Source organism: Sphaerisporangium rufum, assembly GCF_016863395.1.
Classification (GTDB): domain Bacteria; phylum Actinomycetota; class Actinomycetes; order Streptosporangiales; family Streptosporangiaceae; genus Sphaerisporangium; species Sphaerisporangium rufum.
This window is the reverse complement of sequence record NZ_BOOU01000035.1, coordinates 1-48,672: the sequence shown is the minus strand read 5'-3', so window position 1 is coordinate 48,672 and position 48,672 is coordinate 1. Positions and strand designations below refer to the sequence as shown.

At 72.6% G+C, this 48,672-nt stretch carries 43 protein-coding genes; 18 read left to right on the top strand and 25 right to left on the bottom strand.

All coding sequences use genetic code 11. The features are described 5' to 3' along the window. Positions 1–162 precede the first annotated feature (162 nt). The 4 genes from Sru01_RS12030 (at position 163) to Sru01_RS12015 (ending at position 4,174) form a co-directional block, all read left to right on the top strand. Positions 163–1,308 carry an FAD-dependent oxidoreductase gene (locus tag Sru01_RS12030; protein WP_203984308.1) on the top strand — a complete coding sequence of 382 codons (1,146 nt, stop codon included), beginning with the start codon at positions 163–165 and terminating at the stop codon, positions 1,306–1,308. A 642-nt stretch (positions 1,309–1,950) separates the two neighbouring features. Next, complete coding sequence (locus Sru01_RS12025) at positions 1,951–2,661, top strand: ANTAR domain-containing protein (RefSeq protein ID WP_307812012.1); 711 nt, start codon at positions 1,951–1,953, stop codon at positions 2,659–2,661. 10 nt (positions 2,662–2,671) lie between these two features. Then, positions 2,672–3,079, top strand: coding sequence for an STAS domain-containing protein (locus Sru01_RS12020; RefSeq protein WP_203984304.1), 408 nt, complete (start codon positions 2,672–2,674; stop codon positions 3,077–3,079). A 21-nt stretch (positions 3,080–3,100) separates the two neighbouring features. Then, on the top strand, positions 3,101–4,174 hold the full coding sequence (locus Sru01_RS12015) for a quinone-dependent dihydroorotate dehydrogenase (RefSeq protein ID WP_203984302.1): 1,074 nt from the start codon (positions 3,101–3,103) through the stop codon (positions 4,172–4,174). A 7-nt stretch (positions 4,175–4,181) separates the two neighbouring features. Here Sru01_RS12015 and Sru01_RS12010 read toward each other — a convergent pair whose 3' ends face one another. The 3 genes from Sru01_RS12010 to Sru01_RS12000 form a co-directional block, all read right to left on the bottom strand. After that, the gene (locus Sru01_RS12010; protein WP_203984300.1) at positions 4,182–5,024 is read right to left on the bottom strand and encodes an N-acetylmuramoyl-L-alanine amidase; all 843 of its coding nucleotides are present in this window, start codon (positions 5,022–5,024) and stop codon (positions 4,182–4,184) included. Between the two features lie 89 nt (positions 5,025–5,113). Next, a complete protein-coding gene (locus tag Sru01_RS12005) occupies positions 5,114–5,362 on the bottom strand; it encodes a hypothetical protein (protein WP_203984299.1) in 249 nt (82 codons plus the stop codon). 84 nt (positions 5,363–5,446) lie between these two features. Continuing rightward, the gene (locus tag Sru01_RS12000) at positions 5,447–6,535 is read right to left on the bottom strand and encodes a LacI family DNA-binding transcriptional regulator (protein WP_203984298.1); all 1,089 of its coding nucleotides are present in this window, start codon (positions 6,533–6,535) and stop codon (positions 5,447–5,449) included. A gap of 153 nt (positions 6,536–6,688) precedes the next feature. Here Sru01_RS12000 and Sru01_RS11995 point away from each other — a divergent pair, with 153 nt between their 5' ends. Next, positions 6,689–7,381 (top strand): TetR/AcrR family transcriptional regulator, encoded by a 693-nt coding sequence (locus tag Sru01_RS11995; protein ID WP_239137344.1) that lies wholly within the window; start codon positions 6,689–6,691, stop codon positions 7,379–7,381. A 272-nt stretch (positions 7,382–7,653) separates the two neighbouring features. Here the strand turns inward: Sru01_RS11995 and bldC are convergent, their stop codons facing one another. Both bldC and Sru01_RS11985 read right to left on the bottom strand, forming a co-directional pair. Next, the gene (gene bldC / locus Sru01_RS11990) at positions 7,654–7,857 is read right to left on the bottom strand and encodes a developmental transcriptional regulator BldC (RefSeq protein WP_013133571.1); all 204 of its coding nucleotides are present in this window, start codon (positions 7,855–7,857) and stop codon (positions 7,654–7,656) included. Between the two features lie 319 nt (positions 7,858–8,176). After that, positions 8,177–9,052 carry a DUF8083 family protein gene (locus Sru01_RS11985; protein ID WP_203984297.1) on the bottom strand — a complete coding sequence of 292 codons (876 nt, stop codon included), beginning with the start codon at positions 9,050–9,052 and terminating at the stop codon, positions 8,177–8,179. A gap of 150 nt (positions 9,053–9,202) precedes the next feature. On the opposite strand from Sru01_RS11985, the gene Sru01_RS11980 reads away from it, so the two are divergent. Together Sru01_RS11980 and Sru01_RS11975 are read left to right on the top strand one after the other, a co-directional pair. Next, positions 9,203–10,306: a Glu/Leu/Phe/Val family dehydrogenase gene (locus tag Sru01_RS11980; protein WP_203984296.1), complete on the top strand. Its 1,104-nt coding sequence runs from the start codon at positions 9,203–9,205 to the stop codon at positions 10,304–10,306. A 150-nt stretch (positions 10,307–10,456) separates the two neighbouring features. Beyond that, the gene (locus Sru01_RS11975) at positions 10,457–10,672 is read left to right on the top strand and encodes a DUF3073 domain-containing protein (RefSeq protein ID WP_203984295.1); all 216 of its coding nucleotides are present in this window, start codon (positions 10,457–10,459) and stop codon (positions 10,670–10,672) included. 165 nt (positions 10,673–10,837) lie between these two features. Here Sru01_RS11975 and purM read toward each other — a convergent pair whose 3' ends face one another. Both purM and purF read right to left on the bottom strand, forming a co-directional pair. Beyond that, positions 10,838–11,866, bottom strand: a complete 1,029-nt coding sequence (gene purM, locus Sru01_RS11970) for a phosphoribosylformylglycinamidine cyclo-ligase (RefSeq protein WP_203984294.1) — start codon at positions 11,864–11,866, stop codon at positions 10,838–10,840. 37 nt (positions 11,867–11,903) lie between these two features. Beyond that, the gene (purF, locus tag Sru01_RS11965; RefSeq protein ID WP_203984292.1) at positions 11,904–13,340 is read right to left on the bottom strand and encodes an amidophosphoribosyltransferase; all 1,437 of its coding nucleotides are present in this window, start codon (positions 13,338–13,340) and stop codon (positions 11,904–11,906) included. A 171-nt stretch (positions 13,341–13,511) separates the two neighbouring features. On the opposite strand from purF, the gene Sru01_RS11960 reads away from it, so the two are divergent. Continuing rightward, positions 13,512–14,273, top strand: coding sequence for a DUF4190 domain-containing protein (locus Sru01_RS11960; RefSeq protein ID WP_203984291.1), 762 nt, complete (start codon positions 13,512–13,514; stop codon positions 14,271–14,273). 35 nt (positions 14,274–14,308) lie between these two features. Here Sru01_RS11960 and Sru01_RS11955 read toward each other — a convergent pair whose 3' ends face one another. Next, positions 14,309–14,749 carry a sterol carrier family protein gene (locus Sru01_RS11955; protein WP_203984290.1) on the bottom strand — a complete coding sequence of 147 codons (441 nt, stop codon included), beginning with the start codon at positions 14,747–14,749 and terminating at the stop codon, positions 14,309–14,311. 325 nt (positions 14,750–15,074) lie between these two features. Here Sru01_RS11955 and Sru01_RS11950 point away from each other — a divergent pair, with 325 nt between their 5' ends. Further along, positions 15,075–17,165 (top strand): PhoX family protein, encoded by a 2,091-nt coding sequence (locus tag Sru01_RS11950; RefSeq protein WP_203984289.1) that lies wholly within the window; start codon positions 15,075–15,077, stop codon positions 17,163–17,165. Positions 17,166–17,235: 70 nt separating this feature from the next. On the opposite strand, the gene Sru01_RS11945 is transcribed toward Sru01_RS11950, so the two are convergent. Both Sru01_RS11945 and Sru01_RS11940 read right to left on the bottom strand, forming a co-directional pair. Further along, the gene (locus tag Sru01_RS11945; RefSeq protein WP_203984288.1) at positions 17,236–18,303 is read right to left on the bottom strand and encodes a L,D-transpeptidase; all 1,068 of its coding nucleotides are present in this window, start codon (positions 18,301–18,303) and stop codon (positions 17,236–17,238) included. Between the two features lie 201 nt (positions 18,304–18,504). Then, a complete protein-coding gene (locus tag Sru01_RS11940; RefSeq protein WP_203984287.1) occupies positions 18,505–20,031 on the bottom strand; it encodes an MFS transporter in 1,527 nt (508 codons plus the stop codon). Between the two features lie 77 nt (positions 20,032–20,108). Between Sru01_RS11940 and Sru01_RS11935 the strand changes: the two genes are divergently transcribed. Continuing rightward, a complete protein-coding gene (locus tag Sru01_RS11935; protein ID WP_203984285.1) occupies positions 20,109–20,819 on the top strand; it encodes a TetR/AcrR family transcriptional regulator in 711 nt (236 codons plus the stop codon). 6 nt (positions 20,820–20,825) lie between these two features. On the opposite strand, the gene Sru01_RS11930 is transcribed toward Sru01_RS11935, so the two are convergent. The 5 genes from Sru01_RS11930 to purQ all read right to left on the bottom strand — a co-directional run bounded on the left by Sru01_RS11930 (position 20,826) and on the right by purQ (position 28,455). Continuing rightward, positions 20,826–22,319 (bottom strand): MFS transporter, encoded by a 1,494-nt coding sequence (locus Sru01_RS11930; RefSeq protein ID WP_203984283.1) that lies wholly within the window; start codon positions 22,317–22,319, stop codon positions 20,826–20,828. Between the two features lie 60 nt (positions 22,320–22,379). Beyond that, complete coding sequence (locus Sru01_RS11925; protein ID WP_203984281.1) at positions 22,380–23,054, bottom strand: Crp/Fnr family transcriptional regulator; 675 nt, start codon at positions 23,052–23,054, stop codon at positions 22,380–22,382. 102 nt (positions 23,055–23,156) lie between these two features. Next, entirely contained in the window at positions 23,157–25,226 is a 2,070-nt protein-coding gene (locus Sru01_RS11920; protein ID WP_239137342.1) for an adenylate/guanylate cyclase domain-containing protein, read from the bottom strand. 284 nt (positions 25,227–25,510) lie between these two features. Beyond that, positions 25,511–27,775 carry a phosphoribosylformylglycinamidine synthase subunit PurL gene (gene purL, locus Sru01_RS11915; RefSeq protein ID WP_203984278.1) on the bottom strand — a complete coding sequence of 755 codons (2,265 nt, stop codon included), beginning with the start codon at positions 27,773–27,775 and terminating at the stop codon, positions 25,511–25,513. Next, positions 27,772–28,455, bottom strand: a complete 684-nt coding sequence (gene purQ, locus Sru01_RS11910; RefSeq protein WP_203984276.1) for a phosphoribosylformylglycinamidine synthase subunit PurQ — start codon at positions 28,453–28,455, stop codon at positions 27,772–27,774. The genes purL and purQ overlap by 4 nt, the downstream gene beginning before the upstream one ends. A gap of 199 nt (positions 28,456–28,654) precedes the next feature. On the opposite strand from purQ, the gene Sru01_RS11905 reads away from it, so the two are divergent. Further along, on the top strand, positions 28,655–29,533 hold the full coding sequence (locus tag Sru01_RS11905; protein WP_203984274.1) for a hypothetical protein: 879 nt from the start codon (positions 28,655–28,657) through the stop codon (positions 29,531–29,533). A 236-nt stretch (positions 29,534–29,769) separates the two neighbouring features. On the opposite strand, the gene Sru01_RS11900 is transcribed toward Sru01_RS11905, so the two are convergent. Together Sru01_RS11900 and purS are read right to left on the bottom strand one after the other, a co-directional pair. Next, entirely contained in the window at positions 29,770–30,159 is a 390-nt protein-coding gene (locus tag Sru01_RS11900; RefSeq protein ID WP_275412156.1) for an ATP-binding protein, read from the bottom strand. A 218-nt stretch (positions 30,160–30,377) separates the two neighbouring features. Next, a complete protein-coding gene (purS, locus tag Sru01_RS11895) occupies positions 30,378–30,623 on the bottom strand; it encodes a phosphoribosylformylglycinamidine synthase subunit PurS (RefSeq protein WP_203984271.1) in 246 nt (81 codons plus the stop codon). Positions 30,624–30,991: 368 nt separating this feature from the next. Between purS and pdhA the strand changes: the two genes are divergently transcribed. From pdhA to Sru01_RS11875, 4 genes are all read left to right on the top strand, one after another. Then, positions 30,992–32,089 (top strand): pyruvate dehydrogenase (acetyl-transferring) E1 component subunit alpha, encoded by a 1,098-nt coding sequence (pdhA, locus tag Sru01_RS11890; protein WP_203984270.1) that lies wholly within the window; start codon positions 30,992–30,994, stop codon positions 32,087–32,089. Next, positions 32,089–33,063 (top strand): alpha-ketoacid dehydrogenase subunit beta, encoded by a 975-nt coding sequence (locus Sru01_RS11885; RefSeq protein WP_203984269.1) that lies wholly within the window; start codon positions 32,089–32,091, stop codon positions 33,061–33,063. The genes pdhA and Sru01_RS11885 overlap by 1 nt, the downstream gene beginning before the upstream one ends. Positions 33,064–33,071: 8 nt before the next feature. Further along, positions 33,072–34,472, top strand: a complete 1,401-nt coding sequence (locus Sru01_RS11880; protein WP_203984268.1) for a dihydrolipoamide acetyltransferase family protein — start codon at positions 33,072–33,074, stop codon at positions 34,470–34,472. 207 nt (positions 34,473–34,679) lie between these two features. Then, positions 34,680–34,973, top strand: coding sequence for a Dabb family protein (locus tag Sru01_RS11875; RefSeq protein WP_203984267.1), 294 nt, complete (start codon positions 34,680–34,682; stop codon positions 34,971–34,973). Between the two features lie 23 nt (positions 34,974–34,996). On the opposite strand, the gene Sru01_RS11870 is transcribed toward Sru01_RS11875, so the two are convergent. The 4 genes from Sru01_RS11870 to Sru01_RS11855 all read right to left on the bottom strand — a co-directional run bounded on the left by Sru01_RS11870 (position 34,997) and on the right by Sru01_RS11855 (position 38,773). Then, complete coding sequence (locus Sru01_RS11870; RefSeq protein ID WP_203984266.1) at positions 34,997–35,218, bottom strand: hypothetical protein; 222 nt, start codon at positions 35,216–35,218, stop codon at positions 34,997–34,999. 178 nt (positions 35,219–35,396) lie between these two features. Further along, positions 35,397–37,220, bottom strand: coding sequence for an acyl-CoA dehydrogenase (locus Sru01_RS11865; protein ID WP_203984264.1), 1,824 nt, complete (start codon positions 37,218–37,220; stop codon positions 35,397–35,399). 135 nt (positions 37,221–37,355) lie between these two features. Beyond that, positions 37,356–38,225: a hypothetical protein gene (locus Sru01_RS11860; RefSeq protein ID WP_203984262.1), complete on the bottom strand. Its 870-nt coding sequence runs from the start codon at positions 38,223–38,225 to the stop codon at positions 37,356–37,358. Continuing rightward, entirely contained in the window at positions 38,222–38,773 is a 552-nt protein-coding gene (locus Sru01_RS11855) for an RNA polymerase sigma factor (RefSeq protein ID WP_203984260.1), read from the bottom strand. The genes Sru01_RS11860 and Sru01_RS11855 overlap by 4 nt, the downstream gene beginning before the upstream one ends. A gap of 195 nt (positions 38,774–38,968) precedes the next feature. On the opposite strand from Sru01_RS11855, the gene Sru01_RS11850 reads away from it, so the two are divergent. Further along, positions 38,969–39,349 carry a VOC family protein gene (locus tag Sru01_RS11850; protein ID WP_203984258.1) on the top strand — a complete coding sequence of 127 codons (381 nt, stop codon included), beginning with the start codon at positions 38,969–38,971 and terminating at the stop codon, positions 39,347–39,349. Between the two features lie 126 nt (positions 39,350–39,475). Here Sru01_RS11850 and Sru01_RS11845 read toward each other — a convergent pair whose 3' ends face one another. Beyond that, entirely contained in the window at positions 39,476–39,928 is a 453-nt protein-coding gene (locus Sru01_RS11845; protein WP_203984256.1) for a hypothetical protein, read from the bottom strand. A 162-nt stretch (positions 39,929–40,090) separates the two neighbouring features. Between Sru01_RS11845 and Sru01_RS11840 the strand changes: the two genes are divergently transcribed. Further along, a complete protein-coding gene (locus tag Sru01_RS11840; RefSeq protein WP_203984255.1) occupies positions 40,091–40,540 on the top strand; it encodes a GNAT family N-acetyltransferase in 450 nt (149 codons plus the stop codon). A gap of 10 nt (positions 40,541–40,550) precedes the next feature. Here Sru01_RS11840 and Sru01_RS11835 read toward each other — a convergent pair whose 3' ends face one another. After that, positions 40,551–42,566 (bottom strand): molybdopterin-containing oxidoreductase family protein, encoded by a 2,016-nt coding sequence (locus Sru01_RS11835; RefSeq protein WP_203984253.1) that lies wholly within the window; start codon positions 42,564–42,566, stop codon positions 40,551–40,553. 257 nt (positions 42,567–42,823) lie between these two features. On the opposite strand from Sru01_RS11835, the gene Sru01_RS11830 reads away from it, so the two are divergent. Continuing rightward, a complete protein-coding gene (locus tag Sru01_RS11830; RefSeq protein ID WP_239137339.1) occupies positions 42,824–45,337 on the top strand; it encodes a lysylphosphatidylglycerol synthase transmembrane domain-containing protein in 2,514 nt (837 codons plus the stop codon). Positions 45,338–45,358: 21 nt separating this feature from the next. On the opposite strand, the gene mgrA is transcribed toward Sru01_RS11830, so the two are convergent. Together mgrA and Sru01_RS11820 are read right to left on the bottom strand one after the other, a co-directional pair. After that, the gene (gene mgrA / locus Sru01_RS11825) at positions 45,359–46,351 is read right to left on the bottom strand and encodes an L-glyceraldehyde 3-phosphate reductase (RefSeq protein ID WP_203984249.1); all 993 of its coding nucleotides are present in this window, start codon (positions 46,349–46,351) and stop codon (positions 45,359–45,361) included. After that, the gene (locus tag Sru01_RS11820) at positions 46,348–48,429 is read right to left on the bottom strand and encodes a S9 family peptidase (RefSeq protein ID WP_239137337.1); all 2,082 of its coding nucleotides are present in this window, start codon (positions 48,427–48,429) and stop codon (positions 46,348–46,350) included. The genes mgrA and Sru01_RS11820 overlap by 4 nt, the downstream gene beginning before the upstream one ends. Positions 48,430–48,672: the final 243 nt, after the last annotated feature.

Genomic DNA, 48,672 nt, shown 5'->3' with positions numbered 1-48,672 from the left:
CCGAACCCGCGCGAGCGGAGCGAGCGCCAAGAAGCACTGCGCGCGTGGGCCGTGGCCTCACCGCCCACCCCTCCCGCGAACAGGGAGCCGTTCACCCGTAGTCGGCCCTCCCGAACCCGCGCGCAAGAACACCGAACAAGCCCAACAACACAGGAGCCCGTGATGCTGCCCACCGCCACTGATGTCCTGGTCGTCGGAGCCGGTCCCACCGGACTCACCACCGCGGTCGGCCTGCTGCTGGCCGGCCGCGACGTCACCGTGGTCGACGACCGGGCCGCCGCCGACCACACCAGCCGGGCGGCCGTCGTGCACGCCCGCACGCTGGAGGTCCTTGAGCCCTACGGGGTGGCCGGCCGGCTGGCCGGCCTGGGGCTGCGCGCGCCGCGGTTCACGATCCGCGACCGGGACCGGGTGCTGGTCCCGGTGCCGTTCGGCGGCCTGCCCACCGCGCACCCCTACACCCTCATGATCTCCCAGGAGGTCACCGAGTCGGTGCTGCACGACCGGCTGGCCGAGCTCGGCGGCAAGGTGCTGCGGCCATACCGGGTCACCGGCTTGCGCCAGGACGACGCCGGGGTGGAGGTGTCGTTCGCCGACGGGCAGACCGTCCGCGCCCGGTACGTCGTGGCCGCCGACGGCATGCACAGCGTGGTGCGGGAGCAGGCGGGCATCGGCTTCCGCGGCACCTCCTACCCCGAGTCGTTCACCCTCGCCGACGTCCGCCTGGCCGGCGACGTGCCGCCGCCGGAGGTCATCCTCTACTTCTCGCCGGCCGGCATGGTGGTGGTGGCCCCGCTGCCCGGCGGCGTCCACCGCATCGTGGCCTCGGTGCCGGAGGCGCCGGCCGAGCCGGACGCCGCGTTCGTGCAGCGGCTGCTCGACACCCGCGGGCCGAAGGCTCGCCGCGCGGTCGTCGAGGAGGTGATGTGGGGATCGCGGTTCCGGATCCACCAGCGGGTCGCCGACGTCTACCGTGCCGGACGCGTGCTGCTCGCCGGGGACGCCGCGCACGTCAACAGCCCGGCCGGCGGCCAGGGGATGAACACCGGCGTCCGCGACGCGGTGGCGCTCGCCGCCGCCCTGGACGAGGTGCTGGGCGGCGGATCGCCTGCCGCGCTGGACGCCTACACGGCGGGCCGCCGGCCGGTCGCCGAGCGGGTCGCCGAGCTGGCCGGGCGCCTCACCCGGCTGGCCCATACCGGCCGGGCACTGCGGCCGGTCCGCAACGTGGCCCTCGGGCTGCTCGCCCGGGTGCCGGCGGTCCGTCGCGGGCTGGCGTTCCGGCTGGCCGGTCTGGACGACCGCTGACAGGTACGTGAGGCGGCACGGCGGCTCCACCGGCCGCCGTGCCGCCTTTCGTTGGATGGGGCCCGGTCGGCACCGGGCCGAACTTGTGCTCTAATCATGTGACGAGGTGCCACGTTCGCGCGGCACCCGTCGCTTTCCAATTGCATCGCGTGGTGACGCGGCGGGCCGGTCCCGTCCCCCGGCCACATCCACCGGACGCGCGGTCACCGGGCGTCCGGCCCGGATGGCGGCCGGGCGGGCGGTCGCGGGCCTGCTCCAGCGCCGATTCTTTCCCCCGGGGTGGCGCAACCACTTGGCCAGAGTCGGCAGGCGGCATTACGCTTTGTCGCAGATCATTCCGCCCTGTGTCCGCGGAGCTTCCTCAACTGGAGGTGGCACCGCCATTGGCACGGGCGTTGACCATGTCAAGCGCGCTGTGGTTCCACACGTCGACGGCCGCGCTCGCCGTTCACTCCCGTCCCGCGGACGGGCGGTTCGGCGTCCCTGAGTTCGTCGTCCCGGCCGCCCCGCGCCCGGGACACGTGGAGCCGTCACTCGTCCCCTGTCCCCGGCGGCGGACTGTTGTGCCCGATTTCGGGCAGATGTTGGGCAAAACATACGCCTCCATGACCGCGCCGGCACAGGGGTGAGGTTAACAAGAGGATGGATATGACACGTATAGATCCCGAGGCCCTGGTCGCGAGCCTCAGAGGCGTCCAGAGGGCTTCTGAGGCCACCGGGGTCGTACACCACCTGGAGCGAATAGTCCGCGTGGTCGACCGGTTGTTCGGCTACGCCGGGGCCGGGTTGATGTTCGCGGACGAGAACAAGCGCCTGCGTTACCTCGTGACGACCGACGACGCCGGGCGCAGCCTCGAGCACGCCCAGGCCGCTCTCGGCCGCGGCCCGTGCGTGTCCGCCTTCTTCAACAACGCGGCGGTGACCACGCGCGACGTCCACGATGACGAGCGCTGGCCGGATCTCGCCGAACTGCTGGACCCGAAGGTGGTGGCGGTGGCCGGGGTGCCGGTCCGGCTCGGCGACGGCCCGGTCGGCACCTTGAACGTCTACCAGGCCGAGCCGCACGAGTGGGAGGAATCCGACACCCAGGCGCTGCTGGCCTACGCCCATGTGATCGAGGAGGTGCTCGCCGCGGCGGTGAAGGCCGAGGAGAAGAGCGCGCTCGCCGACCAGTTGCAGTACGCGCTGGACTATCGCATCGTGATCGAGCGCGCCATCGGCTACCTGATGGGCAAGCATGATCTGACGGCCGCGCAGGCCTTCACGGGGCTGCGCAAGCGGGCCCGGGACAGCCGCCGCCGGGTCGCCGACCTGGCGGCGGAGATCCTCGGCGAGCAGGCACCGCCCGGCTGAGGGGCCGCCTATGATGATCATGATAATGATGGTGGATCGCCGGCCGGTGCCGGCGATCCGGATCACCTTGCAGGGTGACCTCGACATGGAGGGCGCCGAGGAACTGCGCGCGCTGCTGCCCCAGGTACTGGATCTCGGCCTGCCGCTGCGGCTGCACCTCGACCTCACGCACGTCACCTTCCTGGACTGTTCCGGCGCCCGCGCGCTCACCTGGCTGGACGACCGCCTGCGCGGGCGCGGCGGCTCGCTGGCCATCGTCCGCGCGTCCCGGCCCGCCCTGCGCCTGCTCCGCCTGCTCGGCCTGGACCGGACGCTGCTGGTCGGCCGGCCGGGCCACCCGGCCGCCGAGGACCTCCGCGTGCTGAGCCTGCGATCGCTGCGCACGCGCGAACCGGACCGCGATCCGAGCGTGAACTGACCCCCGATACCCTGGTCGGTGATGTACCGACTGCTCTTCGCGCTGGTCCTGCGCCGCTTCGACGCCGAGACCGTGCATCACGTGACCATCCGCGCGCTGCGGGTCCTTTCGCTGGCCCCGTTCGCCAGGCGGCGCCTGCATCGCATGCTGGCCCCCCGGGACGAGGCCCTGCGCGTGCGCGCGTTCGGCGTGCACTTCGCGAGTCCGTTCGGGCTGGCCGCCGGCTTCGACAAGGACGCCGGGTGCGTCGAGGCCTTGGGCGCCTTCGGCTTCGGCCATGTCGAGGTGGGCACCATCACCGCGCACGCCCAGCCGGGCAACCCGCGGCCCCGGTTGTTCCGGCTGCCCGCCGACCGGGCGATCGTCAACCGGATGGGCTTCAACAACCTCGGCGCCCGCCAGGTGGCCCGGCGGCTGCGCCGGCCGCGCGGCCTGCCGGTGGTCGTCGGGGTGAACATCGGCAAGACGAAGGTCATTCCGGCCGAGCTCGCGACGCGCGACTACGTGACGAGCGCCGCCGCGCTCGCCCCGCTGGCCGATTACCTGGTGGTCAACGTCAGCTCGCCGAACACTCCCGGGCTGCGCGACCTGCAGGCCGTCGAGGTGCTTGGCCCGCTGCTGGCCGAGGTGCGGCGGGCCGCCGGGCGGACGCCGCTGCTGGTGAAGATCGCCCCGGATCTGGCCGACGAGGACGTGGACGCCGTCGCGGACCTGGCCGCCGAGCTCGGGCTGGCCGGCATCATCGCCACCAACACCACGGTGTCCCGCGCCGGGCTGGCCGACCCGGCGTCGGCCGAGGCGGCCGGGCCCGGCGGCCTGTCCGGCGCCCCGCTGAAGGCCCGCTCCCTGGAGGTGCTGCGCCGGCTGCGCGCCCGGGTGGGCGACAGCCTGACCCTGGTGTCGGTCGGCGGTGTGGAGGGCGTCGACGACGTCTGGGAGCGGCTGCTGGCCGGGGCCACCCTGGTCCAGGGCTACACCGGCATGATCTACCAAGGGCCGCTGTGGGCGTGGCGGATCAACCGCGGCCTGTCCCGCCGGCTGCGCCGCCACGGGTACGCCTCGGTGGCCGAGGTCGTCGGGAAGGTGGGCCCCTGAGGGCCGCTCAGCCGGTGAGGTACTCGCGGAGGCCGTCGGCCAGCGAGGTGGCGACGCGCTGCCGGAAGGCCGAGCTCTTGATCTTGGCCGCGTCGGTCGCGTTGCGCATGTTGCCGGTCTCGATGAACACCTTGGGCACCGTGGAGAGGTTCAGCCCGCCGAGATCGCTGCGGTAGTCGAGCGCCTGGCGGCCGATGTAGGTGGAGTACGGCATGCCGGTGCCCTCGTGGTAGGCGTCCCGCAGGATGCGGCCGAGCCGCTTGGAGTCGCCCACCACCGGGTCCACCGGGCCGCCGATCTTCTTCGGCATGATGACGTGGAACCCGCGGGCGCCCGCCGCGGCTCCGTCGGCGTGGATGGACACCGCGGCGTCCGCGTGGGCCTTGTTGCCGATGGCGGCGCGCTCGGTGATGCACGGCCCGACCCCGGAGTCGCCGCCGCGGGTGAGCTTGACGGTGGCGCCCTCGGCGCGCAGCGCCTTGGCCATCCGCTGGGCGACGTCCCAGGTGAACGCGGCCTCGGCGTAGCCGTCGTTGGTCGCGGTGCCCGTGGTGTCGCAGGCCTTCCACTGGGTGAGGACGTTGACCTTCTTGTTGACGATCTCCGGGTGGCGGTAATTGCCGCTGTTGTGCCCCGGGTCGATCACGACGACCTTGCCGGCCAGCGGTTTCTCCGCGGGCTTGGCGGCCGGCCGGCTGTGCGGCGCCGCGGCCGCGGGCGTGGCGGCGCCCTCGGCCGTGCGCGGCCTGGTCGCGACGGCGGCCTCCGTGGAGCCCGCCGCGCTGCCGCACGCGGCGGCGCTCAGCCCGCACAGGGCCAGGCCGGCGGCGGCGAATGCTCGACTGATCACGGTGATCCCCTTCGCAGGCGACGGTTCGGCATCCAAACTACGCGAGTCGGGACGATGAACCGGCCGTTCCGCGCGGCCGGGGTTCGCCGCTACCAGGCGGGCTCGCCGAGCGGTTGCCGGTGCAGCAGCGCCGCCAGCTCCCGGGCGTCCTCGGCGTCCAGGCCCAGCACCACCCGTGGCCGTCCCCACGGGTGATCCAGCGAGTGGGCGACATAGCTGGCGACCGACTCGGTCGGCGCGTCCTCGCCGCGGCCGCGGGCCGCCCGCCAGTGTTCCCAGGCACGTTCGAGTTCGGCCGCCGCGCGCTGGGCGCGGGAGACCAGTTCCGGATCACGCATGCACACCCCCGGTCCGGCGCCGGCGTGGGCCGGCGCCCTACTTCGAGTGAACACGCGGCGGCCCCCGATGCCGTGGAGGTTGACCTACCCTTGGGCATCACTTGGCGCCGGGCCGGTGCTCCGCCGCACGACCAGCCGGGGGGTGACCTGGCGCAGCCGGGACTCCTTCCCCGGGTCGGAGATCCGGTCGCTGAGCAGCGCGGCGGCCGACCGGCCCATCGCGCGGCGCGGCTGGTCCAGACTGGTCAGCGAGATGTGGTGGACGGCGGCGAGGTGCGTGTTGTCGTACCCGACCACCGACAGGTCCTCCGGCACCCGCAGGCCGAGCTCCCCGGCGGCGACGAGCACGCCGAGCGCCACCACGTCGTTGGCCGCGAAGATCGCGGTGGGCCGCGGATCGCGCTCCAGCAGCGCCCGGGCCGCCCGCCGGCCGCCCTCCTCGGTGAAGTCGCCGTGCTCGACCATGATGTGCGGGGCCAGGCCGTGCCGGCGCATGGCCACGAGGTAGCCCTCGCAGCGGAAGCGCGCCGAGGAGGACGGGGTGCCCTCGATGTGCGCGATCCGCCGGTGGCCGAGCTCGACCAGATGGTCCACCGCCAGCCGGGCGCCGAGCTGATCGTCGTCCACCACGATGTCCACGCCGTCGAGTTCGACGTCCCGCTCGCCCACCACGACCGTCGGGGTGTATCCGGCGGCCTCGGCCAGCGTCTCGCTGGAGGGGGCGACGCCGAGCAGCACCAGCCCGTCCACCCGGAGCTCCAGGAACGCCTCCACGGCCTCCTCCTCGAACGCCGGGTCCCACCGGCCGCTGCCGATCAGCAGCCGCAGCCCGTCACCGTGCAGGCTCTCCTGCAGCCCGTCGAGGAACTCCGCGTAGAACGGGTTGTGGAGGTCGGCGACCAGGGCGCCCACCAGGTGGGTCCGTCCCTCGACCAGGCTGCGCGCGACGGCGTTCGGCCGGTAGCCGAGCTCGCGGGCGGCCTGTAACACCGCCTCGCGCCGGTGCTCGCTGACGTGCGGAGAGCCCCGCAGCACCAGGGAGACCAGCGACTTGGAGACGCCCGCGCGCTCGGCGACGTTCCGGATGGTGGGCCGCGGACGGGGGCCCTGGGCGTCGCCGAGGCCCGGCTCGGTCGCCCGGAGATCCGGATGGTACCGGGAGGGCGTCTGCATGGACGGTCCTGACATGGTTCTCCCCACGCTGAGTGGATGTGCACCTGTCAGACCAAACGATCGAGACGAGCGAAGGGTACGGGTATGTCGCGCCTCGGCGGCTGATCTGCGGAGCACCCCTTATCCGGCACCGCCTTCGATAGTGTGCGCTCTGTGGGTGCGAGTTCAAGGGCTCCAGGTGAGCGTGGGAACCCCGGCCCCGACCGGGCGCGGCCGGCGCGGCGCCGGCTCAGCGTGGACCGCCGCCGCGAGGAGCTGATGGCGGCGGCGCTCGAACTCTTCGGCACGCACGACGCCGAGGACGTCTCGATCGATGACGTGGCCGCGGCCGCCGGTGCCTCCCGGGCGCTGGTCTACCACTACTTCGGCGGCAAGCAGGAGCTGTACGTGGCGGCGCTGCGCAGTGCCGCGCAGGAGCTGACCGAGCGCCTGCGCCCGGTGGGCGGCGGTACCGCGCTGGCGGAGGTGGCCGCCGGGCTGGCCCGCTACTTCGACTTCGTGGAGGACCACGCGGCGGGCTTCGCGGCGCTGCTGCGCGGCGGGCCGGCCAACCGGGCGGGCGAGGTGGGGGAGATAGTCGAGGGCGTCCGCCGGCTCATGTTCAAGATGATCATCAATCAGCTGCGCGCGGGCGAGCCGGGGCCGGCGTTGCGGATCACCCTGCGCTCGTGGATCGCCTCGGTGGAGACCGCGGGCCTGGACTGGCTGGAGAATCGTGACATCGGCCGGCCGCTGCTGGAGCGCATGCTCATCGGGCAGCTGGTCGCGTTGCTGGAGGTCGCCGCCGGGCAGGACGGGCAGGTGCGGGAGGTGCTGGACGAGATCGGGCGGGGAGAGGTCGCCTGACGCGGGCCCGCGGGTCGCGCCGGCGGGAAGGACTCAGCCAGGCGCGGGGGACGCCTGGTGCGTCCGTACAGGGCCGGCGAGGTGGCGCCGGGCGCGGGCGGCGCCGCCCAGTCCGGCCCATGATCGGATGACGACCGCTCGAGCGTCCGCCCGCCAGGGGGTCGCTGATCGACCGCCGGCGGAGTCACCCGGCCATGGGTGTGGTGTGACGCGCTCACATGCGTGACGCGAGCGCGCCGGTTCTCCCCCCTACGTCTGTGACGGTCCCCGCCTCACTCCGACCGCTGCTGCGGAATGCCCGCGAGCAGCGCCCGGACCTCGGTCTCCCGGTACCGCCGGTGACCGCCAAGGGTGCGGATGGACGTCAACTTGCCCGCCTTCGCCCACCGAGTAACGGTTTTGGGGTCGACGCGGAACATGGTGGCGACCTCCGCCGGGGTGAGCAGTGGCTCGGCCTCGGGTGTACGAGCTGACATTTGTGCGGCCTCTCCTCCGTGGACCGGCGACAGCGATCCTGCGACTTGTGTTGGCGCTTGTCATGGATGTCCCCCAATGATCCATTAGTACGGATTTTCTGGACCATATGCGGTATCACCCGATGTGACCATACAGCCACGTAGAGCGATTGGCGAGCCCTCTCAGCACAACGCCTTGTCCACGCGTTGATGTCACGCTCGGTGATTCTAGCGACACGTTTCGTGGTATCGCAGTGAAAACGGCAAACTACTCAGTTCGCAGAAGCGAGCTGGAGACTCCCGTTACCTACTTTTGCAGGTCACAGGCATGATTTGCGGTTCAGTTCGCAGTTTCCAGGGCTTGTATTGACTTCCACCGCACGATGACCCGCTGATACATGGCGTAGGCCAGTTCTTCTTGACCCGTGTCCAGACCTGTCAGGGCGGCCGACAGCTCGGCGGCGGACTGGTCGCCCTGCAGGGTCGCGTCGTCCATCAGGTGCACCAGGCCGCCGTAGTCGAGTTCCACCAGCGAGTGCGGGTGGAACTCCTCCAGCCAGCGCCCGACCTCCTCCACGTCGGTCAGCGTGGTCACCTCGCCGACATGCCGGCGGATCACCAGCAGGGCGCGGGCCACCCGCCGCCGGGCCTGCGCCATGGAGGTCACGTACAGCAGGTTGCGTGCGGTGGTGGTGGTCGGCGCGGCCTGCTCGGCGGCCGGCTCCTGGCGGCCGAGCACCAGCCAGCGCTCGGCCGAGTCGAACGGGACGAACCACGGGGCGGGGATGTGCCAGGTGCTGGTGCGGATGTGCGTGCGCAGCGCCGCCGCCGACGAGCCCTGCAGCTTGAAGCGGTCGAAGTCGTCCATCGTCTGCTCGGCGATGGCCCGCGGCACGAACCGGTCGGCGATCCGCTGCGGGGTGCCGCCGCGGAACCGTGCGAAGGCCAGCCACGAGCGCAGCCGGCTCTGCCACGGGCAGACGTAGAGCGTCTCCTCGATGCGGCGCAGGTAGGCGTTGGTGCTCTCCGCGCCCGGCGCGGGCATGGCGGGCACCCCGAGCAGCCGGCGTACCGACTCGGCGTGCTCGGCCGAAAGGGCGAACGCGCGGCGTGGCCGATCCTTGGAGTCGGCGTACGCCGCCCAGAAGGCGCGGTCGCGCTCGCTGAACGCGGACAACGGCTCGTAGACGCGGAGATAGGCGGCGTAGGGCAGCACATCTCGAATGGTGCCACGGAGCGGCGACCGCGCGCGAGCGAGCGGCGGCGCGATCCGCCGGTCATGGTTCGGGTGATGACGGGTCGATAGGGTGGTTTCCGGATTCCGCCGCAAGGACGCGGCGGACTGGAACGACCGGGAGTCACCACAGTGACCGACGTCTTCGGGCTGTCCCACAAGGACACCGGCCCATCGACCGGACAGGCGAGGCACGAGCAGGTCGTCTTCTGCTCCGACGACCGCAGCGGCCTGCACGCGATCATCGCCGTCTACAGCACCGCCCTGGGCCCCGGCCTGGGCGGCACCCGCTTCTACCCTTACGAGAGCGAGCAGCAGGCCCTGGCCGACGTGCTCAACCTCTCGCGCGCGATGGCCTACAAGAACGCGCTCGCCGGGCTGGACCTGGGCGGCGCGAAGGCCGTGATCATCGGTGACCCGGCCAAGGACAAGAGCGAGGCGCTGCTGCGCGCCTACGGCCGCTTCGTCCAGTCGCTCGGCGGGCGTTACTACACCGCCTGCGACGTCGGCACCTACAGCGAGGACATGGACATCGTCGCGCGCGAGTCCTCCTTCGTCACCGGCCGCACCGTCGAGCACGGTGGGGCCGGCGACTCGTCCATCCTCACCGCGTGGGGCGTCTACCAGGGCATGCGGGCCGCCGCCCAGTACACCTACGGCACCGCTTCGCTCCGCGGTCGCCGGGTCGGCGTCGAGGGCGTCGGCAAGGTCGGCCACCGGCTGGTGGAGCACCTGGTCGAGGACGGCGCCGAGGTGGTGGTCTGCGACGTGAGCGAGCAGGCCGTGGCCCGGGTGCGTGCCCGGCATCCCCAGGTGGAGGCGGTCGCGGACGCCGCGGCGCTGCGGGCCGCGGAGATCGACGTGTACTCCCCGTGCGCGCTCGGCGGCGGGCTGGACGACGACGTGGTCGCCGGGCTGCGCGCCAAGATCGTCTGTGGTGGCGCCAACAACCAGCTGGCCCATCCCGGCGTGGAGAAGCAGCTCGCCGAGCGGGGCGTCCTTTACGCCCCGGACTACCTGGTCAACTCGGGTGGGGTGATCCAGGTGGCCGACGAGATCGAAGGTTTCAACATGGACCGCGCCCGGGTAAAGGCGACCCAGATCTTCGACACCACGCTGAAGATCTTTTCGATCGCCGAAGAGGAAGGGGTCCCGCCGGCGGTGGCGGCCGATAGGCTAGCCGAGCGCAGAATGTCGGAAGTTGGACGGCTTAGGGGTATTTGGCTGGGCCGCTGACTGCGGAGGCCTATACGGCGTACCGAGCGGCGCGCAAAACAGGTACGGTTGTAGTCGAACGAGAGCCGGCGCCGGAAGTCAGGCGGCGTCAGCGCGTGATGCGTTAGCGACGAGGGGTCGGGCACGGCCCCGCATGAGGGGGTCGAGCCGATGGGGCGCGGCCGAGCCAAGGCCAAGCAGGTGAAGGTTGCTCGCCAGCTCAAGTACAACAGCGGCGGCACCGATCTTGACCGTCTTCGCGAGGAGCTCGGAGTCAACCACGACTCCAACGATGACGCTGGTGTCGACGATGAGCTGGCCGATCGGTACGCCGATTACGCCGACGACTTCGCCGACGACGATGACGACAGGTCCCGTCGCCGCTAGGCGACCGGTGGATTGACGTTCGACAGGCACGCGGCGGCCACCTGCTCGCCGGGTGCCTGTCTCGCGTGTCCGGTAGAGCTCCTTGCCGCCTCGGCGGGCGAGGAGCTCTTCGTCGTGTTCCGGCCGCCGGCCGGTGCCGGGACGCGGCCGTCCCGGCACCCCCGCCTAGCCCGCGAACCGCGCCTGCCCGGTGCCGGGCACCACCTCGCCGAGCACCCAGGCCTGCTGCCCGCGCCCGGCCAGCAGCGCCAGCGCCGCGTCCGCCGCGCCGGCCGGCACGATCGCGCACATGCCCACGCCCAGGTTGAAGGTGCGGTCCATGTCGTCGCGCGGCACCCCGCCGTATCCGGCGATCACCTCGAAGATCGGCGGCGGTGTCCAGGAGCCCCGGTCCAGCACCGCGTCGGCCGAGCCGGGAAGTGACCGGGCGAGGTTCGCCGCCAGGCCGCCGCCGGTGATGTGCGCGAACGCCCGTACCTCGACCGCGCGCGCCAGCTCCAGGCAGGCCAGGGCGTAGATCCGGGTGGGCTCCAGCAGCTCCTCGCCCAGCGTGCGGCCGAGCTCGGGCACCGTGTCCTCCAGCCCGGCGCCGGCGGCGCGGATCACGTGCCGGACCAGCGAGTAGCCGTTGGCGTGCACGCCGGAGGAGGCCAGCCCGAGCACGACGTCGCCGGGCCGCACCCGGTCCGGGCCCAGCAGCCGGTCGGCCTCCACCACCCCGGTGCCGGCGCCGGCCAGGTCGTACTCGTCCGGGCCCATCGCGCCGGGGTGCTCGGCCGTCTCACCGCCGACCAGGGCGCAACCGGCCAGCCGGCAGCCCTCGGCGACCCCGCCCACGATCTCGGCGATCCGCTCGGGCACCACCTTGCCGCAGGCGATGTAGTCGGTCATGAACAGCGGCTCGGCACCGCAGACGACCAGATCGTCGGCGACCATGCCCACCAGGTCGATGCCGATGGTGTCGTGCTTGCCGAGCGCCTGCGCCAGCATGACCTTGGTGCCGACGCCGTCGGTGGAGGTGGCCAGCAGCGGCCGGCGGTAGCGCAGCAGCGCGGAGGCGTCGAACAGGCCGGCGAAACCGCTGGCGTCGTCCACCACCTCCGGGCGCCGCGACCGCGCGACCTTGGCCTTCATCAGCTCGACCGCGCGGTCGCCGGCCTCGATGTCGACGCCGGCGGCGGCGTAGCTGGTCATCGGGACTCCTCCGCGGATCGGTGGTCGCCCGGGCCGGTCACGCCTTGGCCTCGAGCACGAACTTGCCCACCCGCAGCTCGTCGACCGGGATGGGGTACTCGCCGGTGAAGCACGCCCGGCACAGCCGCTCGGCGGGCAGCGTGGTGGCCTCGGTGAGGCCCGCAAGGGACACGTAGCCGAGCGAGTCGGCGCCGATGGAGTCGCGGATCTGCTCCACGTCCAGCGAGCCGGCGATCAGCTCCGCCTTGGTGGCGAAGTCGATGCCGTAGAAGCACGGCCAGGCCACCGGCGGCGCGGAGATGCGCACGTGCACCTCCACCGCGCCGGCCTCCCGCAGCATCTTCACGATCGCCCGCTGGGTGTTGCCGCGGACGATGGTGTCGTCCACCACCACCAGCCGCTTGCCCGCGATGATCTCGCGCAGCGGGTTCAGCTTGAGACGGATGCCGAGCTGGCGGATGGTCTGCGAGGGCTGGATGAACGTGCGGCCCACATAAGAGTTCTTGACCAGACCCTGGCCGTAGGGGATGCCGCTCTCCTCGGCGTAGCCGATCGCGGCGGGGGTGCCCGACTCCGGGGTCGGGATCACCAGGTCGGCCTCCACCGGATGCTCTTGGGCCAGCCGGCGGCCCACCTGGACCCGGGTCGCCTGGACGCCCCGCCCGGCGATGGTGGTGTCCGGCCGGGCCAGGTAGACGTACTCGAACAGGCAGCCCTTCGGCTCGGCCAGCGCGAACCGCCGCGAGCGCACGCCGCGCTCGTCGATGGTCAGCAGCTCGCCCGGCTCGACCTCGCGGACGAACACCGCGCCGACGATGTCCAGCGCGGCCGTCTCGGAGGCCACCGCCCAGCCCCGCTCCAGCCGGCCGAGCACCATCGGGCGGATGCCCTGCGGGTCGCGGGCGGCGTAGAGCGTCTTCTCGTCCATGAAGACCAGCGAGTAGGCGCCCTTGACCTGCGGCAGCAGGTCGGCGGCGGCGTCCTCGATGGGCTTGCTGCGGTCCGCGGCGAGCAGCGCGGCCAGCACCTCGGTGTCGGTGGTCGCCCGGGTGGACCCCGCGGGCACCCGTTCGGCGAGCGCGGCCGTGTTGATCAGATTGCCGTTGTGCGCCAGGGCCAGGCCGCCGTCCTCGGTGGAGCTGAGGGTGGGCTGGGCGTTCTCCCACACGCTGGAGCCGGTGGTCGAGTAGCGGCAGTGGCCGACCGCCAGGTGCCCGCGCAACGTGCCGAGCACCGATTCGTCGAAGACCTGGGCGACCAGCCCCATGTCCTTGTACACGAGGATGCGGCTTCCATCGCTGACCGCGATGCCCGCCGACTCCTGGCCGCGGTGCTGCAACGCGTACAGGCCGTAGTAGGTGAGTTTGGAGACGTCCTCCCCAGGCGCCCACACGCCGAAGACGCCACAGGCGTCCTGCGGTGCGCGGTCACGGGGGTCAAGGTCATGGCCGAGCCGGCCGTCGCCCTTCAACACGTGCTTCAGTCTAAGTTGGCCGCCGGCGAGCCGGGTACCCGGGTCCGCCGGCGGCGCCGCCGGGGTCATGGAGGAAAGATCCCCGTTACTTTGCCGTGTCCGCGCGACCGGCCGTGCCGCACGGGGGAGAGTGGAGGTGACCGTGCCCCATCCAGGCCGAAAGAGCGGACCGTGACGACACCCGGCGATCCGAACCAGCCCGATCCGCGGGACGAGTGGCCCGGTGCGGAGCCGCGGCCGGAGGGCGAGCCGCCCGGCGGCCCGCGCCCGGGGGGCCGGCCCGCCCCCGGCGGCGGCCCCCCGGAGGGCGAGCCGCACCACCCGCCTCCCGAGCCGCACCAGCCGCCGGAGCCGTATCAGCCGCCGGAGCCGCATCGGCCGCCGCCGGAGCCGCCCGCCGAGCCGTACCGCCCGCCCGCCGGGCCGCCGGGCGAGCCGTATCCTCCTTCCGCCGGCCCGCCGGCGTACGGGGAGCCCGGTGGTCCCGCGTACGGCCCTCAGTACGGCGAGCGGTACGGAGAGCGGCACGCGGCCGGCCCGCCGCCGTACGGGACGCCCTACGGCGCGCCGCCCGGGGCCGGCCGGCAGCCGCCGGAGGGCTGGCCGACCGGCGCCCGGCCGGGCGGCGGCCTCGGCACCGCGGCCCTGGTGCTCGGCATCGTCAGCATCCTGTTGCTGGTGGTGTGCGGCATCGGCGTGCTGGTCGCCCTCGCCGGGCTGGTCGTCGGGTTCGTGGCGCTGGCCAAGAACAGCAACCGGGGCCGCGCGATCACCGGGCTGGTGCTCAGCGGGCTGACCCTGCTGCTCGCGATCATCGGGTTCGGCTGGTTCTTCAACAACTTCTCCGAGTGCCTCAACCTGCCGACGCAGGCGGAGGTCCAGCAGTGCGTCGAGCGGAAACTCGGCATCGAGGTGGGGAACCCCGCGCCGTGATCCCGCGGACCCGGGCGGCACCGGCCCGGGAAGGATCAGCGCACCGGCAGGTGCTCCGACAGGTCGGCGCGGGCGCCGCTGGCGCTGACCCGGCCGGCCGCCATCGCCTCGGCCCATCCGAGCCGGCCGGTCGCGAGCTCCAGCCAGGTGCGCGGGTCGGTCTCCACCACGTTGGGCGGCGTGCCGCGAGTGTGCCGGGGGCCGGCGACGCACTGCACCGCGGCGTACGGCGGCACCCGCACCTCGACCGACCGGCCGGGCGCCAGCTCGGCGAGGCGGTCCAGCAGCAGGCGGACGGCGAGCCGGGCCAGGGCGCGATCGGGGGACAGCCCTCGGTCGTAGGCGCGCAGCGCCGCCTGGACGGCGGCCTCGGGCAGCCGGTCGCCGGGGCCCTGGTAGGCGGGTTCACCGAGCTCGGCGAGCTGGGAGTCCAGCGCGGCACGGATCCGGTCGGGGTCGGGTCTGCGGGTCGGCACGCCCCCATCCTGCCGTGCCCGCCGGCGTGCCGATCGCGGGACCGTCACCGTGCCCGTCACCGTGCCCGTCGCCCTGCCCGGTCACGGTGCCGATCGCCGGGCCGCCACCGTGCCCACCGGCGTGCCTACTGGCGCGCCCGCCGCTGGGCCGGCCACGTGCCGGCGGCGTGCCGGTCGTGGTGATCACGTAGCTGCCCGCCCTGGTGCCGGGCGGGCGCCTGACCGGGAACGTTTCATGTCCCTGGTGATCGTGGTTCACCTTCCGTTGGGCCGCTGACCGTAATGTCCCGTCGACGTGACAGAACACCGGTTTTCTGGAGGACCCGTGGCGAACTCGTCGCCCCGCAGGCTACTGCCCCTCGTCGCCACCCCGGGCGGGGGCGGCCGCGACGCCATGACGTGCCGCTACCGATGCGGTGACGCCTGTGCCCACGAGACCCCCAACACCAGCGGCAACCCGTACTTCGCCGACGTGCTGGCCGGCACCCTGTCCCGCCGGGGGGCGCTGCGCGCCGGGACGCTCGGCACGCTGGTCGCCGTCGCGGGCGTCGCGGGCACGGCGGGACCCGCCGCCGCCGGTCCCGCCGCCGATCCCGGTGGCCCGGACGCCGCCGCGGCGACCGGCGCCCGGCAACCCGGCAGGCTGCGGTTCACCGCGGTGGCGCCGAACACCGCCGACGCGCTCACCGTGGCGGACGGCTATCGCTCCTCGGTGGTGGTCCGCTGGGGCGACCCGGTGCTGCCGGGCGCGCCGGAGTTCGACTTCGATGCCCAGACGAGCCGGGCGCAGGCCCGGCAGTTCGGGTACAACTGCGACTTCGTCACCTTCTTCCCGCTGGGCCGCGATCGCGGCCTGCTGTGGGTGAACCACGAGTACACCGACGAGGAACTCATGTTCCGCGGCTACCCGGGCGGGGACACCGCCCCGGTCGAGCTGATCGAGATCGCGATGGCCGCGCACGGCGGTTCGGTGGTGGAGATCGAGCGGGCCGGCCGCGGCGGCGAGTGGCGGCTGGTCACCCGGGGTCGCCGCCGGTACAACCGCCGGGTCACCGCCCGTACCGAGATGCGCCTGACCGGCCCGGCCGCCGGCTCGGAGCTGCTCCGGACGGCCGCCGACCCGCGTGGCACCACCGTGTACGGCATGCTGAACAACTGCTCGGGCGGCACGACGCCGTGGCGGACGGTGCTGAGCGGCGAGGAGAACTGGAACCAGTACTTCGTCGGCGGCAACGGCGTACCGGAGGACCGCAAGCCCTTCCTGGCCCGGTACGGCGTGGACACCGCCGTCGCGGTGCCGGCCGGCAGCCGGCGGTTCGACCGGGCCGACGAGCGCTTCGACCTCGCCCGGCATCCCAACGAGGTGAACAGGTTCGGCTGGGTGGTGGAGATCGACCCGTTCGACCCCGACGCCGCGCCGGTGAAGCGCACCGCGCTGGGCCGCTTCGCGCACGAGGCCGCCACCACCACGCTCACCCGGGACGGCCGCGTCGCGGTCTACATGGGGGACGACGGCCGGTTCGAGTACATCTACAAGTTCGTGTCCGACGGGCGGTTCGTCCCCGGCTTCGACCGGCACAACCGGACGCTGCTCGACCAGGGCACCCTTTACGTGGCCAGGTTCACCGGCGACAGCCCGGCCGTCGAGATCGACGGATCGGGCCGCCTGCCCGCCGACGGCGGCTTCGACGGCGCCGGCAGCTGGATCCCGCTGGTGCGCGGTGACCGGTCCTTCGTGGCCGGCATGACCGCCGCCGAGGTGCTGGTCCACACCCGGATCGCCGCGGACAAGGCCGGTGCCACCAAGATGGACCGGCCCGAGGACATCGAGCGGAATCCGGTGACCGGCGCGGTCTACGTGGCGCTCACCAACAACACCCGCCGTACGGCGACGGACGCCGACGAGGCCAATCCGCGGGCGAACAACAAGCACGGCCACCTGCTGGAGATCTCCGAGCGGGGCGGCGACGCGGGCGCGACCTCGTTCGGCTGGGCGGTCCCGCTGGTCTGCGGCGACCCGGCCGATCCGGCCACCTACTTCGCCGGGTACGACCGCGGCCAGGTGTCGCCGATCTCCTGCCCGGACAACCTCGCCATCGACCCGGCGGGCAATCTGTGGATCGCCACCGACGGCAACGCGCTCGGCGCCAACGACGGGATCTTCGCGATGCCGGTGCGGGGTCCGGAGCGGGGCCGGGTGCGGCAGTTCCTCACCGTCCCGCGCGGCGCCGAGGCATGCGGCCCGCTGGTCACCGCGGACGGGCTCAGCCTGTTCGTCGCGGTCCAGCACCCGGGGGAGATCACCGGCGCCTCACCCGACGCGCCGGCCAGCCACTGGCCGGACGGCGGCGCCGCCCAGCCGCGCCCGTCCGTCGCGGTGGTCTGGCACCCCGGGGGAGAGCGGATCGGCTCGTGAAGCCCGCCGGGGTGGGCCGGGCCGTGACCCGGCCCACCCCCGGCCGTGCTTCACGTGAAACCCCGGCCGGTTACCGGGGGGACTCCGTGGTGGGGGTGGGGGTGGCGGACGGCTGGGCGCGCAGGGCGCTGCCCTTCTTCCACTGGGTCCAGGTCAGCTGCCAATAGCTCCAGCCGTTGCGCCAGTCGAGCTTGCGCTTGGTGCCGGTGACCTTGACGACGTCACCGCGCTGGGAGATCCCGTAGAACCACTTGGCGCCCGCGGGGGTGGCGCGCACGCAGCCGTGGCTCTGGTTGGACCGGCCGAGGAACTGGTAGGCGCCGGCGCTCTGGTGGACGTACTCGCCGCTGCTGGAGATGCGGACCGCCCACGGGATCTCCAGCTTGTAGTACAGCGGGTCCTTGGGGTCGGTCACCCCCAGCCATGCCGACGTCATGGTCTCCACCCGCTTCTTGCCCATGGCCAGGTGGACGCCGCTGGTGGTCAGGTAGACGTCCACCCCGTTGCGCACCAGACCACCGCTGCCCGCGCTGATCGGGATGGTCTTGGCGAGCCGGCCGTCCCGGCGCACCTTCATCACGTGCTTGCGGGTGTCGACGACGGAGACGTTCGCCGTGCCGATGGCGAACCGGCGGGAGACGTCCTTGGCGCCCTCGTTCCCCGGGATCTGCGACAAGTGGGCGCTCAGCAGCACCTTCTGGTGCGCCCGCCAGTAGGTTCGGGTCCGGTAGACGACCTGCCGGTCCGACACCCAGCGCCAGGCGCCCTCGACCGGGTGCTCCGGGCGCACCTCCAGCGCGGCCTCGGCGGCGGCGCGGTCGCGCACCTTGCGGTCGAAGGTGACGATGATCGGGGCGCCGACGCCGATCTTCTCCGACTTCTCGCCCATGGGGGTGATGTCGGCGATGCCGAGGATGGGCTTGCGGGCGCGCATGCCCGCGCTCGCCGGCCGGGCGGCCGACCGTGCCCCCTGCGTCGCACCCGGCGCCGAAGGCGTGGCTGCGCTGGTGCTCGGGGCCGCCGCGCGTGGGGCGCCGGAGGCCGTTCCGGCGGCGGGCGGGTCGGCCGAGCAGGCAGCCAGGGTGGCGAGGGCGAGGAAGGCCAGGCAGGTACTGGCCGTCCGCTTGAGGGGGTTCACGGTTTACTCCTGATATACGCGCTTCGTACCGGATCAACAGCCGGTACGGGGTCTACAGGTGTGACAACCGAAACGCCTGGTAAGTGCATCCCTGCTGGCTAACGATGGGATAACGACACATTTAAGCTGATCAACGGGCCGGCCGAGGAGGGGTGACCGCGCCACCGTCCAGCGGCTGGACATGCGGCGCGGTCGTGGCGCTCAGCCCACCGGTTCGGCCGGGACGGGCGCGGGCGCCGGGGCCGGAGCGGAGGACGGAGCGGAGGACGGGGCGGAGGACGGGGCGGAGGACGGGGCGGAGGACGGGGCGGAGGACGGGGCGGAGGACGGGGCGGGGGCGGGCGCACCGGCGGCGCGGCGGGCGCGCAGGGCGACCAGGCTGACCGGCACGCCGAGCGCGACGATGGCGCTCGCGACGACCAGGGCGAGCCGGTAACCGGACAGGAAGCCCGCGGCCGGTCCGGCGCCGCCGGCGATCGCCGCGTTCTGCCCGGCGTGCAGCACCGCGCCCAGCACGGTGATGCCGAGCAGCCCGAACACCTCGCGGGAGACGTTCAGCACGCTGGAGGCCACCCCGCCGCGGCCGGGCGGCAGCGACCCGAGGATGGCGGCGGTCAGCGGCACGACCATGCCCGCGCCCAGGCCGTACAGCATCAGCCAGGGGAACAGCTCGCCGTAGCCGCCGTGCTCGCCGACGAAGGACAGCCCGAGCACCGCGACGGCCATCAGGCCGAGCCCGCCCGCCACGGTCGGCCCGGTGCCGACCCGGGCGGCCAGCCGCGGGGTGACGATGGCCAGCACCGACATCAGCAGGGCCATCGGGACGAACGCCGCACCGGCCTCGGTGGGCGAGAACCCGAGGACGTTCTGCAGCCACAGCGCGGTGAAGAAGTAGATGCCGAACACGCCGAACGCCCACAGGCCCATGGACAGCAGGCCGCCGCCGAAGACGCGCACCCGGAACAGCGACAGGTCGATCATCGGCTCGGCGGTGCGCCGCTCGATCACCAGGAACGCGGCGGCGGCGAGCGCGGCGAGCGCGAACGAGCCGAGGATGACGCCGGAGGTCCAGCCGCGCTGCTCGCCCTCGATGAGCGCGTAGGTGAGCGCGGTCAGCGCCACCCCCGAGGCGGCGATGCCGGGCACGTCGAACCGGTGCCGCCGGCGCGCGCCGTCCGCGGGGATCGTCCAGGTCGCGAGCGCGAAGGTCGCGACGCCGAGCGGCAGGTTGATCAGGAAGATCCATCCCCAGGAGAGGTTGTCGCTGATCACGCCACCGCTCAGCGGGCCGAGGGCGAGGGCGAGGGCGGCGATGGCGCTCCAGACGCCGAACGCGATGCCGCGCTCCCGGGTGTCGGGGAAGATCAGCGGGATCAAGGCCAGCGCGGCCGGGGTCAGCAGCGCGGCGCCGGCGCCCTGCAGCCCGCGGGCGGCGATCAGCACGGTGGCGTCGCCGGCCAGGCCGGCCGCGACGGACGCCAGGGTGAAGGCGATCAGCCCGGCGAGGTACACCCGGCGCGGGCCGAACACGTCGGCCAGCCGCCCGCCGGCCATCAGCAGGCCGGCGAAGACCAGCATGTAGCCGCTGACGATCCACTCCAGCTGGGCCAGCGAGAGCCCCAGTTCCCGCTGGATGGTGGGCAGTGCCACGTTGACGATGTTGTTGTCGAGATAGGTCATGAAGGTGGCGAGCGACACCGCCACCAATGCGAACCACCGGCGATTCATCGGATCCCCTCTACGCTGTACTTGTACGACGTACATGTACGTTGTACAGGAGAACGTGTACGGCGTATGGTTGTCAAGTGGCCGCAGATAAGCTGACCCGGGAGACGGTGATCGACGCGGCGCTCGCGCTCGCCGACCAGGAGGGCGCCGGCGCGGTGACGATCCGCCGGCTCGCCGGCCGGCTGGGCGTCACGCCGATGGCCCTGTACTGGCACTTCACCAACAAGGACGAGCTGGTGGCCGCGATGGCCGACCACCTGCTGGACCGGGTGACCGCCGACCTCACGCCGGGTGACGGCTGGCGGCGGCGGTTGCGCGTCATGGTCGAGGCGCTGGTCGGCGCGATGCGCGAGCATCCGTGCCTGCCCGACCTGCTGGCCGCCGTCCCGGAGAAACGGGAGCTGGAGAGCTTCCGCCGGGCGACCGAGGTGGTGCTGGAGGTGCTGACGTCCGCCGGCTTCACGCTCCGCGAGAGCGACTACATCTCGATGTACCTGCTGCACGGTGCCATCGGCCTGGTGAACAACCGGCCGGGCCGGCAGGCGACCACCCCCGAGGAGGCCGAGGAGTACCGGCGGCTGCTCCGGCTGCGGATGGAGTCGCTGCCGCCGGACCGCTATCCATGCATGATCAGTTATGCCCGGACGCTCTGCGAGCCGCCCGACATGGCGGAGTATTTCGACGTCGGGGTGAACCTGCTGCTCGGCGGGGTCGACGCCCTCGCGGAGCGCAACGTCGCCGGGCGCGCGGGCCAGGCCGGCGGCGATGCCGCCGCGGCGCCGCGCTGACCCCCTTCATCGCGGTGCGCCGCCCCGGGCCGCCCGCCGGGATACGGCGAGCAGGGCACTGGCCAGCGCGGCCAGCATCACCGCCGCCAGCACGAGATAGGTTCGCTGGAAGCCCGCCATCAGCAGGCCCACGGCCTCCGGGGACAGCCGCGACAGCGTCCCGGCGTACACCAGGTCGCGGGCCGCCGGGGCGAGCCCGCCGGTCAGCACGCTCAGCGTGGTCGCGATGCCGAGGACGATGCCGACGTTCATCACCATGAGCCGGAAGCCGTTGACCACGCCGAGGCCCCCCGGGGGCAGCGCGCTCATCACCTGCGTGGTGTTGCCGGTCAGGAAGGCGCCGCTGCCGCACCCCGCCAGGAACAGGCAGGTGCCGACCGCCCAGTACGGCGTGGCCGGCCCGATGGACAGCGCCAGCCCGAGCAGCCCGGCGAAGCCGAGCAGGCACCCGCCCGCCGACAGCGCGTAGGGGGAGACCCGGCGGCCGAGCGCGCCCGCGACCGGCGAGGCCACCGCCATGCCGATCGGCACCGGCAGCACCGCGAGCGCCGCGGTGAACGCGTCCGCGCCGCGCGCCGCCTGGAAGTAGAGCGAGACCAGCAGGATCAACGCCGACCGCGCCAGCGCCGCGCAGAACGACGCCAGGTTGGCGAAGGCCAGCATCCGGCCGCCGAACAGCCTCGGGTCCAGCACCGGATGCGTCACCCGCCGCTCCACGGCGACCAGCACCGGCACCAGCACCAGGAACACCGCGCCGCCGGCCACCGCCACCGGGCTCGCCGGGCCCCGCGACCCGGCCTCCGACAGCGCGACGAGCACCGCGCACAGCGCGGCGAACACCAGCAGGTTGCCGCCCGCGTCCACCGGGGTGCGGGGCGCCGGCGGCACCCGCCGCAGCGTCGCCCACCCCCAGACCAGCGCGGCCAGCCCGGGAGGGACGTTGACCCAGAACACCCACTGCCAGCCGGCGGCCTGCACGATGAGGCCGCCGAGCGCCGGTCCGGCCAGCTGGGCCACCGACAGCGTGCCGATGTAGACCCCCATGCCCTGGCTGAGCCGGTCCGGCGGGAACGCGGCGGTGATGATCACCGTGCCGTTCGCCAGGATCATCGCGGTGCCGAGCGCCTGCAGGGCCCGCATCCCGATCAGGAAACCCGTGCCCGGCGCCAGCCCGGCCAGCAGCGAGCCGGCGGTGAACAGCGCGAACCCCGCCAGGTAGACCTCCCGCCGGCCGAGCAGGTCGGCCACCCGGCCGAAGAAGACCAGCGTCGCGGTGCTGACCAGCAGGTAGGACAGCAGGATCCAGGAGGCGGCGAACGCCCCGGCGTCGAAGTGCCGGACGACCGCGGGCAGCGCCACGTTGAGGGTGCTGGTGTTCACGCCGATGAGGGCCAGACCGAGGCAGGTGACCGAGCAGACCCGCCAGGCGTGCCGGAGCCGCCTCGCGTACTCGGGGGTGCCCGGCGCGGGGACGGATCCGTCCCGGGGGAGGGCGATCATGAGGCCAGTGTGACCCACGCCGGACGCCGGGTCCGGGGCGCCCGTCAAGGGACGCGCCCGTCAGCGGGCGCGCCGGCGCAGCCCGTCCAGATCGTAGACGACCACCCGGCGCCGGCCGGTCTCGATCAGCCCCCGGTCGCGCAGCGTGCGCAGCGCCTTGCTGACCGCCTCCCGGGACGCGCCGGTCCAGCCGGCCAGCTCGTCCTGCGACAGCGGCAGCGCCACCCGGACCGCGCCGCCCGCCGGCTCGCCGAACCGCTCGGCCAGCTCCACCAGCCGGGTCGCCACCCGGCCGGTGGTGTCGAAGGCGCCGTACTCGACCCGCTTGCGGTCGGAGTCGCGCAGCCGGCCGACGACCAGCCGCAGCAGCAGCACGGCGATCCGGCCGTGGTCGGCGAGGAACCCGGCGAAGTCGCGCACGACCACGCCCTCGACCGGCTCCAGCGCGGTCACCGTCCCCGAACGCGGCTCGCCGCTGATGAACGACATCTCGCCGAGCAGCGCGCCCGGCCCGCGTACCGCGAGCACCACCTCGGTGCCGCCGGCGGTGTGGGAGGAGACCTTGACCCGGCCCGAGGTGAGCACGAGCACCCAGTCGGAGGTGTCGCTCTCGCTCATCACCGTCGCTCCGCGGTCCCAGCCGCGCCGGCGGCCGCTCGCGCACAGATCGGCGATCTCCTCCTCGGTGAGCTGGGCGAGGAACTCCCCAGGCTCCCAGCGTGACGACGCGGCCATGACCCCTCCCAGCCCGTCCGATGCCCGGGTCGAAGCGTGCCCGGCCGGTGCCGCGCCGGTCACGGTATTAATGCCTTGTGGGGAATTCTGCGGGTTCACCGGTCACTCCAGCGCGGTGAGCACATAGGCCTCCACCCCCTGTTCCTTGCCCTTCAGGCTCAGCTCGCCGAGCGGGGTGACCGCCGCGCCCGGGCCGAGGTGCGCCCGGGTGGCCGCGCCGATCACCACGCTGCCGGGCTCGGCCACGCCCTGCAGGCGGGCCGCCACGTTCACCGCGTCGCCCATCGCGTTGAAGCCGCGCAGTTCCGGGCTGCCGATGTTGCCGACCAGGGCCAGGCCGGTGTTGACGCCGACCCGGAAGCGCGGATAGTCCGGGTTGCCGCCGGCGATCCGCTCGGCGGCCTCCTGCATCGACAGGGCGGCCCGCGCCGCCAGCTCGGCGTGCCGCTCCTGGGCGGCGGGCGCGTTGAACAGGGCGAGCAGCGCGTCCCCGACGAACTGCACGATCGTGCCGCCGTTGTCCAGCACGCAGGGCACCGCCGCGGCGTGGTACCGGTTCAGCATCTCCACGATCTCGCCGGGGGACACCCGTTCGGAGAACGTGGTGAACCCCTTCAGGTCGGCGAACAGCGCGGTCAGCTCCACCAGCGAGCCGCCGAGGGCCGCCTGCGCGGGGTCGGCGAGCAGCGAAGCCGCCACGTCCGGCGACATGTACTGCCGGAACAGCGTCTCCAGTTCCCGGTAGAGGCGGGCGTTCTCCAGCGCGATGGACAGCTGGCCGGCCAGGGTGGCGGCCAGCGCCTCGTCGTGGGCCGTCATGCCCACCGGGACGGACAGGGCGCCGGCCAGCACGCCCTTGACGGTCAGCGGGTGCACCACCCGGCCGGGTTCACCGGCCGTCCCGGTCTCCTTGAAGTCGTCGGCGTCGAACGCGCGGTCGCCGATCGCCACCCGGCCGTTCGCCACCAGACCCAGCCGCACGTCGCCGTACGCCTGCCGGATCCGGTCGAGCGACTCGGCCAGCAGCGTCTCCTCACCCACCGCGACCCGGGCGCGCCGGCCCACGTCCACCAGCGCGCCGAGGCGCGCCGACAGCTCGCGTTCGGCGGCCAGCGCCTGGCCGGCCCGGTCCAGGACGGCCGCCTGCCCTTCGTTCAGCCGGAACTTCCCGGCCAGCCGGAGCGCGACCGGCGTCCGCCCGGCGGCGCCCTCCCCCATCCGGCGCAGGTGGCCGACCAGTTCCTCCAGCGCCTCGTCGTACTGGGCCTGGACGCGGCGCACGGTCGCGGTCAGCGTCACCGAGTCGAACAGGCCGGCGCCGGAGCCCTCCCGGCGGAACTGGATGTAGGCGCTGTAGGCCACGAAGACGAACGCGGCGACGAGCAGCAGATGCCATTCCCACCAGGTGAGCACCCAGTTCGGCCGGAAGTAGCCGGCGATCATGGACTCGCCGAGCAGGGCGTAGGCGGTGATCAGGCTGACCAGCATCGCCGATGGACGGCGGCGGTGCACCCGGAACATCATGGCCGCGGAGATGGCGTACAGCGCCGCACCGGGCCAGGAGAGCACCCCCAGCGTGGCACCGCCCGCCGGCGGTGGTGCGCTGAGCGGGGTCAGCCCTTCGATCAGGGACACCGCCGCCCAGCCGACCAGCAGCAGCACCAGCCCGGCCCGCAGCAGGTCGCCGCGGGCGAGCACCGCCGCGGCCGCCCGCTCGCCGAGCGGCAGCGAGGAGACGAAGGCCGGCACCGCGGCGATCAGCAACCCGACCGGCTGGCCGATGTCGAACCCGTGGCTGCCCTTGGCGAGGATCAGCGCGGGCGTGGCCAGGCCGTGCAGCAGGAAGAACCCCGCGGTGGTCTGGAAGACCAGCGAGACCAGCAGCAGCCGGGCGTCCCGGCGCCGGGCGGCGGCCTGGCCGACCATCATGCCCAGCGCGACGTTCACCGCGGCGACCCCGACGACCAGCCAGAAGTGGCTGACATGGTGCTCCCACCGGATGTTCAGCCGGGGCCGGGCGACCAGCAGCCACAGGCCGGCCAGCGGCACCGCCAGATGCAGCGCCCACACCAGCCCGCGGACCGGGTGGGTGGCCGGCGGCAGGTACGGCCGGTCGCCGGCGGCCGGAGCCGGTGCCGGAGGTGACGGCGAACGGTCGTCATTGGACGGCACGGGGGAGCCTCCGCTCGGGCCTGGCGATCGCCACGGGACGCGTCGGCGTCCCGTCGGCATTATCCCGCCCGGTGGTCCGGTCGGCAGCCGGATATCCGCCCGGGACGGCCGGCGGTGGCGGCGGGCGTTCCGGAAACCGCCCGAGGGTCGACCCGGAAACCCCGAAAAATCGGATAATTCCGCTATTTTGGCCAGAGAGCCACCTGGCGCGCCGGGGCGGCCGGATCGGGGCCGCCGGCGGTGGATCGTGTGGGGGATCCACCGCCGTACGGACCCCGGGTGTCTCAGGCCCGGAACGCGGCCGGCAGCGCCGCCTCGTGCACCGCGCGCAGCTCGGCCACCGGCACCTCGAAGGCGCCGTCGACCGCGAGGATCTCGCCACCGGTGGTGCCGATGCCGTGGCAGGGCACCTCGTGGGCCGCGCACAGCTCGGCGAAGGCCGTGAAGTGCTCGGGCGGCAGGGCGACCAGCGCCCGGGCGGCCGACTCGCCGAACAGGTCGGCGAACAGGTCCGGGCCGGGCAGCTGCACGGTCGCGCCCACGCCGTGCGCCAGGCAGGCCTCGGCCAGCGCGATCGCCAGCCCGCCGTCCGACACGTCGTGCGAACCGGCGGGCAGGCCGCTCGCGGCCGCCGCCACCAGCACGCCGGCCAGCGCCCGCTCGGCGGCCAGGTCCACCTCGGGCGGCAGCCCGCCCAGGTGGCCGTGCGCCACGTGCGCCCACTCCGAGCCGCCGAACTCCGCTTCGCAGGTGCCGAGCAGCGCGATCTTCAGGCCGGGGGCGGTGAACCCGTGCCGCACCCGGTGCCCGACGTCGTCCAGCACGCCGAGCACCCCAACCACCGGGGTCGGGTGGATCGGCGTGCTGCCGGTCTGGTTGTAGAACGAGACGTTCCCGCCGGTCACCGGCACGCCGAGCGCCTTGCAGGCGTCAGCCAGGCCGCGCACGGCCTCAGCGAACTGCCACATGACCTCCGGGTCCTCCGGCGAGCCGAAGTTGAGGCAGTTGGTCACCGCCAGCGGGCGCGCCCCGGTCACCGCCACGTTGCGGTACGCCTCGGCCAGCGCGAGCTGGGCGCCGGCGTACGGGTCCAGCCGGGCGTAGCGGCCGTTTCCGTCGGTGGCCAGCGCGAGGCCGCGGCGGGTCTCCTCCGCGTCGGGCATGACCTCCCCGACCCGGATCACTCCGGCGTCGGCGGGCATGGCCAGCACGGTGTTTCCTCGCACGTACCGGTCGTACTGGGAGGTCACCCACTCCTTGGACGCCAGGTTCGCCGAACCGAGCAGCTCCAGCAGGGTGGCCCGCAGGTCGGACGGCCGCGGCAGCCGCGCCGGGTCGTCGGCGTTCAGCGCCGCCTGGCCGGCCGGCTCGTGGAAGGGCCGCTCGTACACCGGGCCCTCGTCGGCCGCGGTGCCCGGCGGGATGTCGACGATGACCTCGCCCCGCCAGGTCATGACCAGCCGGCCGGTGTCGGTCACCTCGCCGATGACGGTGGCCGGCACGTCCCAGCGGGCGCAGATCGCCATGAAGGCGTCGATGTCCTCCGGGGTGACCACGGCCATCATCCGCTCCTGCGACTCGCTCATCAGGATCTCCTCGGGGCGCAGCGAGGGATCGCGGAGCGGGACCAGGCCGAGATCGACCCGCATGCCGCCGGTGCCCTTGGCGGCGAGCTCGGTCGTCGCGCAGGAGACGCCCGCCGCGCCGAGGTCCTGGATGCCGACCACCACGTCGGCCTCGAACAGCTCCAGGCAGCACTCGATCAGCAGCTTCTCCATGAACGGGTCGCCCACCTGCACGGCCGGGCGCTTGGCGTGCGACTCGTCCTCGAAGGTGGCCGATGCCAGCACCGACGCGCCGCCGATGCCGTCCGGCCCGGTGCTCGCGCCGAACAGCACGACCTTGTTGCCCGGGCCCGGCGCGGTGGCCAGCTTGATGCGGTCCTTGCGCAGCAGGCCGACGCACAGCGCGTTGACCAGCGGGTTGCCCAGGTAGCACGGGTCGAAGACCACCTCGCCGCCGATGTTGGGCAGGCCCAGGCAGTTGCCGTAGAAGCCGATGCCCTCCACCACCCCGGGCAGCACCCGCCGGGTGTCGGGGGCGGCGAGCGGGCCGAACCGCAGCGCGTCCATCACCGCCACCGGGCGGGCGCCCATCGACATGATGTCCCGCACGATGCCGCCGACGCCGGTGGCCGCGCCCTGGCGCGGCTCCACGAACGAGGGGTGGTTGTGCGACTCGATCTTGAAGGTGGCGGCCCAGCCGTCGCCGATGTCCACCACACCGGCGTTCTCTCCCATGCCGACCAGCAGCGCGTCGGAGGCGGGGGCCTTGGTGCCGAACTGGCGCAGGTGCACCTTGGAGGACTTGTAGGAGCAGTGCTCGCTCCACATGACCGAGTAGATCGCCAGCTCCGAGGAGGTGGGCCGGCGGCCGAGGATGGCCCGCACCCGCTCGTACTCGTCGGTCTTCATGCCGAGCTCGGCGTAGGGCTGCGGCTCGCCGGGGGTCGCGGCGGCCCGGGTGACGGAGTCGATCGTCGATGTCACAGGTTCACGAACCTCTTCAGGATCGAGGTGAAGAATCCGCGGCCGTCCACTCCGGGCGCGCCCGTCAGGTCCTCGACCGCGTGCTCGGGGTGCGGCATGAGCCCGACGACGTTGCCGGCCTCGTTGGCGATGCCGGCGATGTCGTTGACCGAGCCGTTCGGGTTGCCGTCCAGGTAGCGGAACACGACCCGCCCCTCGGCCTCCAGCGCCGCGATGGTGCCGGGGTCGGCGACGTAGCGGCCCTCGCCGTGCTTGACCGGCAGCGTGATGCGCTGGCCGGCGGCGAAGTCGCCCGTCCACGCCGTCTTGGCGTTCTCCACCCGGATCGCCTGGTCGCGGCAGACGTAATGCAGGCCCTCGTTGCGGGTCAGCGCGCCGGGCAGCAGGTGGGCCTCGCAGAGGATCTGGAAGCCGTTGCAGGTGCCGAGCACCGGCAGGCCGGCTTGGGCCGCCGGGATGAGCTCCTCCATCAGCGGCGCGAACCGGGAGATCGCCCCGCAGCGCAGGTAGTCGCCGTAGGAGAAGCCGCCCGGCAGGAAGACCGCGTCGACCCCCCTCAGGTCGCGGTCGGCGTGCCAGAGCGGGACGGCCTCCGCGCCGGCGTGCCGGACCGCGCGGGCGGCGTCCTGATCGTCAAGTGTTCCGGGGAAAGTGACCACGCCCACCCGGGCAGCACCCATGGCTCTCGTATCCCTCCACACGCGAGCGCCGCGCCGACGTCTCATTCATCCCGGACGCCGGTCCGCGGCGGTGCCTCCAGGCTACCCGTTACCCCCGCCCGCCCCGGCCCGCCCCCTCCGTCCCGGACGCGCCGAAGAACCGGCGTCTCGCTTCTGTGTTCGACATGTGCGGAGCGTAAAAGATTGGTAACTTAAAGTCATGCCGACTGCGCAGCACGAGGCACTGCACCGGATCTTCCAGGAACGCGCGGAACTGCTCCCGCGCGTGCTGCGGAACGAACTGGGCGTGCCCCTCCCCGATCCGGTCAAGGTCGAGATCATGAACGTCGACCTCACCGATATGCAACCCGTTCCCCGCTGGGTCGACACCCTGCTGATGTTGCACCTGCCCGACCGGCGGCTGATCGCCGCGCTCGAGTCCCAGACCGACACCTCCGAGGAGAAACGCCGCCGCTGGGCGCGTTACCTCGCCTACCTGCACGACACTCACGCGTGCGACGTCCTGCTGCTCGTCATCTGCCGGAGCGGCGCCACCGCACGATGGGCCGAGCAGGCGTACACGGTCGGCCTGCCCGAGTGGCACACGCTGACGGTGCGCCCGCTGGTGCTCGGCCCGGCCAACATCCCCGCCGTCCTCGACCGGCGGCGTGCGGCCGAGGACGTCTACTTCGCCATCCTGTCAGCGGTCGTGCACGCGACGTCACGGCAGGCGGGTGCGATACTCGAAGTGCTCTCCGACGCGCTGCAGGACATCGACCCGAATGAGGCCACCGGCCTGGCGGAGTTCACCGAGTTCGGTCTCGGCGAGGGCCGCGCACGAGATCTGTGGAGGACGCTAATGAACACCAAGACCTATCCCTACGTCTCCGAACTCCGCGCCAAGGGCATCGAGGAGGGCATCGAGGTGGGCCACGTCAGAGGGGAGGCGGCGGCACTGCTGATGATGCTGGAGTCGCGCGGCGTGGCCCTCACCGATGAGCAGCGGGAGTCGATCAGCTCGTGCGCCGACCGGGCCCGGCTCGAGCGGTGGGTGCGTCGCGCCGGCAAGGTCGCCACCGCCGAGGAGCTTTTCGCATGATGGCGTCGTCAGTGGATGCGCACGTCTCGGAGTTCGCCGCCCGGCCTTGGGTCGAATGGCGCATCGAGGCGTGGAAAGAAGGCTGGATAGAGGGCACTGGTTGCGGCGTGCCGGCTCGGTGACCACGGTCGACGAGCTGCTCGGCCGATCATCGTAGGGACGATCCCGCGCTCCGGTGCCGGTTCGGCTGGAGCGCGGGGCCGGGCGTGTCGCTCTTGATCGGCCGGCAGCGGGGGTCAGACGGCGGCGAGTTCGCGGTCGCGGTGGGCGAGGAAGTCCTCGTCCCAGTCGAGGCGCTTGCGCAGCAGGACGGTGGTGCCGCTGCCGGGGGTGATGTCGAAGGAGATCTCGTCGACCACCGCTTGCATGATCATGATTCCCCGGCCGTTCTCGGCGTCGCCGGTCGGGTACTGCCGGGGGATGGCGCCGATGCCGAGGCCGCCGTCGGCGACCCGCAGCTCGCAGCGCCCCTGGCCGATCGCCGCGCTGACCTCGTAGCGCTTGGCCGGTCCGCCGTGGCGCACCGCGTTGGCGCAGGCCTCGGAGGTGGCGAGGAGCATGTCGGAGACGCAGTCCTCGGTGACGCCGATGCACCGAAGAGTGTCCCCCAACACTCGCCGGACCATCGGGATGCCTATGGCATCCCGCGGCAAGGCCAACGAGAACTCAATGTCCACCGAACCCCTCCGAGGCGCCGAAAGTCACCATGGTGAGGTTCCCCGAAGAATCAGGCCTAATCGCGAATCACTCTGTTGTTATTTAGTGTTGGTCGCACGCTTGCTTTACGGTCGGCTCGGCGCGCCTTTTGCGGTGATCTGCGAAGGGATGCCCGCGGCATGGCCGGTCAGTCCTCGACGCGCACCGCGTAGTCCTCGATCACCGTGTTGGCCAGCAGGGTCTCGGCCATCTTCCGGACGTCCGCCAGCGCCGCCTCGTCGGCCGGCCCGTCCAGCTCGACCTCGAACCGCTTGCCCTGCCGGACCTGGGCGACCCCGGCGAAGCCGAGGCGGGGGAGAGCCCGGGCGATCGCCTGGCCCTGCGGGTCCAGGATCTCCGGCTTGAGCATGACGTCCACGATGACGCGTGCCACGTCGTCCTCCACTGTTCGTGTCCCGCGGAAGGCGGTCGCGCCACCGGCTGTGGGACGCTCTGTCGGTGCGGCCGTACCGGGACGGGTCCGGATGCGGCTGGACCAGCCTAACGGTGGCGTGCCCGCGGGGCTTCCCCGGCCCGCGGTGCGCCGCCCCGCCGACGTCGAGACGGGTGTGCGGTCGTACGCACCGGGAACGGGAGATGTGTGGACGACATGGTGGTCGGGCTTGCGCACAGGCCTGTGACTTCTGCCACGATGTCCCCTAACGCCGACGTACCACCACCAAACGGTACAAACAGCGTGTTAACCGGCCGGTCGTGGATGGCGATCCCATCTCTTCGGCCCCGAACGCACAGGAGCGGCACGTGACATTCGACGCCTCTCAGGGTGCCGAGGCACCACCAGAGCTCGTACAGCTGCTGACCCCCGAGGGTGAGCGCGTGGAGCATCCGCACTACGACATCGACCTCACCCCCGAGGAGGTCCGCGACCTGTACCGCGACCTCGTGCTGGTGCGGCGGGTCGACAAGGAGGCGGTCGCCCTCCAGCGGCAGGGTGAACTCGGCATCTGGGCATCACTTCTCGGCCAGGAGGCCGCGCAGATCGGCTCCGGCCGGGCGCTGACCGACGCCGACATGGCCTTCCCCACCTACCGCGAGCACGGTGTGGCGTGGTGCCGCGGCGTCGACCCGGTCAACCTGCTCGGGCTGTTCCGCGGGGTGAACCACGGCGGCTGGGACCCGGCCGAGCACAACTTCCACCTCTACACGATCGTCATCGGCAGCCAGACCTTGCACGCGGTCGGTTACGCGATGGGCGTCCAGCGCGACGGCGCCGATGCCGCGACGATCGTCTACTTCGGCGACGGAGCCACCTCGCAGGGCGACGTCAACGAGGCCTTCATCTGGGCCTCGGTCTTCAACGCGCCGGTGGTCTTCTTCTGCCAGAACAACCAGTGGGCGATCTCCGAGCCGCTGGAGAAGCAGTCGCGGATCCCGCTGTACCGGCGGGCCAGCGGCTTCGGCTTCCCGGGCGTCCGGGTGGACGGCAACGACGTGTTCGCCTGCCTCGCCGTCACTCGCCAGGCGTTGAAGAACGCGCGCGAAGGCCAGGGGCCCACCCTGATCGAGGCCTACACCTACCGGATGGGCGCGCACACCACCTCCGACGACCCGACCCGCTACCGGGTGGCGAGCGAGCTGGAGGCGTGGAAGCTCAAGGACCCGATCGAGCGGGTGAAGGCCTACCTGTTCCGCAACCAGCTGGCCGACCAGGACTTCTTCGACGCGGTGGACGCCGAGGCGGCCGATCTCGGCCGCGACGTGCGCAAACGCTGCCTGGAGATGCCCGATCCCGAGCCGCTGGACATGTTCGACCACGTCTACGTCGAGCCGCACGTCCTGGTGGCCGAGGAGCGGGACGAGTACGCCGCCTACCTGGCGGGCTTCGAGGGGGCCGAGTGATGACCACGCTCACGCTCGCCAAGGCGATCAACGAGGGTCTGCGCGCCGCGATGGAGCAGGACCCGAAGGTCCTCATCATGGGCGAGGACGTCGGCAAGCTCGGTGGCGTCTTCCGGGTCACCGACGGCCTGCAGAAGGACTTCGGCGAGAGCCGGGTCATCGACACCCCGCTCGCCGAGTCCGGCATCATCGGCACCGCCATCGGACTCGCGCTGCGCGGCTACCGCCCGGTGTGCGAGATCCAGTTCGACGGGTTCGTCTTCCCCGCCGCCGACCAGATCATCACCCAGCTGGCCAAGATGCCGCTCCGCTCGCTCGGCAAGCTCAGGCTGCCGGTCGTCGTCCGCATCCCCTGCGGTGGCGGCATCGGCGCTGTGGAGCACCATAGCGAGTCCCCCGAGGCGTACTTCACCCACACCGCCGGCCTGCGGGTGGTCGCCTGCTCCAACCCGGTGGACGCCTTCCACATGATCCAGCAGGCCATCCGGTGCGAGGACCCGGTGGTCTTCTTCGAGCCCAAGCGCCGCTACTGGGAGAAGGCCGACCTCGACCGGGACGCCACGCCGGTGCCGTTCGACCGCGGGCGCGTGGTCCGGGAGGGCCGGGACGTCACCCTGCTCGCCTACGGGCCGATGGTGAAGACGTGCCTGGAGGCGGCCGCGGCCGCCGCCGACGACGGGCGGTCGGTGGAGGTCGTCGACCTGCGCTCGCTGTCGCCGCTGGACATGGAGGCGATCGTCCGGTCGGTGCGCAAGACCGGGCGCTGCGTGGTCGCGCACGAGGCGCCGGTGTTCTCCGGGCTCGGCGCGGAGATCGCCGCGCGGACCACCGAGGCGTGCTTCTACCACCTGGAGGCCCCGGTGCTGCGGGTCGGCGGCTTCTCCACGCCCTACCCGCCCTCCCGGCTGGAGGAGCATTACCTGCCCGACCTCGACCGGGTGCTCGACGCCGTCGACCGCACCTTCGCCTTCTAGGAGGGGCCGTGCTCCGAGAGTTCAAGCTCCCCGACGTCGGCGAAGGGCTGACCGAGGCGGAGATCATCAAGTGGCATGTCGTCGCGGGCGACAAGGTCGAGGTCAACCAGACGATCGTGGAGATCGAGACGGCCAAGGCGGTCGTCGAGCTGCCCTGCCCCTTCGAGGGCTACGTCAGCGCGCTCCGGGTGACCGAGGGGCAGACGGTCGACGTCGGCACCCCGATCATCGCGGTGGAGACCGGTGAGGGCGCGGCGGCGCCCAGGGAGACCGCGCTGGCCGACGACATGGTGCCGGCCCCGCCGGTCGAGGCGCAGGCCACCGAGCCGGCCGAGGCGGCCGGACCGGCCAAGCCGGAGCGCCAGCCGGTACTGGTCGGCTACGGGGTCAAGCTCGGTGCCGCCACCCGGCGGCCGCGCAAGGCCGCGTCCACCGCCGGCGCGTCCACCCCCGGCCCCGCCGCGTCCGCCGCCCCGGCCGCCGTTCCCGCCGCCGCGCCGGCACCGGCATCGGTACCGCCGGCCGGGCGAGCGGGCGGGGTGGCCGTACTGGCCAAGCCGCCGGTGCGCAAGCTGGCTCGCGACCTCGGGGTGGAGCTGGCCGGCGTCACCGGCAGCGGGCCGAACGGCTCGATCACCCGGGAGGACGTGCACGCCGCCGCCGCGCGGCCGGACGCCTCGGCCGCCGGCCCGGCGCCCCGGGCGTTCACCGGCGAGCGGGAGGAGCGCATCCCGGTCAAGGGCGTGCGCAAGGCCACCGCGGCCGCCATGGTCGGCTCGGCCTTCACCGCGCCGCACGTGACCGAATGGCTGCAGGTGGACGTCACCGGCACGATGGACGCGGTCCGGCGGCTCCGCGAGCTGCCCGACTTCGCCGAGGTGAAGGTGTCGCCGCTGCTGCTCGTCGCCAAGGCCGTCATCACCGCGGTCCGCCGGCACCCCATGGTCAACTCGACCTGGGCCGACGACGAGATCGTGGTCAAGCGGTACGTGAACCTCGGCATCGCCGCGGCCACGCCCCGCGGGCTGATCGTGCCGAACATCAAGGAGGCGCAGGAGCTGTCACTGCCGGAGCTGGCCGGGGCACTCGGCGAGCTGACCGAGAAGGCCCGCTCCGGCCGCACCCAGCCGGCCGACATGGCCGGCGGCACGATCACCATCACCAACGTCGGCGTGTTCGGCGTGGACGCGGGCACGCCCATCCTCAACCCCGGCGAGGCCGCGATCCTGGCGTTCGGCCAGATCCGCGACCTGCCGTGGGTGGTGGACGGCCAGATCGTGCCGCGCAAGGTGACCACCCTGGCGCTGTCGTTCGACCACCGCATCGTGGACGGCGAGCTCGGCTCGCGGATGCTGCGGGACGTCGGCGCCATGCTCGAAGACCCGCTGCGCATGCTGGCCTGGAGCTGACCGCGTCTCCGCCGCCGGTCGCGTTCTCGACCGGCGGCGGACGCGGCGGCCGGCGGACCCCCGCGGGGTGCCGCCGGGTCGTCCTCGCCCGGTGCGCCGTGCCGGGCGGCCGCGCGCCGCGACACGTACCCGCCCGGCCCGCGCCGGTCCGGCGCCCGGGCGGCGCGGGGCCGTACGCTGGCGGCTCCGGCTAGCGGAGGAGGGCGGATGTTCCGGCATATCGTGCTGTTCACCTGGGTCGCGGAGGCCACCGAGGAGCAGAAGGCCAGGGTCACCGAGGGGCTGCACGGCCTGCCCGCGGTGATCCCGGAGATCCGGCGGTACGAGTTCGGCGCGGACGCGGGCATGGCGCCGGGCAACCACGAGTTCGCGCTGGTGGCCGACTTCGACTCCGAAGAGGACTACCTGGTGTACCGGGACCATCCGGTGCACCAGGCGGTGATCGCCGACGCCATCCGGCCGATCATGGCCGGCCGGGCGTCGGTGCAGTACAAGGTCTGACGGCGGCCGCCGCCGGGGGGCGATCAGACCGGCGGCGGATTCTCCCGGTGGTGGACCTCGGGGTCGACGATCACGCCGCGGCGGCTGGTCAGGAAGACGCTGATCGCGATCCCGACCACGCCGGCGACCATGAAGATGATGCCGATCACGTCGATGTGCACGCTGTCACCGAGCACGTCCGGCTCGATGGCGAATTTCAGGATCGCCCCGATGGTCAGGAAGAAGATGCTGACCCCGATGCCCATCCAGACCTCCGGCTCGCCGCGTCGCTCGGTAAAGGGTGCCTAGCGGCAGCGTAATACCCGGCGGGCCGGACGCACACCATCGATCGGCACCCGGAGCGCCAGGGCCGGACGGGCGGCGCCGGCGGCCGGCGCCGGGGAGGGGGCCGGACCCCCCTCCCCGATCACCGTGACCGCAGGGTCAGAACGCCTCTTCCGGCAGCTCCATCAGGCTCTGGTCGGTGGCCGCGAGCGTCCGCAGTTCGGCCGACAGCCGGGGCAGCACGGTCTGCGCGAAGAACGACGCCGCGGCGACCTTGCCGGTGTAGAAGGACCGGTCGCGGTCGGACGCCCCGAGGGCGTTCAGCGCGATCTCCGCCTGGCGCAGCAGCAGCCAGGAGATCACCAGGTCGCCGAGGGCGAGCAGGAACCGGGTGGTGTTCAGCCCGACCTTGTAGACCTCCTTGGGGTCCTCCACCGAGGCCAGGGCCCAGCCCGCCATGGTGTCGGCCATCGCCTTGATCTCTTCGGCGGCCTCGCCGAGGAGCCGGCGCTCCTCCTTGAGCCGGCCGTTCCCGGCGGCGGACGCGGCGAACTCCTTGATCTCCCCGACCAGCGAGCCGAGCGCGACGCCCTGGTTGCGCAGGACCTTGCGGAAGAACAGGTCCTGGCCCTGGATCGCCGTGGTGCCCTCGTACAGCGAGTCGATCTTGGCGTCCCGCACGTACTGCTCGATCGGGTAGTCCTGCAGGTAGCCCGAGCCGCCCAGGGTCTGCAGCGAGCGGGCCAGCATCTCGTACGACCGCTCGGAGCCGACGCCCTTGACCAGCGGCAGCAGCAGGTCGTTCATGGCCTCGGCCGCGGTGTCCCGGCGGCCCTCGAACCCGGCGATCTGCGCGGCGTCCTGGAAGGTCGCGGTGTAGAGCACCAGCGCGCGCATGCCTTCGGCGTACGCCTTCTGCAGCATGAGCTCGCGGCGGACGTCCGGGTGGTGGACGATGGTGACCCGGGGAGCCTTCTTGTCGGCCATCCGGGCCAGGTCGGCGCCCTGCAGCCGCTGCCTGGCGTACTCCAGGGCGTTCAGGTAGCCGGTGGACAGGGTGGCGATGGCCTTGGTGCCCACCATCATCCGGGCGTGCTCGATGATCATGAACATCTGCTTGATGCCCTCGTGCACCCCGCCGACCAGCCATCCGACCGCCGGCTCCCGGTCGCCGAAGGTCAGCTCGCAGGTGGTCGAGACCTTCAGGCCCATCTTGTGCTCGAGGTTGGTCACGTACACGCCGTTGCGCGCGCCGAGCCCGCCGGTCGAAAGGTCCACGTGGTACTTGGGCACCAGGAACATCGACAGGCCCTTGGTGCCGGGACCGGCGCCCTCGGGGCGGGCCAGCACGAGGTGGAAGATGTTCTCCGCCATGTCGTGCTCGGCGCTGGTGATGAAGCGCTTGACGCCCTGGATGTGCCAGGTGCCGTCCGGCTGCTCCACGGCCCGGGTGCGGCCCGCGCCCACGTCGGAGCCGGCGTCCGGCTCGGTGAGCACCATGGTCGCGCCCCACTGGCGCTCGATGGCCAGCTCGGCGAACCGCCGCTGCTCCTCGGTGCCGATGGTGTGCAGCACGTGGGCGAAGGCCGGGCCGCTGGAGTACATCCAGACGGCCGGGTTGGCGCCCAGCACCAGTTCGGCGAGCGCCCAGCACACGCTGCGCGGCAGGCCGGGGCCGCCCAGTTCCTCCGGCAGGTCCAGGTTGGTCCAGCCCGCGTCCCGGAAGGTCTCGTACGACCGGCGGAAGCCCGGGGGCATGGTGACCGAGCCGGTGGCGGGGTCGAAGACCGGCGGGGTGCGGTCGCCCTCCTCGAAGGAGTCGGCCAGCGGGCCGGTGGCCAGGCGGTTCACCTCGTCCAGCACGCTGCGCACGGTGTCCTCGTCCAGCTCGGCGAACCGGCCGGCGCCGAGGATCTCGTGCCGCCCGAACACCTCGAAGAGGTTGAACTCCAGGTCCCGGACGTTGCTCTTGTAGTGCCCCATGGCTGCCCGTCTCCTCGCACCAGGGAAGTGCCGTCAAAACGTACTCGTCAGTAACCTTACCTCCTATGCTACCCGTCAGTAACCCCTAAAAAACCCGCCCTACATGGAGCTATGTCACATACGCCGCAACGGGGGTCAGCGACACTTCTGGGCCACGTCCACCGGTTTGGGATGGGGCGCCGGGTCGACCAGCAGGAGCGCGTGCCCCGCGCTGCTCATCACCCCGTCGTGCACGTACCAGGAGTCCGGCGCGTCGGGGACCGGTGCCCGGTAGCCGGCGAAGGTCACGTCACGCACGCCGTGTTCCCGCAGCATGCGCACCACCTCGGCCTTGCGCCGGTTGACGAAGTCGACGCAGTGCAGCGGCTCGCCGGGAGCGGCCAGCCAGCCGGGCATCGTGTACTGCTCCCCCGGACGCGCGGGCCGGCCCAGGCTGATCTCACCGGTGCCCCGATAGCCGATCCGGATCCGCACCCCGATGGTGCACTTCTCCCAGTAACCGCACACTTTGCGGTCCTCGATGGCGGTGATGTCCGGACTACTGGGGACGGCATGGGTGCCTTTGGCCCGCGCCGTGGCCCGGTCCTCGGCGCTCACGAACACCTGGCCCACCGCGCTCGGGCTGGCCGGCTCGACACGGATGCCGATCCGCAGGTCCAGGGACGCGAGCTCGCGGCGGTAGCGCCCGGGGTCGGCGTAGAGGTCCTTGACGACCACCACGAAGAAGCCGCCGGACCGCCGGACGTCCAGCGCCGCCGCCGGACCGGCACCGAACCCGCCGGGCAGCACCCAGCCGGTGACGACGGCCAGCGCCGCGAACCCGGCCACCAGCCTCATCCTCCGGGCCGACGGCCATGCCAGGCCGGCCGGCCACGACCGGCGGCGGGCGGCCGGGGCCGGTCCGGTGGCGGTTATCTCGTCCATCATCTCCAGCGCGCCCGGGGTGACCCCGGGGCCCGCACCGGGGGCGATCGAGGCGACCAGGCGGTCGATGTCGGCGTTCATCCCTGCCCCTCCAGCAGTGCGAGAGCTCGTTCCCCGTAGCGGCCCACGTCGAGGTCGGCGACGGCCAGCTCGCGGGCCAGACGCTTCCTGGCCCGGTGCAGGCGCAACCGCACCGCGCCCCGCGAGCAGCCGAGCACCGTCGCGATCTCGGCGGTCTCCAGGCCCTCCCAGCTGCGCAGGGCCAGCACCTCGCGGTCGTCCGGCCCCAGCCGCCGGAACGCCTCCCGGATCGCGCCGGAGTCCTCCGGCGACCGGCTCTCGTCCCAGGCGGTCAGCTCCTCGCGCAACCGCACGGCGAGCGCGCCGCGCCGGGCCTCGCCCCGGTGGTGGTTGGCCAGCGCCCGGCGCGCCACTCCGTATAGCCACAGCCGCGCCTGGCCGTCCCCGGGAACCTCGTCGATCCGCCGCCACGCGGTGGTGAAGGTCTCCGAGATGACGTCCACCGCGTCGTCCGGCGAGCCGGTACGCCGGCGGACGTACGCCAGCAGATCCGCGTAGTTCGCCCGGTACATCTCTTCGAACCGCTGCCTCGGGTCGGGTGGGCCCACGCGCTGTTCCTTCCGGATGGGACCTGTCGGTATCCTGCCTGCTCCCGGACGGGCCGGGAATCCTCCTCACCCCCACATGTCCGGCAGCTCTCCCGACGTTTCCGGCGGAACCGCCATTTTGCTGCGCCGTGCCGCCGGCCCGGCGGCCCGGAAACCGGTTTGACCGGTTCACCGGTGTTGCGGTTGGGTGACCGGATGATCCAGATACATACGGTGACCGTGGACTGCGCGGACCCCTACACCCTTGCCACCTGGTGGAGCGAGGTTCTGGGCGTGCCCCTCTCCGACGAGGACCAGCCGGGCGACCCGGAGGTCATGCTGATGACCCCGCAGGAGCCGCACGTGCTGTTCATCCAGGTGCCGGACGGCAAGAGCGTCAAGAACCGCCTGCACTTCGACGTGGTCGCCGCCGGGAACGGCACCCGCGACCAGGAGACCGAGCGGCTGCTCGCGCACGGCGCCACCCTGCATGAGGACCACCGGCGGCCCGACGGCACCGGCTGGGTCACCCTGCGCGATCCGGAGGGCAACGAATTCTGCGTCTGCCGCAACCAGGTCGAGCGGGCGGCCGGCTGACCCGGACGGCGAAGGCCGGGCCGTCCCACGCGGGACGGCCCGGCCTCGTGACATCTCGCGGCAGGGGCGGCGCCCGGCCGGGCACCTGGCCGGCCACCGCCCCCCATCCCCCTCCCGGGGAGCCGGTCAGCCCGCGCGGCCGGCCCGGCCGCGCAGGGACAGGGTCGCCAGGGCGGCGACCAGGTAGACCAGGGCGCCGCCCTGCAGGGCGTCCAGCGCCGCGCCGAACACCCCCTCGCCGTCGAAGACGAACTGAACCGGGTACATGAGGACGGCGGCCCCGCCGCCGGGATAGAGCGCGAACCGCCACGGATGGCGCAACGACCACAGCCGCGCCTGGCGGGTGACGCGGTCGCCGACCTCCGGCCTGCTGACCGCGCCCACCGCGGCGACCAGGCAGAACAGTCCGGCGCCCAGGCACAGCGCCCAGCTGAGGTCGAGCGGCCCGGGGGTGATCCAGCCGAGGATCGTGCTGATCGCCGCGCTGCCCACTCCGGTGATGGTCGCGGCCTTCCACGGCGCACCCCGCAGGGCCGCGCCGGCGAGCGACATCTCGTCGCGCCGAGTCAGTTCGTTCATGCCATCAGGCTGCCCCGCGCGCGGTCATGTCCACATCGGGGTCGGACCCTGGCTTGGCCCCCATCATTGGTCAGGGACGGTCGGGGTTCCCGGCCGCAGGGTGGCCGGCGGCGGTACCGAGCCCCTCCCGGGCCGGAGGAGGGCCCTGGATAGGCTTGCGGCATGCCAGTGCTCTTCCGTGCCGCCGGGCGCGAGGACGTCCCCCTGATCGTGGCGATGCTCGCCGACGACCCCGTCGCCGCCGGGCGGGAGGGCGACCCGGACGATCCCGCCTATCTCGCCGCGTTCGACGCCATCGACGCCGACCCCCGCCAGGAGTTGATCGTCGCGACCGTGGACGGCGAGGTGGCCGGCACCCTGCAGATCACCTTCATCCCCGGCCTGTCCCGCCGGGGCGGCGAGCGCGCGCTGATCGAGGCGGTGCGGGTGGGCGCCGGCCGGCGCGGCCAGGGCCTGGGCCGCACGATGATCCAGTGGGCGGTCGACCGGGCCCGCGACCGCGGCTGCCGCCTGGTCCAGCTCACCACCGACCGGACCCGGTCCGACGCCCACCGTTTCTACGCCTCGCTCGGCTTCGTCGACTCGCACGTGGGCTTCAAGCTCCACCTGTGAGCCGGCCGGCTCACCAGGGAGCGATCTCCACCAGGTTGTCGTGGTAGACCGCGCCCCGCCCCATGTCCGCGTCCCGCTCGTCGACGAGCACGTTGACGTTGACGCCGCCGGGCGAGAGCTTCGGCCAGTTGCCCTTGGTGGTCGCCACGACGCCCGGCGGCACCCGGTCGCTCACCACCAGCTCGGCCGCCATCTCGCCGTTGTCGTTGAACACGCGCACCCGGTCGCCGCCGGCCAGCCCGCGCTCGGCGGCGTCCTTCTCGCTGACCAGGATCTTCGGCCCGCCGGCCCGCCGGGCCAGTTCCGGGTTGTTGGCGAACACCGTGTTGAGGAACATGTGCGACGCCGGGGTCACCAGCGCCAGCCGGTACGGTCCGTCCGGCCGCGCGGTGCGCGGCGCCAGATAACCCTCGCCGGCGGCCGGGAAGGCCAGCCGGCCGGACGGCGTCGGGAACCCGGCGGCGTACGGCAGGAAGGGGTCGGGGTGGTTCAACCGCGCCCATCCCTCGGCCCGCAGCCGCGCCACGGTGATGCCCTCCAGCGCCGGGTGGCCGCCGGACAGCAGCCCTTCGGCGATCTCCAGGTCGGATTCGTACAGGGACGGATCGGTCAGGCCGAGCCGGCGGGCCACCCGGCGGAACGTCTCGGTCGTGGACGCGCACTCGCCGGGCGGCGGCACCGCGGGCTCGTTCCACATCAGGTACATGTGGCCGTACCCGGCGTGCAGGTCGGTGTGCTCGATCTGCATGGTCGCCGGCAGCACGATGTCGGCGTAGTCCACCGTGTCGGTGGGGAACTGCTCCATCACCACGGTGAACAGGTCCTCGCGCGCGAGGCCGCGCCGCACCCGGTTCTGGTCGGAGGTGCTGCCGAGCGGGTTGGCGGCGTACACCCACAGGCACTTGACCGGGTGCTCGGTGTCCGCCAGGCCCTCGGCGAGCCGGGTCATGGTCAGGGTGCGCACCGGGCCGGCGGGCAGGAGATCCGGCCGGTCGTCCGCCCGGATCGGCACGTGACCGCTGGTGGAGTAGGACAGGCCGCCGCCCCGGTGGCGCCAGTCGCCGGTGACGACCGGGACGCAGCCGATGGTGCGCACCGCGGTGCCGCCGCCGCGGTGCCGCTGCACGCCCATGGTGGTACGGATGGCGGCCGGCCGGGTGTGCGCCAGCCGCCGGCCGAGGGCGCGGATCTCCGGCTCCGGGATACCGGTGATCTCCGCCGCGACCGCCGGGGGATATTTCCGGATCTCGCGTTCGAAGTCCGGCCAGCCTTCGGTGTACCGCTCCAGATAGTCCCGGTCCTCGGCACCCTCGTCCAGCACCACGTGCATCAGCGCCAGCGCCAGCGCCGCGTCCGTCCCCGGCCGGATCGCCAGATACTCGTCGGCCTGGTCGGCGGTGCGCGTCCGGATCGGGTCGATCGCCACGATGTGCGCACCGGCGGCCCGGGCCTCCTGGACGAACTTCCACACATGATGACCGCTGGTCAGCGGGTTGGTGCCCCACAGCAGGATCAGCCGGGAGTGCGCGAAGTCCTCGGTGTCCATCCCACCCGGCGAGCCGTAGGCACGGGTCAGCCCGACGTTCCCGGCCCGCGCGCAGATGTTCAGATCGTGCCGGGACGCGCCGAGCGCGTTCCACAACCGGCGGCCGGCGTCCCCGGACTCGCCCTGGATGTACCCCAGCGTCCCGGTGCCCTGATAAGGCCAGATCGCCTCACCGCCGAACTCGTCGATGATGGCGGTCAGCCGCTCGGCGATCTCATCCAGGGCCTCGTCCCAGGTGATGCGCTCGAATCGGCCGGAGCCCTTGGGGCCGACCCGCCGGAGCGGGTACATGATGCGATCGGCCGCGCCGGCGTGCTCCAGGTAACGATTCACCTTCACGCAGAGCGCGCCGCGCGTGTAGGGGTGGTCGCGGTTGCCGCGCAGGTCCACCGCCCGGCCGTCGCGCACGGTGACCACCCAGGAGCAGCCGTCCGGGCAGTCCAGCGGGCAGGCGCCCAGAACCTTCAGCTCACCTGTCATGGCACCACGTTACCTGGGCACGGTATACCGGCCCAGCGGCCGGGACACCCGGCGGAACCAAGGTCATCCCTTCGGCCGAGGCCGGTGGACCGCAGGCGCCGTAGAGTGTCAGCGAATGGCCGAGGTGTGCCGGTTCGCCGGGGACCCCGCGCTGCGGGTGCCGCGCACGGGGAACGCGAACGTGACGGCGGCCCGCCATGATGGTGATCAGGGTGAGCGAGGCTCGCATGACCCGAAAGGCACGCGGGACAGCGGTAGTGACCGATACGAGGGAGCTCGGCGAGGGCGGCCGGGCGGCGGGGACGGACGACCCCGCCGCCGCTTCCGGCGTGCCCGCGGGCGGCCCGGCCACGGACGAGGTGACCGGGCCGGCCCAGAACACCGCGGACCCGACGGGTGACGGTAAGGGCGAGCGCGCCGTGCTGGTGGCCGAGCCGTTGCTGCCCCAGCGCCTGCGCCGCCCGTCCGATGCGCTGCGATTCCTGGCCGCCATCCTGGCGCTGGCCGCGGTGGTGCTGCTGGCCCTGGTGGCGCAGAAGACGCTGAACGGCCTGGAGGCCGACGTCACCGACGGCACCAGCCGGGCCCCCGTCCTGCTGATCTGGGTGGCGAGCTTCATCGCGGGCACCGCCGTCCTCGCGGTACCGGCCGCGTTCGCCGTCGAACGCGTCTTCCACCGCGACGGCCTGCGGGTCGCCGAGGGCCTGATCGCCGCCATCGCCGGCATGCTCGTCTCCTTCGTTCTCGGCGAGTGGCTGACCGCCGCCGGGCCGGAGGACCTGCGCCTGCTGCTGACCGGCGGCCGGGACGTGGAACCGCTCAACACGCTCCTCACCTCGGTGGTGGCCTACATCACCGCGGTACGCCTGTCCCGCCGACCGACCTGGCGGGCCGTGATGTGGGCGGCCATCGCCCTGGACGTCTTCGCGCTGTTCACCGGAGCCGAGGCGACCGCGCTCGGCGTCATCGTCACCTACCTCGTCGGCCTCGCCATCGGCTACGCCACCCTGTACGCCGTCGGCAGCCCCAACACCCGGCCGCCGGGCGGCACCGTCGTCGCGGCCCTGCGCCGCCTCGGCCCGGTGCCGGCCAAGGCGGCTCGCATCGCCGACGACGCCCAGGGCAGCCGCCGCTACGCGGTGACCACCACCGACGGCCGGCGGCTGGACGTCACGGTCCTCGATCGCGACCGGCAGGTCTCCGGGGTCGTCTACCGCCTGTGGCGCCGCCTGCGGCTCAACTCCGAGACCCGGCGCCGGGCCATCCGCTCGCTGCGCGCCGAACTGGAGCGCGAGGCCCTGATGGCCTACGCCGCCCAGGCCGCCGGAGTCAACACCCCCCGCCTGTTCGGCACCAGCGAGATCGGCACCGACGCCGCGCTGCTCGTCTACGAGCACCTGGAGACCCGGCCGCTCGACGACGTGCTGGACGAGGAGCTCGACGACGACCTGCTCGTCAGGATCTGGGAACAGATCGACCTGCTCCAGGCGCAACGGCTGGCCCACCGCCGCCTCACCGGGGACAGCATCCACCTCGGACTCAACGGCGAGGTCGTGCTGACCGACGCCCGCAGCGGCGAGATCGCGGCCGGCGACCTGCTGTTGCGCCTGGACATCGTCCAGCTCCTCACCTACCTGGCGCTGCGCGTCGGCCCGGAACGTTCGGTCAGGTCCGCCGCCCGGGTCGTGCCCGAGCGGTCGCTGGCCGGCGCGCTGCCGCTGCTCCAGCGGATCGCGCTGACCCGCGGCACCCGGGCCGAGGTGAACAAGAACAAGGAGCTGCTGCCGGCGATCCGCGAACAGATCCTTGCCCTTACCCCGCAGGTCGAGGTCGAGGAGGTCCGGCTGGAGCGCTTCCAGCCGCGTACGCTCGTCACCATCATCGCCGGCGCGTTCGCCGCCTACTTCCTGCTCTCCCAGCTCAGCCGGGTGAACCTGCTGGAGGTCGTCACCTCCGCCCGCTGGGAGTGGGGTGGCATCGGCCTGGCCGCGGCACTGGTCAGCTACCTCGCCGCCGCGCTCATGCTGCGCGGGTTCGTCCCCGAGCGCCTCCCGCTGGGCAGCACGGTGCTCGCCCAGTTCGCCGGCTCGTTCGTCAAGCTCGTGGCGCCGGCCGCGGTCAGCGGCGTGGCGATCAACTCTCGCTACCTGCAGAAACGTGGCATCGCCCCGGGGCTTGCGGTGGCCAGCGTCGGCGCCTCCCAGCTCGTCGGCCTCGGCGCGCACATCCTGCTGCTGCTGCTCTTCGGCTACATCACCGGCACGAACGCCGCCCCGTCGGTCAGCCCGTCCCGCGGCGTGGTCATCGGGCTGCTGTCCGGCGCGGTGCTGGTGCTGATCGTGCTCGCCGTGCCGCAGCTGCGCCGGCTGGCGGTCGATCGCATCCGGTCACTGTTCGCCGGCGTGGTGCCCCGGCTGCTGGACGTCCTGCAGTCGCCGCGCAAGATCATCGAAGGGTTGAGCGGCACGATGCTGCTCACGCTGGCGTTCGTGGTCTGCCTGGACGCCTGCGTCCGCGCGTTCGGCGGCTCGCTCAGCTTCACCGCGGTGGCCCTGGTCTTCCTGGCCGGCAACGCGATCGGCTCCGCCGCGCCCACCCCCGGCGGGTTGGGCGCGGTGGAGGCGTCACTGTACCTGGGCCTGACCCTCGCCGGCCTGCCCGGCCCGGTGGCCACCTCGGCGGTGCTGCTCTTCCGGCTGCTGACCTTCTGGCTGCCCGTGCTTCCCGGCTGGGCCTCGTTCACCTGGCTCCAGCGCCACAACGCGCTGTGACCGGCCCGCCGGCGCGGCGGGTCAGCCGCGGGTGATCTCCTTCTCGATCGCGGCCAGTTCGTCGTCGGCGAACACCAGGTGGTCCACCGCGGCGACGTTGTCCTCCAGTTGCCGGACGCCGCTCGCGCCGACCAGTACCGAGGTGACCCGGGCGTCGCGCAGCGCCCAGGCCAGCGCCATCTGCGCCAGTGACTGGCCGCGGCCGGCCGCGATCTCGTTCAGCGCCCGCACCCGGTCCAGCAGGTCCGGCGACAGGTCGGCGGTCCGCAGGAACCTCTCCTTGGCCGCCCGCGAGTCGTCCGGGACGCCACCGAGATACCGGTCGGTCAGCAGCCCCTGGGCCAGCGGCGAGAACACGATGCAGCCGACGCCCTCCTCCTCCAGGGTGTCGAGCAGCTCGTTCTCGATCCACCGGTCGAGCATCGAATACCGCGGCTGGTGGATCAGCAGCGGGGTGCCCATCTCGCGCAGGATGCGCGCCGCCTGGCGGGTCTGCTCGGGGGAGTAGTTCGAGACGCCGGCGTAGAGCGCGCGGCCGGACCGCACCGCGGTGTCCAGCGCCCCCATCGTCTCCTCCAGCGGGGTGTCCGGGTCGGGCCGGTGGCTGTAGAAGACGTCGACGTAGTCCAGCCCCATGCGCTTCAACGACTGGTCGAGGCTGGCCAGCAGGTACTTGCGCGAGCCCCACTCCCCGTACGGCCCCGGCCACATGTCGTACCCGGCCTTGGTCGAAATGATCATCTCGTCCCGGTACGGCCGGAGGTCCTGGGCGAAAAGCCGCCCGAAGTTCGCCTCCGCCGAGCCGTACGGCGGCCCGTAGTTGTTGGCCAGGTCGAAGTGGGTCACCCCGAGGTCGAACGCCCGGCGCAGCGTCGCCCGCTGGACGTCCAGCGGCTTGTCGTCGCCGAAGTTGTGCCACAGGCCGAGCGAGACCGCGGGCAGCCTGAGCCCGCTGCGCCCAGAGCGGTGGTACGGCTGCCGCTCGTACCGGTCCGCCGCCGCCGAGTACGTCATACTTTGCCCCCCTGCGTGGCGGCCTCGCCGGCGGCCCGGTCCAGGATCCAGGACAGGGTGAACGCCTCTTCACGCCAGGCGTCGTACCGGCCGCTGCGACCACCGTGCCCGGCGCCCATCTCCGTCTTGAGCAGGAACGGCCCGCCCTTGGCGACCGCACGCAGCCGGGCGATCCACTTGGCGGGTTCGTGGTAGAGCACCCGGGTGTCGTTCAGGCTGGTGATGGCGAGAATCGGGGGATACGCCCGGTCGTCGATGTTCTCGTACGGGGTGTACGACTTCATGTACGCGTACACGTCCGGATTGTGCAGTGGATCGCCCCATTCATCCCATTCGATCACCGTCAACGGCAGGGACGGGTCGAGGATCGTGTTGAGCGCGTCCACGAACGGCACCTCGGCGACCACGCCGGCGAACTCCTCCGGCGCCAGGTTGACCGCCGCCCCCATCAGCAGGCCACCCGCCGAGCCGCCCCGGGCCACCACCTCGCCCGACCAGCCCGCCGCCTTCATATGCCGGGCCGCGGCCACGAAGTCGGTGAACGTATTCTTCTTGCTGGTCAGCTTGCCGTCCTCGTACCAGTGCCGGCCCATCTCGCCGCCGCCCCGCACGTGCGCGATCGCGAACACGAAACCGCGGTCCAGCAGGCTCAGCCGCGGCACCGAGAACGAGGGGTCGATGGACGTCTCGTAGCTGCCGTAGCCGTAGAGCACGGTCGGCGCCGGCCGCCGGGCGCCCTTCCTCATGACGATCGAGATGGGGACCCGGGTGCCGTCCTCGGCCACCGCCCACTCGCGAAACTGCTGGTAGTCGCCGGGATCGTACCCGCCGAGCACCGTCCGCTGCTTGAGCAGGATCAGCTCGCGCGCGGCCAGGTCGTAGTCGTACACCGAAGGCGGTGTGACCATCGAGGTGTACGCCAGCCGCAGCCGGCCGGTGTGGAACTCCGGGTTGCCGGCCGGGCCGGCGGTGTGGATGGGCTCCGGGAACGAGATCTCGTGCGGCTCGCCGTCATCGGCCAGCACTCGGATGCCGGTGAGGCCGTCCCGCCGGAAGTGCACGACCACATGGTCGGAGAAGGCGTCCACGTCGAGCAGTCGGGTGTCCTCCCGGTGCTCGATCAGCGGAGTCCAGGTACCCGGGTCGTCGACGGGTGCGGTGGCCAGCGCGAAGTTCCGCGCGTCCTCGTTGTGCAGGACCAGGAAGCGGTCGCCGGCATGGTCGACCGAGTACTCGATCCCGGTGCGGCGCGGCCGGACGACCTGGAACTCCCCGGTCGGGAACTCGGCGTCCAGCACCCGTACCTCGCTGGTCACCTTGCTGCCCGCGCTGAGCACCAGGTAGCGCTCGCTGCGGGTCAGGCCGACACCGACCCAGAACCGCTCGTCGGTCTCCTCGTAGACCAGCACGTCCTCGTCGGCCGGCGTGCCGATCAGGTGGCGGTGCACCCGGTACGGGCGCCACGCCTCGTCGATCGTCATGTAGAAGAAAGCCGAACCGTCCGCCGACCAGGCGCCGCCGTAGAAGACCCCGGAGATCTCGTCCGCCAGGAGTTCATCGCTCTCCAAATCACGGAATCGCAAGGTGAAGCGCTCATCGCCGCTGAAGTCGGTCGAATAGGCCAGCCGTCGCCCGTCCGGGCTCACCGAGGAGGTGCCGACCGCGAGGAAAGGGCTGTCGCCGGCGAGTTCGTTCCCGTCGAGCAGCACCTGCTCACCGGCCAGCGGGACACCGGGCGTGAGCTCCGGCGGGGTGTCACCGGTGGCGGCCACCCGGCACTGGATGCCGTACTGCTTGCCCTCCTCGGTGCGCGAGTAGTACCACCAGCCGCCCTTGCGGGTGGGAACGGAGAGGTCGGTCTCCTGCGTGCGCCCCTTGATCTCCTGGAACACCGTCTCCTGCAGGTCCGCCAGATGCCTGGTGTGCGCCTGGGTAAAGGTGTTCTCGGCCTCCAGGTAGGTGACCGTGTCCGGGTCTTCCTTGTCGGCCAGCCACGCGTATTCGTCGATCACGGTGTCGCCGTGATGGGTGCGTTCGGCCTGGACCTTCTTCGCCACGGGAGGCTTGTCGCTGCTCACCTCGACGAGTCTAGGCCGCGGATCCGGCCCGGCACGGGCCATGGCGCCCGCCCGTTCCGCGGAACCGTGCACAGGCACCCGGGAGCGGATGCTAATCTTTTGTTGTCGGCATCGCCCGGCACAACCCCACTCCAAGGCCTCGGCCTCTCGGTGTGGGCGGGTGCAGGTGATGATCGATACCCCGTCAACGTGCATGAAGATGACCTGGGCTTGCCCAAGTCGATTCGATCGGGTAAGTTGGCA

Excerpts from the sequence above, each read along its gene's own strand:
- Sru01_RS12030 (WP_203984308.1), top strand. The coding sequence starts at position 163 with ATGCTGCCCACCGCCACTGATGTCCTGGTCGTCGGAGCCGGTCCCACC.
- Sru01_RS12025 (WP_307812012.1), top strand. The coding sequence starts at position 1,951 with ATGGATATGACACGTATAGATCCCGAGGCCCTGGTCGCGAGCCTCAGA.
- Sru01_RS12020 (WP_203984304.1), top strand. The coding sequence starts at position 2,672 with ATGATGATCATGATAATGATGGTGGATCGCCGGCCGGTGCCGGCGATC.
- Sru01_RS12015 (WP_203984302.1), top strand. The coding sequence starts at position 3,101 with ATGTACCGACTGCTCTTCGCGCTGGTCCTGCGCCGCTTCGACGCCGAG.
- Sru01_RS12005 (WP_203984299.1), bottom strand. The coding sequence starts at position 5,362 with ATGCGTGATCCGGAACTGGTCTCCCGCGCCCAGCGCGCGGCGGCCGAA.
- Sru01_RS12000 (WP_203984298.1), bottom strand. The coding sequence starts at position 6,535 with ATGCAGACGCCCTCCCGGTACCATCCGGATCTCCGGGCGACCGAGCCG.
- bldC (WP_013133571.1), bottom strand. The coding sequence starts at position 7,857 with ATGTCAGCTCGTACACCCGAGGCCGAGCCACTGCTCACCCCGGCGGAG.
- Sru01_RS11975 (WP_203984295.1), top strand. The coding sequence starts at position 10,457 with ATGGGGCGCGGCCGAGCCAAGGCCAAGCAGGTGAAGGTTGCTCGCCAG.
- purM (WP_203984294.1), bottom strand. The coding sequence starts at position 11,866 with ATGACCAGCTACGCCGCCGCCGGCGTCGACATCGAGGCCGGCGACCGC.
- Sru01_RS11940 (WP_203984287.1), bottom strand. The coding sequence starts at position 20,031 with ATGAATCGCCGGTGGTTCGCATTGGTGGCGGTGTCGCTCGCCACCTTC.
- Sru01_RS11930 (WP_203984283.1), bottom strand. The coding sequence starts at position 22,319 with ATGATCGCCCTCCCCCGGGACGGATCCGTCCCCGCGCCGGGCACCCCC.
- Sru01_RS11925 (WP_203984281.1), bottom strand. The coding sequence starts at position 23,054 with ATGGCCGCGTCGTCACGCTGGGAGCCTGGGGAGTTCCTCGCCCAGCTC.
- purQ (WP_203984276.1), bottom strand. The coding sequence starts at position 28,455 with ATGGGTGCTGCCCGGGTGGGCGTGGTCACTTTCCCCGGAACACTTGAC.
- Sru01_RS11905 (WP_203984274.1), top strand. The coding sequence starts at position 28,655 with ATGCCGACTGCGCAGCACGAGGCACTGCACCGGATCTTCCAGGAACGC.
- Sru01_RS11900 (WP_275412156.1), bottom strand. The coding sequence starts at position 30,159 with ATGGTCCGGCGAGTGTTGGGGGACACTCTTCGGTGCATCGGCGTCACC.
- Sru01_RS11885 (WP_203984269.1), top strand. The coding sequence starts at position 32,089 with ATGACCACGCTCACGCTCGCCAAGGCGATCAACGAGGGTCTGCGCGCC.
- Sru01_RS11875 (WP_203984267.1), top strand. The coding sequence starts at position 34,680 with ATGTTCCGGCATATCGTGCTGTTCACCTGGGTCGCGGAGGCCACCGAG.
- Sru01_RS11870 (WP_203984266.1), bottom strand. The coding sequence starts at position 35,218 with ATGGGCATCGGGGTCAGCATCTTCTTCCTGACCATCGGGGCGATCCTG.
- Sru01_RS11865 (WP_203984264.1), bottom strand. The coding sequence starts at position 37,220 with ATGGGGCACTACAAGAGCAACGTCCGGGACCTGGAGTTCAACCTCTTC.
- Sru01_RS11860 (WP_203984262.1), bottom strand. The coding sequence starts at position 38,225 with ATGAACGCCGACATCGACCGCCTGGTCGCCTCGATCGCCCCCGGTGCG.
- Sru01_RS11850 (WP_203984258.1), top strand. The coding sequence starts at position 38,969 with ATGATCCAGATACATACGGTGACCGTGGACTGCGCGGACCCCTACACC.
- Sru01_RS11845 (WP_203984256.1), bottom strand. The coding sequence starts at position 39,928 with ATGAACGAACTGACTCGGCGCGACGAGATGTCGCTCGCCGGCGCGGCC.
- Sru01_RS11840 (WP_203984255.1), top strand. The coding sequence starts at position 40,091 with ATGCCAGTGCTCTTCCGTGCCGCCGGGCGCGAGGACGTCCCCCTGATC.
- Sru01_RS11835 (WP_203984253.1), bottom strand. The coding sequence starts at position 42,566 with ATGACAGGTGAGCTGAAGGTTCTGGGCGCCTGCCCGCTGGACTGCCCG.
- mgrA (WP_203984249.1), bottom strand. The coding sequence starts at position 46,351 with ATGACGTACTCGGCGGCGGCGGACCGGTACGAGCGGCAGCCGTACCAC.